The sequence below is a fragment of the Streptomyces sp. NPDC002206 genome (assembly GCF_053593595.1).
Genome location: NZ_JBSFCW010000040.1, coordinates 1 through 57,671 on the forward strand (window position 1 = coordinate 1; position 57,671 = coordinate 57,671).

A 57,671-nucleotide genomic window follows, 5' to 3' on the forward strand; every position below is an offset into this window, starting at 1 on the left:
CCGACCGTCCACAGCGTCCTCGCTGTGTAATTGCCTACCGGAACCACAAGGGCCCGGCAGGACTTTCAAAGGAACCTCGAACCTGCCGAAGCAGGTCGGGGTATCAACATATCTGGCGTTGACTTTTGGCACGCTGTTGAGTTCTCAAGGAACGGACGCTTCCTTTGTAATCACCCTCTCGGGCTTTCCTCCGGGCTTTCCCTTCGGTCTTGCGTTTCCGACTCTATCAGACTCTTTCGTGTCCGATTCCCGGTCGAAGCGGGTTCCGCTTTCCAGGTTTTCGCTTTCGCGTTTCCCTTTCCGGCGATTCCAACCTTACCAGACTCTTTTTCGTTACCGTTTCCGGTCCGAATTTGATTCCGGTGGCCGTTGAAGTGGCCTTTGCCTTTCGGCGGATCCGACTTTATCAGAAGTTCCGAGTCGGAATTCCCGCCCCTGCGGGGGTGCCCTCCACGCACGAGTGCGCAGGGTGCTTCCCGGTCAGGCGGAGCCGTAAACGTACTGGAGCGGGGCGCCCCGATGCAAATCGGGGGCCCCGCTCCGGAGTTCGCGCCTGTCGGGGCGTCAGACCTCGACGACGACGGGAAGGATCATCGGGCGCCGACGGTAGGTGTCGGAGACCCACTTGCCCATCGAACGACGGACGAGCTGCTGGAGCTGATGCGGCTCCACCACGCCGTCCTGGGCGGACTTGTTGAGCGCTTCCTCGATCTTCGGCACGACGGCTGTGAATGCCGCGTCGTCGATACCGGAGCCTCGGGCCTGGATGTAGGGACCGCCCGTGATCTTGCCGGACGAGCTGTCGACCACGATGAAGACCGAGATGATGCCCTCGTCGCCGAGGATGCGCCGGTCCTTGAGGGAGGTCTCCGTGACGTCTCCGACCGAGAGGCCGTCGACGTACACATAACCGGCCTGCACCTTGCCGACGATCTTGGCCTTGCCGTCGACGAGGTCGACGACGACGCCGTCCTCGGCGATGACGATGTGGTCCTTGGGCACGCCGGTGAGGGCACCCAGTTCGGCGTTGGCCCGCAGGTGGCGCCATTCGCCGTGGACCGGCATCAGGTTCTTCGGCTTGCAGATGTTGTAGAAGTACAGCAGCTCGCCGGCCGAGGCGTGGCCCGAGACGTGGACCTTGGCGTTGCCCTTGTGGACGACGTGGGCACCCCAGCGGGTCAGGCCGTTGATCACGCGGTAGACCGCGTTCTCGTTGCCCGGGATCAGGGACGACGCGAGGATCACCGTGTCGCCCTGGACGATCCGGATCTGGTGGTCGCGGTTGGCCATGCGGGACAGCGCGGCCATCGGCTCGCCCTGGGAACCCGTGCAGACCAGCACGACCTCGTCGTCCGGCAGGTCGTCGAGGGTTTTGACGTCGACGACCAGGCCCGCGGGGACCTTCAGATAGCCGAGGTCACGCGCGATGCCCATGTTGCGGACCATCGAGCGGCCGACGAAGGCGACCCGGCGGCCGTACTCGTGTGCCGCGTCGAGGATCTGCTGAATGCGGTGCACGTGGCTGGCGAAGCTCGCCACGATGATGCGCTTCTGGGCGTTCGCGAACACCGTGCGCAGGACGTTGGAGATGTCCCGCTCGGGCGGTACGAAGCCGGGAACCTCTGCGTTCGTCGAGTCGGAGAGGAGAAGGTCGATGCCTTCTTCGCTCAGCCGGGCGAAGGCGTGCAGGTCCGTGAGACGGCCGTCCAGCGGGAGCTGGTCCATCTTGAAGTCACCGGTCGCGACTGCCATACCCGCGGGCGTGCGGATGGCGACCGCAAGAGCATCCGGGATGGAGTGGTTGACCGCGATGAACTCGCAGTCGAAGACGCCGATGCGCTCGCGCTGGCCCTCGGCGACTTCGAGGGTGTACGGACGGATGCGGTGCTCCTGGAGCTTCGCCTCGATCAGGGCGAGGGTCAGCTTGGAGCCGATGAGCGGGATGTCCGGCTTCAGCCGCAGCAGATACGGGACACCACCGATGTGGTCCTCGTGTCCGTGCGTGAGGACGATGCCCTCGACGTCGTCGAGACGGTCCCGGATCGTGGTGAAGTCCGGCAGGATCAGGTCGATTCCGGGCTGCTCCTCCTCGGGGAAGAGCACTCCGCAGTCGACGATGAGCAGGCGGCCGCCGTACTCGAAAACCGTCATGTTGCGGCCGATTTCGCCGAGGCCGCCCAGAGGAGTGACACGGAGGCCACCCTTCGGGAGCTTCGGCGGGGTGCCGAGTTCGGGGTGCGGATGACTCAAAAGACTCTCCTTACCACGCACGCCACGTACCGCTGAGGCACGTGGCGCGCATGTCATTCGTGCACTTGCTGTTGTCTGTGATGTCGCTCTTGCGAATGTTCTTCGCGTATTCAGTTGTGAAGTCTGTGGTTACAGCTGTACCCCACCGGCGGCGAGATCGATCTTGAGCTGCGCCGTTTCCTGTGCGGTGAGTTCCACCAGGGGGAGACGCAGCGGGCCGGCGGGCAGGCCCTGGAGGGCGAGCGCGGCCTTGGTGGTGATCACGCCCTGGGTGCGGAACATGCCGGTGAAGACCGGCAGGAGCTTCTGATGGATCTCCGTGGCCTTCTGGACGTCTCCGCCGAGGTACGCCTCGATGAGGGCGCGCAGCTCGGGGGTGACGACGTGGCCGACGACCGAGACGAAGCCGATGGCGCCGACCGAGAGCAGCGGCAGGTTCAGCATGTCGTCGCCGGAGTACCAGGCGAGGCCGGACCGGGCGATCGCCCAGCTGGCGCGGCCCAGGTCGCCCTTGGCGTCCTTGTTGGCGACGATGCGCGGATGCTCCGCGAGCCGGACCAGCGTCTCTGTGTCGATCGGCACACCGCTGCGGCCGGGAATGTCGTAGAGCATCACCGGCAGACCGGTGGCGTCCGCGATGGCCGTGAAGTGGCGGAAGAGACCTTCCTGCGGCGGCTTGTTGTAGTACGGCGTCACCGCGAGAAGGCCGTGGACGCCGGCGCGCTCGGCCGTGCGGGCCAGCTCGACGCTGTGGCGGGTGTCGTTCGTGCCGATGCCGGCGACGACATGGGCCCGGTCCCCCACGGCTTCCAGGACAGCCCGTACGAGCTGGTCTTTCTCCGCGTCGCTGGTGGTCGGGGACTCGCCGGTGGTGCCATTGATGATCAGGCCGTCATTGCCTGCGTCCACCAGATGGGCGGCGAGCCGCTGGGCGCCGTCGAGGTCGAGTGCGCCGTCCGCCGTGAAGGGCGTGACCATAGCGGTGAGGACCCGCCCGAAGGGGGTCTGCGGAGTGGAGATCGGAGCCATGGGTAACACGCTACTCGTTGCTCAGCGCGCGGTGTCCCCTCGGGGGGACAAGGGATAGGAGCCCGGCACTGCCTGCTCGGGGGTTCAAGCAGTGCCGGGTCCGTTTGATCAGCCTAGATGAACTTCACGAAACGCCGCAATACGGACACCGCCTACGGAGCTACGCGTCCATTTTTGTTGAAGGCTGCATGGGTGAGCGGCATGAGCTGCGCCCACTGCTCCTCCATCTGTTCACCGACCATTTCGATCTCCCGCTGAGGGAAGGACGGCACCTTCGCCAGCTCGTGCTGGGTGCGCAGGCCGAGGAAATGCATCAGCGAGCGGGCATTGCACGTGGCGTACATCGACGAGAACAGCCCCACCGGGAGCACGGCGCGGGCGACCTCGCGGGCCACGCCGGCGGCGAGCATCTCCTGGTAGGCCTCGTACGCCTGGCGGTACGAGTCCTCCATCACACGGCCCGTGAGCTCCTGCTGTGCCGCGGTGCCCTCGACGAACTCGTACTTGCCGGGGCGGCCCTGCTGAACGAGCTTGCGAGCCTCACCGGGGACGTAGAAGACCGGCTCCAGCTCCCTGTAGCGGCCCGATTCCTCGTTGTACGACCAGCCGACCCGGTGACGCATGAACTCGCGGAACACAAAGATCGGGGCGCTGATGAAGAACGTCATCGAGTTGTGTTCGAACGGGGACCCGTGGCGGTCGCGCATCAGGAAGTTGATGAGCCCCTTCGAACGCTCCGGGTCCTTACTGACCTCCTCCAGGGACTGCTCTCCGGCCGTGGAGACACGGGCGGCGAACAGGACGTCGGAGTCGGCCGCGGAGTGCTTCACCAGCTCGACGGTGACATCGCTGAGGAAGCTGGGCTTTGCGGGCTCGGGGGTCTCGGTCACCGGCGGGGTCCTTCCAATTGCGTCGCTCGGGCGGCGCCCACTCTACGGGCCGTCACTGACAACGAGGCGCGGAAGGCCCGTCCGGGGATTTCTTCGGCCAATCAGGTGATTCGGGGCACCGAACGGGCGTGCCGTGCGTCTGACTCCTTAGCAGCACCTGTAACAGAGATCAAGGAGAACTTCCTCATGTTCCGCCGGCGTGAAGCCGTCCCGTTCGCCTTCGTGGCCGAGGCCGACCGATTCCGTAGCAACGTCGCGCCGCCGCCCCGGGAACGCGCCACCGCCGCCCAGCTGGCGGCCCGTTCCCTCGTAGGACTGACGGTGCTCGCCGGTCTTGCCGGATCATTGATCCTCGGTCTTCCGGCACTTGCCCCGGCCGAGGCTCCCTCGCACACTCAGCAGACCGAAGCCGCGCACGGCCCCTGACTCGTACGGGGCCCCTGGGGTGGTAGCGGCGGTGGCCTGCTCGGTAGCCTCACCGGGCACAGCAATCGAGCGTGCTTGTGAGTGAGGATCAGTCGTGCCCCTGCCCTTTCTGACGGCCGACCGCGCGTTTGACGCGAGCGCTGAGGACATCGCGCTGCCGTTCGACGACCACGACAGCTGGCGGCGCCCCTACCGCCCCGGGCCGTGGCGGGTCGCTGCGGCGGCCACCTTGTTGTTGCTCGCCTCGTACGTGTTGATCGCAGGCATGATCACCGCGTTTGCCGGGGCACTGCCCGGGGCCGCAGCATGCCTCGGGCTCGCCCTTGTGGTGATTCTCTGCGCCCTGCGGATGCTGCGGGTCGGCGCCTGGGTGAGTCGGCACGGAGTGCGGCGCGTGGGCTTCTTCATAACGACCACCGTGCCGTGGAGCCGGGTCACCGCGGTCCGTACGGTGCAGCAGCCAGTGAAGTGGCTCGGGTTCCCGCGCACGGTGCAGGGGCAGGCCCTGATCGTCGTACGTCTGGGTGGCGACGCCGTGCCGCCACTGCTCACCGACAGCAACGCGGACTTCCTGGGGCGCAGCGAGGCGTTCGACCGGGCCGCGGACACGATAGAGGCCTGGGACGACGAGTATCGGCTCAGCTAGTGCTCCGAGGCCGCCCGGCGGCCGGTTCCGTCCTCGGTCGCCGGGCGAGCTCGGGGGATGTTCTCAGTCGCCGGACGAGCTCGATGTGACCGACGGGCCCGACGCGGCCGCCGGGCTCGATGTCCTCGTGTGCAGGGCGATGGCGCGCTGCATGGCCTTGCGGGCGCGCGGGGTGTCCCGGGCGTCCTGGTAGGCGACGGCGAGCCGGAACCAGCAGCGCCAGTCGTCCGGGGAATCCTCGGTCTCCTCGCGGCGCCGTGCGAAGACGGCGTCGGCCGAGTCGCGATCGATACGACCGGCCGGGGTACGGACCAGCTCGTCGACGGGCAGGCCGCCCTCGGCGTCCAGCTCTGCGGCGAGGGCGTTGGCCCTGCGGACGAACTGGGTGTTCTTCCAGAGGAACCAGATGCCGATCACCGGCAGGATCAGCACTGCGACCCCGAAGGTGACCGTGAGCAGCGTGCCGTGCTTGATGAGCAGCAGGCCACGGCTGCCGACCAGGACGAAGTAGAAGACCAGGACGGCAGCGGTGACGAGGTAAGTGATCTTTGCGCGCATGGCAGTGGGCTCAGTCAGTTCAGGTCGAGGAAGTGTTCCAGGCCGAAGGTGAGGCCCGGAGTGGTCACCACACGGCGTGCACCCAGCAGGATGCCCGGCATGAAGCTGCTGTGGTGCAGGGAGTCGTGGCGGATGGTGAGGGTCTCGCCCTCGCCGCCGAGCAGCACCTCCTGATGCGCGAGGAGGCCACGGAGCCTGATCGCGTGGACCGGGACCCCGTCGACGTTCGCGCCGCGGGCGCCGTCGAGCGCCGTGGCCGTGGCGTCGGGCTGCGGGGCGCAGCCGGCCTTCTTCCGGGCTTCGGCGATCAGCTGGGCGGTGCGGGTGGCGGTGCCGGAGGGGGCGTCGACCTTGTTGGGGTGGTGCAGTTCGACGACCTCGACGGACTCGAAGTAGCGTGCGGCCTGCTCCGCGAACTTCATGGTGAGGACGGCGCCGATGGAGAAGTTCGGCGCGATGAGCACACCGGTCTCCGGGGAGCCGGAGAGCCAGGTGTTCAGCTGCGCGAGCCGTTCGTCGGTCCAGCCGGTGGTGCCGACGACCGCGTTGATTCCGTGCCGGATGCAGAAGTCGAGGTTTCCCATCACCGACGCGGGTGTGGTGAGTTCGACCGCGACCTGGGCGCCGGTTTCAGCGAGCGTCTCCAGCTTGTCGCCGCGGCTGAGTGCGGCCACCAGTTCCATGTCATCGGCGGCCTCGACGGCTCGTACCGCTTCGGATCCGATGCGGCCCTTGGCGCCGAGAACGGCCACGCGCAGCTTGCTCATTGCTCTGCTTCCTTACGGGTGGATTAGGAGACCGCTTCGTCGAGGCGGCCGGCCTGCTTGTCCTTGAGCGGACCGATGACGGAGAGCGAGGGGCGCTGTCCGAGTACCTCGCCTGCCACTGCCCGGACGTCGTCCGGGGTGACCTGCGCTATCCGGCTCAGCATGTCGTCGACCGACATCTGCTCACCCCAGCACAGCTCGCTCTTGCCGATACGGTTCATCAGGGCGCCGGTGTCCTCCAGGCCGAGGACGGTGGAGCCGGAGAGCTGGCCGATGGCGCGGCCGATCTCTTCGTCGCTCAGTCCGTCGGACGCTACCCGGTCGAGTTCGTCGCGGCAGATCTTCAGGACGTCGTGGACCTGGCTGGGCCGGCACCCCGCGTACACGCCGAAGAGTCCGCAGTCGGCGAAGCCCGAGGTGTACGAGTACACGCTGTAGGCGAGTCCGCGCTTCTCCCGTACCTCCTGGAAGAGGCGGGAGCTCATTCCGCCGCCCAGGGCGGTGTTGAGTACGCCGAGTGCCCAGCGGCGGTCGTCGGTGCGGGCGAGGCCCGGAACACCGAGGACGACATGGGCCTGCTCGGTCTTGCGGTTGAGCAGCTCGACCCGGCCCGCGGTGCGCAGGGTACGGGAGCCTTCACGGGGTGCGACCGGGACAGCTTCGGTACGGGACAGGGCGCCGGCGCGCTCGAAGGCCTTGCGGACCTGGCGTACGACCGTGGCGTGGTCGACGTTGCCGGCGGCCGCGACGACCAGGTGGGTGGGGTCGTAGTGCTTCTTGTAGAAGCGGGCGATCTGGCCGCGGTTCAGTGCGTTGATCGTGTCGACGGTGCCGAGGACCGGGCGGCCCAGGGGCGTGTCGCCGAGCATCGTGTGCGCGAACAGGTCGTGCACGCAGTCGCCCGGGTCGTCCTCGGTCATCGCGATCTCTTCGAGGATGACGCCACGCTCGGCGTCGACGTCCTCGGCGGCGATCAGCGAGCCGGTCAGCATGTCGCAGACGACATCGATGGCCAGCGGCAGGTCGGTGTCGAGAACCCGCGCGTAGTAGCAGGTGTACTCCTTCGCCGTGAAGGCGTTCATCTCGCCGCCGACCGCGTCGATCGCGGACGAGATGTCGAGGGCGCTGCGCTTGGCCGTGCCCTTGAAGAGGAGGTGCTCGAGGTAGTGCGTCGCGCCGTTCAGGCTGGGCGTCTCGTCGCGTGATCCGACATTGGCCCAGATACCGAAGGTGGCGGAGCGTACGGAGGGCAGGGTCTCGGTGACGATCCGGAGGCCGCCGGGGAGAACGGTGCGGCGAACGGTGCCGATGCCATTGGTGCCCTTGAGAAGCGTTTGGGTACGGGCGACGGCCCGCGCCTCCGAGGAGGTGCGGGCCGTCGCCACGGAACTACGGGACGTCACTTGGCAGCGTCGTCCTTCTTCTCGTCCTCTTCGCCCTCGATCACGGGGATGAGGGAGAGCTTGCCGCGGGAGTCGATCTCGGCGATCTCGACCTGGACCTTGGCTCCGACCGCAACCACGTCCTCGACGTTCTCCACGCGCTTGCCACCGGCGAGCTTGCGGATCTGCGAGATGTGCAGCAGGCCGTCCTTGCCCGGCATGAGCGAGACGAACGCACCGAAGGTGGTGGTCTTGACGACCGTACCCAGGTAACGCTCGCCGACCTCCGGCATGGTCGGGTTGGCGATCGCGTTGATCGTGGCGCGCGCGGCCTCGGCCTGCGAGCCCTGCTGGGCACCGATGTAGATGGTGCCGTCGTCCTCGATCGTGATGTCGGCGCCGGTGTCCTCCTGGATCTGGTTGATCATCTTGCCCTTGGGGCCGATGACCTCACCGATCTTGTCCACCGGGATCTTGACGGTGATGATCCGCGGAGCGTTCGGAGACATCTCGTCCGGGACGTCGATGGCCTCGTTCATCACATCGAGGATGTGGAGGCGGGCGTCGCGGGCCTGCTTCAGCGCGGCGGCCAGGACCGAGGCGGGGATGCCGTCGAGCTTGGTGTCGAGCTGGAGCGCGGTGACGAACTGCTTCGTACCGGCGACCTTGAAGTCCATGTCACCGAACGCGTCCTCGGCACCGAGGATGTCGGTCAGGGCGACGTAGTGGGTCTTGCCGTCGATCTCCTGGGAGATCAGACCCATGGCGATACCGGCGACGGCGGCCTTGAGCGGCACACCGGCGTTCAGCAGCGACATGGTGGAGGCGCAGACCGAGCCCATGGACGTCGAGCCGTTGGAGCCCAGCGCCTCGGAGACCTGGCGGATCGCGTAGGGGAACTCCTCGCGCGACGGCAGCACCGGCACGATGGCGCGCTCGGCGAGCGCACCGTGGCCGATCTCGCGGCGCTTGGGCGAGCCCACGCGGCCGGTCTCACCGACGGAGTACGGCGGGAAGTTGTAGTTGTGCATGTAGCGCTTGCGGGTCACCGGGGAGAGGGTGTCCAGCTGCTGCTCCATGCGGAGCATGTTCAGGGTGGTGACGCCCAGGATCTGGGTCTCGCCACGCTCGAACAGCGCCGAGCCGTGCACGCGCGGGATGGCCTCGACCTCGGCGGCGAGCGTACGGATGTCCGTGACGCCACGGCCGTCGATGCGGACCTTGTCCTTGATGACACGCTCGCGGACCAGCTTCTTGGTCAGCGCGCGGTAGGCACCGGAGATCTCCTTCTCGCGGCCCTCGAACTGCGGGAGCAGCTTCTCGCCGGCGATCTCCTTGATGCGGTCCAGCTCGGCCTCGCGCTCCTGCTTGCCGGCGATGGTGAGCGCCTTGGCGAGCTCGGTGCTGACGGCGGCGGTGAGCGCCTCCAGGACGTCGTCCTGGTAGTCGAGGAAGACCGGGAACTCGCCGGTGGGCTTGGCAGCCTTGGCGGCGAGCTCCGACTGGGCCTTGCAGAGGGCCTTGATGAACGGCTTCGCGGCCTCGAGACCGGCGGCGACGACCTCTTCGGTCGGGGCCTCGGCGCCGTCCTGGACGAGCTGGATGGTCTTCTCGGTGGCCTCGGCCTCGACCATCATGATCGCGACGTCGCCGTCCTCCAGGACCCGACCGGCGACGACCATGTCGAAGACGGCGTCCTCGAGCTCGGTGTGCGTCGGGAAGGCGACCCACTGGCCCTTGATCAGAGCGACACGGGTGCCACCGATCGGGCCGGAGAAGGGCAGGCCGGCCAGCTGCGTGGAGCAGGAGGCGGCGTTGATCGCGATCACGTCGTACAGGTGATCGGGGTTGAGCGCCATGATCGTCTCGACGATCTGGATCTCGTTGCGCAGGCCCTTCTTGAAGGACGGGCGCAGCGGCCGGTCGATCAGACGGCAGGTGAGGATCGCGTCCTCGGAGGGGCGGCCCTCGCGGCGGAAGAAGGAGCCGGGGATCTTGCCCGCGGCGTACTGCCGCTCCTCGACGTCCACTGTGAGGGGGAAGAAGTCGAGCTGGTCCTTCGGCTTCTTGGAAGCCGTGGTGGCCGACAGCACCATGGTGTCGTCGTCCAGGTACGCAACGGCGGAGCCGGCGGCCTGCTTGGCCAGGCGGCCCGTCTCGAAGCGGATGGTGCGGGTGCCGAAGGTTCCGTTGTCGATAACGGCCTCGGCGTAGTGGGTCTCGTTCTCCACTAGCGTTTTCTCCGATACATATCGTCTTCTCGCCCCCACGCCCGTGTGGCGGGGGACGGTGCGGAGAAGCCCTCCATCGGCGGGCCGGTCTTCGATCGAAGCACCCGGGTTGCTGTGTCCGGGGGCCACTACCGAGGACCGGCGGCGGGGAGGCTGCTTCCCGCTCGTCTGCGGGACGTTCCGGGACCAGGTTACTGAGATTCGGCTCAGCTTGGCATTCCGGTCGACCGGGCGAGCCGGTCACGTCCCCTACATGCTGTTGCACACACACCTGTACGTACAACAAAGGGAGCGGTTCCCTCAGTCGTGGGAACCGCTCCCTTCACGGCGTATTACTTGGCGCCGCCGGCCGCACCGCGGCGGATGCCGAGGCGGTCGACCAGGGCACGGAAGCGCTGGATGTCCTTCTTGGCCAGGTACTGCAGGAGGCGGCGACGCTGGCCGACCAGGATCAGCAGACCACGACGGGAGTGGTGGTCGTGCTTGTGCGTCTTGAGGTGCTCCGTCAGGTCCGAGATGCGACGGGAGAGCATGGCCACCTGGACCTCGGGGGAACCGGTGTCACCCTCCTTGGTGGCGAACTCGGACATGATCTGCTTCTTCGTAGCGGCGTCGAGCGACACGCGGTACTCCTCTTTGATGTTCGATGCGCCCACGAGTGCCCCTGGTCTTGATCTCAGGGGGTCTTCCGTTACTCGAGGACGAAGGTCCGATGAGCGCAGCCCTCAGGATGATCCGGGGGCGCGTACACAAACGGCCGTCACACAGCGTACCAGGCCGACAGAGCCCGGTTGCCGGGGGCTGGTGGGCGGGGTGTCCGGGTGCCGCTTTGTCCTCGATCGCCGGACGGGCTTGATTGTGCCCGGCTGGGCTCGGTTCAGCTGGTGAGGGCTCTCGCTCTGGCGAAGACGTCCAGCACTGCCAGGCAGAGCGGGACCAAGGAGAGGAGGACGGCGCTCTCCGTGAGGTCGAGGAGGCGGCCCCAGAACGGGGAGAGGCCCTTACGGGGGATGATCAGGCCGATCGCCGTCAGCAGTGCGGCGCCCGCGGCCACGGCCGCGGAGAGCCAGACCGTACGGATGTCGAGGGAGCCGCTGTCCCCGTACCGGGCCAGCTCCCTCACCAGGTCGGCCGGCGGGTTCAGGGAGAGGCCGAGGATCAGCAGGGCGACCGCGCCGATGCCCGCCACCAGGACGCAGGCGACCTGCGAGGTGTAGCGGAAGAGACGGGCGCGCAGCAGCATCGCGAGTCCGGCGGCGAGGGCGAGGAGCCGGCCCCAGACGTTGCCGGAGAAGCCCAGGACGGCGGCGGACCCGACGACGACGGCCGCGCAGCCGCCGACCAGGCCGAGCAGCATCTCGTGGCCGCGGCGGGCCTGGGCGGCGATGCGGTCGGCGTCGACGGGGACGCCTTCGGGCTCCGGGGAGGCGTTCGGGTCCGCGAAGCTGTCGTCGTAACCCCCCGGGGCGGTGCGTGGCGATGCGTAACCGATGGGCAGTCGGGCGAAGCGGGCGGAGAGGCCGGGCAGGAAGGCGACGAGGCCGAGAGCGACCGGGGCGCAGACCGCAGCGGTCCCGGTGGCGGAGACCCCGGTGAGGATCGCGACGAAGGTGGCAAGGGTGCCGACGATGGCGACGAAGGTCGCCGCGACGAAGGGGGCGTCGCCGCTCGGGGTCAGAGCGACCAGGACGACGGACGCGACCAGGACGGCCACGCAGCCGAGCAGGAACTGCAGCCGGCCGGGGCCCTGGCCGGCGTCCGGGCCGATGATGCCGGAGCCTGCGATGAGCACGAGGGGCAGTGCTCCGAGGCCGAGTGCGACGGCGGTGGCGCGATCCCCGTAGACCCGGGCGCGTACCCCCGCGAACGCGGTGAGCAGCAGTCCGGCGGAGCCCGCGATGATGCCGGGCAGGCTGCGCATGTCGTGCCGGACGGGGTCGGCGAACCAGAGGACGAAGCCCATCAGCACGAGAAGCAGTACGCCGCCCAGCAGACCGGCGCCGCGCAGCAGTTCGTCGCTCCACAGGCGGCGGTCCCGGGTGACGGCCGAGGCGACGGCGTCCGACACGTCGTCGAAGACGGCGGGCGGCAGTGACTGCGCGAACGGGCGCAGGCTGAGCAGTTCGCCGTCGAGTACCTGCTGGGCGGCGAGCGTGCGCGCGCTGTCGAGCACCGTGCCGTCGCGGCACACCAGGTGGTAGCCGGTGGGGTCGCCGGCTGCCTGGGTCTGGCCGGTGAGACGGAGGATCTCCGGGTAGATGTCGGCGACTGCGATGTCCTCCGGCAGGGCGACGTCGATACGGCTGTCGGGCGCCACGACAGTGACACGGCAGAAGCCCGTCGCTGCAGTCGTACTCACGTGTCTGGTCCCCCTGATTCGCGGTTGCGCACGGTGCGCGCGCCACCCTACCGGGAGGAGGAAAGGTCATCGGCAAGTAGGATCACCGTCGCGCGGAGGGACGTCCGCAAGCAAAGGCAGCCACGGGGGGCTTCGGTGCGGGTTCGACCGGTCTTCCGCCCGTCCGTACCGAGGGATTGATGTTCCGGTGAGCCAGATCGTCATGAAACGACCTCCGCGGTCCCTGCCGCCCGAAGTGCCCACGGACGAATTGACGTTGGAGGCTCCTCCCGAACTGCCGCGCGGGCAGCAGGAGGGCATGCTGATGCAGATCCTGCCGGTGCTCGGCATGGGTTCGTCGGTGGTCTTCTTCTTCTCGCCGCAGGCTCCTCCGTTCATGCGCATCATGGGCGTTCTGATGCTTGTCTCGACCGTCGGCATGGTGATCGCGCAGCTCGTCCGCCACCGTCGCGGTACACAGGGGCAAATGGCAGATGTGCGGCGCGACTACCTCAAATACCTGGCGCAGACGCGGCGTACGGTGCGCCGGACCGCGCGCGCCCAGCGCGACGTACAGCTGTATCTGCAGCCCGCTCCGGAGCAGTTGTGGTCGGTGGTCGCCGAGGGCAGCCGGGTGTGGGAACGGCGGGTCGGGGACAACGACTTCGGGCAGGTACGGGTCGGGCTCGGGGCACAGCAGCTGTCGACTCCGCTGATCGCCCCGGACACCGCGCCGGTGGACGAGCTGGAGCCGATGTGTGCGGGGGCGATGCAGCAATTCCTCGCGGTGCACGGGTCGTTGGACGGACTGCCGATGGCCGTGTCGATGCGGGCCTTCTATCACGTGACGGTCTCCGGTCAGCCGGAGGCGGCGCAGTCGGCGGCGCGGGCACTGGTCGCACAGCTGGTGACGCTCCACTCCCCCGAGGATCTGATGGTCGCCGTGGTGGCGGCGCCGGGTGCGGTGGCACGCTGGGACTGGACGAAGTGGCTTCCGCACGCGCAGGCGCCCGGGCAGCTCGACGGGGCCGGTACGAAGCGGCTGTTCGGCGACGATCTGGGTGAGCTGGAGCAGCTGCTGGCGAGCCGGCTGGAGGGGCGGCCGCGGTTCGGGCGGGAGAGTCAGCCGCTGCTGGACCAGCCGCACATCGTGGTGGTCCTCGACGGCGGGATGGTGCCGCCGGATTCGTTGTTCGCGGCGGCCGAGGGGCTGCAGGGCGTGACGATCGTCGAGGTCGTCCCGGGTGAGCTGGACGAGCCGCGCGGCGGGCTGTCGGTGGTGGTGCGGCCGGGGCTGCTGCGGCTGGAGTCGGGGGCGGGACTGGCGTACGAGGGCGTTCCGGACGGGATGTCGCTGCCCGCGGCCGAGGCGCTGGCCCGACAGCTCGCACCGCTGCGCATGGGCGGGGGCGACGACGACGAACCGCTGCTCGCCAACCTGGACTTCACGGATCTGCTGAACCTCGGCGATGCGGGGGCGGTCGATGTGGCGCGCACCTGGCGGCCGCGGTCGGTCTCCGAGCGGCTGCGGGTGCCGATCGGGGTCGGCGAGGACGGTCAGCCGGTGATGCTGGACCTGAAGGAGGCCGCGCAGGAGGGCATGGGTCCACACGGCCTGTGTGTCGGTGCGACCGGTTCCGGCAAGTCGGAGCTGCTGCGGACGCTGGTCCTGGGGCTCGCGGTCACGCACTCCTCGGAGACGCTCAACTTCGTGCTGGCGGACTTCAAGGGGGGTGCGACGTTCGCCGGGATGTCGCACATGCCGCACGTGGCGGCGGTCATCACCAACCTGGCGGACGATCTGACGCTCGTCGACCGCATGGGAGATGCCATCCGCGGTGAGCTGCAGCGGCGGCAGGAGCTGCTGCGGTCGGCCGGCAACTACGCCAACATCCACGACTACGAGAAGGCGCGGGCGGCGGGCGCGGCGCTGGAGCCGCTGGCCTCACTGGTCCTGGTCATCGACGAGTTCTCCGAACTACTGACCGCCAAGCCGGACTTCATCGACATGTTCATCCAGATCGGTCGCATCGGCCGCTCGCTGGGTGTGCATCTGCTGCTCGCCTCGCAGCGCCTCGAGGAGGGCAAGCTGCGCGGTCTGGACACCTATCTCTCGTACCGGATCGGACTGCGGACCTTCTCGGCCGCCGAGTCGCGTACGGCGCTGGGGGTGCCCGACGCGTATCACCTGCCATCGGTGCCGGGTTCCGGCTATCTCAAGTTCGGTACGGACGAGATGACCCGGTTCAAGGCGGCGTACGTGTCGGGGACGTACCGCACGGGTGGGCCCGATCTCTCGACGGGGACGCTGCCGGTCGAGCGGCGGCCCGCGGTGTTCAGCGCGCTGCCGGTGCCGGTGGTGTACGCGGCGCCGGACCCGGCGCATGTGGTGGCCTCGCGGACGAGTGCGGAGGACGACGCACTCGCGGACACGGTGCTCGATGTGATCGTGCGGCGCCTCGAGGGGCAGGGGGTGCCCGCCCATCAGGTGTGGCTGCCGCCGCTGGACCGGGCGCCGACGCTGGACCAGCTGCTGCCGGGGCTCGCGCCGACCGCGGACCGGGGGTTCACGGCGACGGAGTACACGCGGCCGGGCGGGCTGACCGTTCCGCTCGGTCTCATCGACAAGCCGTTCGAGCAGCGGCGTGAGGTGCTGTACCGGGACTTCTCCGGTGCGGCGGGCCACATGATGGTGGTCGGCGGGCCGCAGTCCGGGAAGTCGACGATGATGCGGGCGCTGATCTCGTCGTTCGCGCTCACCCACACCCCGCACGAAGTGCAGTTCTACGGGCTCGACTTCGGTGGTGGCGGGCTGGTCTCACTGGCGGACCTGCCGCATGTGGGCGGGATGGCGTCGCGGCTGGATCCCGAGCGGGTGCGGCGTACGGTCGCCGAGGTCGCAGGGGTGCTGAACCGGCGCGAGGAGTTCTTCCGTGCCCACTCCATCGACTCCGTCGCCACATACCGGCGCAGGCGCGCTCTCGGTGAACTGCCGGGCGAGCCGTGGGGCGACGTGTTCCTGGTCGTCGACGGCTGGGGCGGCTTCCGGACCGAGTACGAGATGCTGGAGCAGGTCGTCACCGACATCGCCTCGCGCGGTCTCGGGTACGGCGTCCATGTGGTGATCACGGCCGCCCGGTACATGGAGGTGCGTGCCGCGCTCAAGGACCAGATCCTCGGCCGCCTCGAACTGCGGCTCGGCGATGTCATGGACTCCGAGTTCGACCGCAGGGTCGCGGTGAACGTGCCGCAGGGAGTGCCGGGCCGCGGCCAAGTGCCGGAGAAGCTGCACTTCATGGGTGCACTGCCGCGTATCGACTCCACGAGCAGCGCGGCGGATCTCTCCGACGGCACGGCGGCCTTCGTCGAGACGGTGAAGTCCAACTGGGCGGGTCCTCCGGCGCCCGCCGTACGGCTGCTGCCGCGGAAACTGCCCGCCGAGCAGCTGCCGAAGGGCTTCGAGTTCCCGCAGCGCGGGATCGCGATCGGTATCGACGAGACCGATCTGGAACCGGTGTTCGTCGACTTCGAGACAGATCCGTTCTTCCTGATCTTCGGCGAGAGCGAATCGGGGAAGACGAATCTGCTCCGTCTGATCGCGAAGCAGATCGCGGAGCGCTACTCCCCCGACGAGGCGAAGCTCGTCGTCGGCGACTACCGGCGGGCCCTGCTGGGTGCGCTGCCGGAGAGCCATCTGCTGGAGTACGCGCCGATGGCGAGCTCCATGCAGATGCACATGGAGGCGTTGGCCGGTGTGTTCTCGCGGCGGCAGCCGCCGACGGACGTCACGCCGCAGCAGTTGCGCGATCGCAGCTGGTGGACGGGGCCGCAGATCTTCATCATCGTCGACGACTACGACCTGGTGGCGACGAACGCGGGCAACCCGCTCGCCCCGCTCGCGGAGTATCTGCCGTTCGCCCGGGACACGGGTGTCCGGTTCATCATCGCGCGCAACTCGGCGGGGGCCTCGCGATCGATGTACGAGTCCTTCATGCAGCGCATCAAGGAGCTGGGGGCGCAGGGCGTGGTGCTGTCCGGCGATCCGTCCGAGGGCGATCTGATCGGGCCGGTACGGGGGCATCCGATGCCGCCGGGGCGCGGGTACTTCGCCTCGCGACGGCGGGGGAACCCGCTGGTGCAGATCGGGCGGCTGCCGGAGCAGCGCTGAACCGACGAGACCGGGAGTGGTTCCCGGCCGACGACGGGGTGGGCCACTGCCGCAGCAAGGTCGCGGGCCACCGCAGCCGCGTCGCATACATGCTCCGACGCCGCTTCCGGGTGGGCCGCGCGGTCTCTACCACCGCAGGTCGGAAGCTGTCCATACCGGGCCTGTGGGGCGCGGGAGCGGGGATAGTCTGCACGCGGGCGACGAACATGTTCCGCCGCAGGAGAGGAAGGCATCTGATGGGCACGCAGCAGGAGAAGGACGAGCTGTACGCACTCGACATCTCGGGGGTCGAGTGGCTGAGTGCGCCCGGTACGGAAGAGGCCGAGGAGCGCGTCGAGATCGCGCATCTGCCGGGCGGGGCCGTGGCGATGCGGTCCTCGCTGGATCCGGAGACGGTGCTGCGGTACACGGAGGCCGAGTGGCGGGCGTTCGTACTGGGCGCGCGGGACGGCGAGTTCGACCTGACGTAGGACGCCGTACGGACGGGAGAAGGGGCACGCCGCGACGAGCGTGCCCCTTCTGCATGTGCAGTGCTGCGGTCAGTACGCCTCGGTGAACAGGCGCGAGGCCTTCACGTCCGTCGAGCGGTAGCTGTCCTTGCCGGACTCAATGATCTTCGCGACGTGCTCCAGGCGGGTCTTCATGTGCTCCGCCTTGCCCTTGTACTTGGACTGGAGGTGCACGTACTCCCCGTGCGCCTCACCGTCCCAGGTGTCGGTGACGACCTTCAGTGCCGCGTCCATCTCCTGGAGGTCCTTGATGATGTTCTGCGAGACCACACGGATGCGGTTCGCCATCTCCTGGACGCTCTCGTACCTGACCTTGGTGTTCGGGTCGGTCGCCATCTGTCTGCTCCTCGGTGCTCGGCGTGTGTACGGAAAGGTGCTGCGGCGCGGCTCAGATGCCGTTCAGCCCGGAGGTGTTGCCGGACGACGCCGGCTCCTTCACCGCGTTGAAGGCCGCGCGGACCTCGTCGTCGTTGGCGTTGCTGAGGTTCTTGGTCTGGCCCACCGCGTTGAGGAGCACGTTGAGGAGCCGGCGGATCTCGTCGTGGTCCTCGTTGATCACGATCTGTGCGGATGTGAATCCCGAGGCGCCGACACCCGTCCATCCCGCGCTGACCGTCGCGAGGATGTCGGCCAACTCCCTGGACTGCTTGGACACCTGCTCCGCGGTTTCGATGATCTTGTTCTTCGCCTGGACGATCGGATCGTCGGCAAGTCCGAAACCACCTGCGGGGTTGGTCATCCGGAGGTCCTATCTCTGAGTTCCCGGTCCTGTCCGCCCATCGCGGCCAGGGTTCCCGCCTGCCCCGTGTGCTCCGGTTGCGGAGTCGGGGAAGTGCGGGGACGGGGAAGGGCGTGGCAGTGTTCCCACGCCCGGAAATCGGATGCGACCACTTCTCGTTCCCCCGTCACACACGTGAAGTCAGCCACCACCCTAGTCACTTCATCATCTCTCCCCAACTGCGCTTTATGGGGAGGGATCCACTTCACCGGGCGGTGCCGTCATCGCAAACCGCGTCGCCGCCGGACATCGCGGACGACCGTCGCGGTACCGGCGACCACGGAGATCAGTACGGCCGCTATGGCCAGGGCGTAGGTCGCGTACCGCTCGCTGCGTTCCTGCGAGGTCTCCGACAGCGACAGATGCGCGGGCGAGGGGGCCTGGGCCCGGGGCGGGGCCGGGTCGGGGTGCGGGGCGTCCTGCGGGGTGTCGTCGCCGGAGAGTGCGCGGACCGGGTCGACGACGCCCCAGCCGACGAAGTCGTCGTGGCCGGTGACGGAGCGTTCGGCGGTCTGCTCGATCCGGGCGACGATCTGGGGCGCGGTCCATTTCGGGTACTTGGCGCGCATCAGGGCAGCGACCCCGGCGACGTACGGCGCGGAGAAACTGGTGCCGTTGTCAGTGCACTGGCCGTTGCCGGGGACGGTGGAGACGATGTCGACGCCGGGTGCTGCGACGCCGACGAACGTACCGGCCTGGGAGAAGGCGGCGCGCTCGTTGTTGCGGTCCGACGAGGCGACGGCGAGGACGCCGTCGAAGGCCGCCGGATAGGTGTTCCTCAGCTTGCCGTCCATGCCGTCGTTGCCCGCGGAGGCGACCACGACGACGTTCTTGGCGAGCGCCCTGGTCACTGCCTTCCCCAGCAGGGAATCCGGGGTCAGCGACTTCGTCGTGTCCTGGGAGATGTTGATGACCTGGGCGCCCTCGGCGATCGCGTGGCCGATCGCGGCGGCCATGGTGGTGTCCTTGCCGCTGTTCTTTTCGTCGTTCTGGCGAATCGGGATGATCGTGGCCTCGGGCGCCAGACCGACGAAGCCGGTGCCCTTGCGGGGGCGGGCGGCGATGATGCCGGCGACCTTGGTGCCGTGGCCGACCTCGTCGACGGTGCCGTCGCTCTTGCCGCCGTTGAGGTAGTCGGCGCCCGCGGAGGCGTCGACGGCGTTCCGGAGCTGCGGGTTGGTGTTGTCGACGCCGGTGTCGATGACCGCGACGCGGACGCCCTTGCCCTTGGTGTCCTGCCACAGTTCGTCGAGCAGGACCCGCTGCAGCGACCAGGGGCGTCCCTCGTACTGCTTCTTCATCGGGAAGGCGCATTCGCCGCTGCCGTCTATCCCGACGTCGTTCCGGTCGCCGGGGGGTTCCTCGGCGTACGCCGCCTGGGGCGCCGCCAGTGCGGCCAGCGCGGCGGTGGCCGCCACCGTCAGCAGGGCCGTCTTCCGGTACAACATCTGTTCCTCTCCCCCGACTTCTACGAGCCTTTCGCGAATATCGCGGTCACGAACCCTGGGGCTGGCGAGCGCTGTTGGTGTCGAGCCGCGGGCCCTTGGACAGGAACTCGGACCAGGCGAGCGGGACGAGAGAGGGCGTCACCTTCTCGTATCCGAGCCTGATCTGCGCCTGGCTGGGCTCGGGGCGACCGTCCGTCCCGTTCTGCTGCGCGCCGGCGCCGATGTCGGAACGCTTGGCGTCGCTGTCGCCGTTCGCCTGAACGGCGTACCGCAGTCCGGTGTCGGTCACCAGGAAGAGTGAGCCGTCGGGGCTGGCCTGCTGCCCTCGGAACTGGGTGTAGAGGAGGCCGCTGCCTGGGGTGACGTACGTGCTGGTGCCACCTGCGCTGATGGACGCGGGGTACGCGGTGCCCGCCCAGGCGCTGAGCGTCGGGCGGCCGTTGCCGTCGACCTTGCGCAGCACGCTGCAGATGGTGTCCCGGTCGCCGCTGCCACCGTCGGCGGCGTTCACCTGGACGGTCTTCCGCGTGGGCCAGTGTGCTGCCTGGCCGGTAAAGGCAGCGGGGTCGGCGACGAACTTCTGGAGTCCGACGGCGCGTGCCTCGCTGTTCAGGTTGAGCCGGGCGGTCTGCGGGGAGTTGATCAGCAACCAGGCGGTGAACTCGGAGACCGGCTGGACCTTGCCGTCGAGGACCACGTAGTGGGTGGTGCCTTCGCCGTTACGGGTCCGTAGGACCATGCCGACCCTGTTCTCCTCCGTGGAGAGCTGTCCTTGGACGTTCGCGTTCGCGCCGACGGTGCCGGGGATCTGCGGGAAGACGATCGGGCTGCCGTCGTTCAGGGTGGCCAGCCAGTCGTCGGTGACGGACTGCGGCTGCCGGCTGCCGACGAGGGCGCCGGTCAGGTGGCCGTTGTCGGCTGCGGTCTCGTCGATGCGGTACTTGGTGCCGCTCGCATCGACGAGATAGCGGGCTCCGGTCTGGCCCTTGACGTACAGGACCTCGCCACCGCTGAGCCTATTGGCGCCGTCGGTCCGCTTGTTGTCGCGTTCGGCGAAGACGAAGGCGGCCTTCTGCACGGTGTTGCCCTTGCCTCCGGGCTGCTCGCAGACGGCCCACCGCTTGGCCGTGCCTGCGTCGTTCGCCTCGGGCAGCCGGTCGGGGGCGTACGGGATGCCGAGGACCGGTCCGCGCGGCGGCTTGCCCGCGTCGAGGATGTCGTCGGGTACCTGGATGACGTCGTACTGCTGCGGAGTGAGGAGCAGTCGGGCGGAGGCGAGGTTCAGTACGGGATGCAGCAGGGTCTTCTTCTTCCTGCCCTTGCCGGTGGTGAGCACCACATAGCGGGTGGTGGACTGCTTGCCGACGATCACGTTGGTGAAGGGCTTGTCCCAGTCCTTGGGTGCGGTGGGCTTGAACATGCCGTAGGCGCCGAAGCCCGCGAGGATCAGCGCCCCGGCCACCATGCTCGGGAGGACGGCGCGCAGAGGGCGCGGCGCACCCTCCTCGGTGCCGGTGGGCGAGGGTTGGAGAAATGCCGCCACCGTGCGTTTCTTCGCAAAGGTGTACGCGTTGAGTTCATCCCGCCGTGATGCCATGAGTTTGCGTGTCTCCCGTGTCTCCCCGCGCGGCTCCAGGAGTTCGCTTCCCCCGACCCCTGCGCCGGCCCCCCGGATGCCGGACCGCACTGCCGGACAGGCCCCTACTATGCCTGCTGACCCCGGGCGGCTGCGGGGCGGGTAGGGTGATCCAGCCGCCAAAGCCCCCGGCGGGACAGGGGTGATCGGGTCGAAACGGGGGCCTTATGAACGGGGGAATGCCGGAATGATGTCTTCCGCGACGCGGACACGTCCGGCCGGGAACGCACCGCCCCCCGCAGCCCGCACACCCACCGGAGCGGCGCCCTCCCCATACCCGCCCGGCGGACCGGCGCGCGGCCCCTCCGGCCCCGGCCAACAGACCGTCCCGCGGCTGAACGGACGCCCCGGACACTTCGGTTCGTTCCGATTGCAACAACTCGTACTGATCGAGATTGCGGCCGCGCTGCTGCTCGTGTCCTGGGTGATCGAGCCTCTGCTGCTGGTTCCGGCCGGCGCGGTCGCCACTGCGCTGGTGCTGCTCGCCGTCCTCCGCAGGCACCGCCGTTCGCTGCCCGAGTGGCTGGGCACCGCGATCGCGCTGCGCGCGCGTACCCGCAGGGCCGCGTCGCTGGTGCTGCCCGCGGGTACTGAGCCGGGGATCGCGCCCGCCGTCGAGTGCGACCCGGCGCTGCGCACGTACTCGTTCAGCGACCGGGACCGGCGGCCGGTCGGGATGATCGGCGACGGTACGTTCCTCACGGCCGTACTGCAGATCGAGTCGGACGCCACGGCCCTGCGGCCCGACCGGTCCGCGCAGCCGCTGCCGCTGGCCCTGGTCCGGGATGTCCTCGACGTCGACGGCATCCGCCTGGAGTCGGCGCAGATCGTGCAGCACACCCAGCCCGCGCCCGCCCCGCATCTGCCCCCGCAGTCCGTCGCGGCACGCAACTACGCACCGCTGCAGGCCCGGACGGGTTCGCCCGCGGTCCGGATCACCTGGATCGCGCTCAAGCTGGACCCGGAGCTCTGCCCGGAGGCCGTGCAGGCGCGCGGCGGCGGGATCGGGGGGGCGCAGAAGTGTCTCGTACGCGCTGCCGATCAGCTGGCCAGCAGACTGACGGGGGCCGGCTTCCGGGCAACGGTGCTGACCGAGCAGGAGTTGACGTCGGCGATCGCGACCTCGGCCTGCGTCAGCCCGTCGGCGATGGAGCAGGCGGGCCGGACCCACACACCGGCGCGGCGCACCGCGGAGAGCGCGCGGACCTGGCGCTGCGACGACCGGTGGCACACCACCTACTGGGTGGGGCGCTGGCCGCAGTTCGGCGGGGCGGTGAGCGGTGGCGGGGCGTCGATGCCGCAGCTGGTCGCACTGCTCACTTCGCTCCCGGCGCTCGCCACGACCTTCAGCCTGACGCTGGGACACGGCGACCGGCAGGAGGTCTCGATCGCCGGCCATGTCCGGATAACCGGACGCAGCGACGAGGAACTGCTCGCCGCCCGCCATGAGTTGGAGCGCACCGCGCGTGGCGTGAAGACATCGCTGGTGCGACTCGACCGTGAGCAGCTGCCCGGTGTGCTCGCCACGCTGCCGCTCGGGGGTACCCGCTGATGTCCGTACCCACCAGTGCCCGTGCCCGGCTGGGTTTCGGGCTGATCGGACCGCGTCGCAGCCGGCACACGGTCTCCGTCGAGCAACTGGCCTCGATGGCCCTGCCGGTCGGCGACGACGGCATGGTGATCGGTGTGGACGCCGAGGGGCGGCCCGCCGTGCTCGGCATCAACCGGCCGACGCCCTACGACGTCACGCTGATCGGCGGGCTGTGGACGGCGCAGGTGCTCGCCCTGCGGGCGGCCGCGACCGGTGCCCGGATCGTCGTCGAGACCGGCCGGGCCCACGCCTGGGCGGGGCTCGCACAGGCAGCCGGGGGTGGCCAGCCGTGCATTTCGCTGTACGACGTGGGGCGGGTGCCACCGCAGGGCGCCTCGGCCGGCAGCCCTGTGGTCGTGGTACGGGACTGCGGGATGCGGCCGCCGCGCGGGCGAGTGGTGTCCGGACCCTGGCAGTCGGTGGTGACGCTGCTGCCGTATCTGAGTCCGGTGGCGCCCGCATTGATGAAGAAGGCGTCCCTGATGGGGATTCAGCGGGTATCTCCCGAGGAAGCCGCGCAGATCGGTCGAATCGCGCATCTGCCGGCGGCCGCGACGCAGGCGCTGTCGACGCTGGCGGACGGCGTCACCCTCTGGTGCACGGAGCGGGACCGGCAGTTCGTGATGACGCAGGCCACCGATGCGGAGACCGGGCTGCTGGGCGGCGCACGACGAATGGACTGACCGTTCCTAACCGGTGCACATAAGTGAGTCCTGGACCCACTGCTGCGTGCTGGGCGTATCCCGGACGGTGTTGGATGCGCTGGGTTCCCGCGTTCGCTTCCCGCTCGGCGACGGCCCTCCGGGGGGCCGGTTTGTTGCGGGCGGGCGGGTTCCCTCACGTCCCCGGTCGCATGGTCCGGCCTGGGCGGTCCGATGCCCCGCACGATCACTCCGGTCGTGTGGGGGCGGTGCCGTCCGACGCCGGATGTGCGCCGCCTGACAACGGCGGGCCAGCGCCCACTGATCATGTGTGGCCTTGGTGGTGGCCCCAGCGATCCGCGACGACGACACCCCGGTCAGGTCCCGCTTACGCGCCGCCCACGTCTGAGCGCTGTGATCCAGACCATCCGCACAGCGAGCCCTTAGATCACGGGAAGCGAGCGCACCCTGATGCGCACCGACCGCACGCAACACCCTCTCGTCCTGGGCGGTCAGGTGCTTGAGACGGTCCCGGACCGCCACCCCGCAAGACCCAGGCACCACGAACGAGGCCGCCGATTCCCGTAAACCACCCACCCCAACACCCCATCAAGGCCGGACACCCTCCTCCCGAACCAACGAGCAACAGCCGCCAAGGTCACCCTTTCGACCCCAGAACCCCCGTTCCCACTCCCACAAACCCACCCCCGCCCACCACAACTCACTCCAGCTCAGCAAACCGACAGCAGCTCACAACCCCTCGCATGCGCGCGAGGTACGTACCGGCCCGGGCAAGGCGCACGGAATGTTCACATATCCGTATGCAGATGTGCGAGTTTGACCGCTTCGCTCTTCATGCTCTGCCCTACTCGGTTCACTTGGGGGCTACGCGTGACGTACTGGACAGCTCTTGCGGTGCGCTACGGCCTGCCGGAGGGGGCCCGATGACGATTAGGGTGGGTAGGGGCGCGGCAGTAGAACCTGCGGGCAGGCAATGCGCGTCCCAAGGGGGAGAGCCGGGCGGTTCGGAATACGGGAACGGTCGCCCCCACCCACCACGGCACAAGGGTGCTCGACCACACCAGGAGGCAAAGTGAACGGCGATCGGGACGAAATCCGAGAGGGCTGGAGCAGGCCCGTCGACGAGTCGTCCGACGCGGAGCCCGCCGAGATGACGGGTGAGTTCACCATCGACTACACCCCGCCCGCCTGGTACACGCAGAACGCGTCCGGGGACTCGTCGGGCGGGGCCGGATCGCACCTGGCGCCGCCTCCGCCGCCCAACGGCGCGCCGGTGTCCGTGCCCGGGCTGCCGGCCGGGGGCGGCTTCGAGCCCACCTGGGCTCCGGCGCCGCCCGCACCCGCACCCGCGGTGGCGCCGGTCGAGCCGACACCTCCTGCTGCTGCCGCTGCCGCTGGTCCCTCTTCCTCCCCCACGCCCGGGGCGGGGGAGGCGAGTGGTGCGCCGGCTCCTTTCGGAGGCGGAGACCTGGAGAGCGGCGCGACCATGCGGTTCTCGCCGGCCGCGCTGAAGCGGGAGATCGCGGAGCGGGAGGCTGCGGCCGCGGACGCCGCTGTGGCCGCAACTGCGGCCGCGACAACCGCCCGGACGGCAGACGAGGCCGGCGACAGTGCCGGCGATCGTGGCGGTGACGGGGGCGCCACGGATGCGGGCGCGACCGCCGGATCCGACCCCGGACAGCCTTCCGGCGTGGCGACCGACGACGGCAACGGCGATGCGGGTTCGGTCAGCGATTCGGTGACGGATACGGTCAGGGACTCCGTTACGGCCGACGTTCCGGCCGACGTTCCGGCCGACGTTCCGGCCGACGTTCCGGCCGACGCGGACGAGCCTGTCGGCCCTGCGCCCTCGGACGCCATTTCGGATGCGGTGCCGCAGAACGCCCCACCGCCGACCCCTTGGACCCCGGCACCGCCCGCGCAGGGCGGTCTGCCGCCGCTGCCGCCCGCCTTCCAGCCCGCCGCGCCGCAGCCCGACGCGCCCCAGCCGGCGCCGCAGTGGCCGGCGACGGGGCCTGCCCGGACGAACCAGGCGCCCGGCGGCTATGGGTTCCCGAACCCCGCGCAGGCGCCGCACGCGCCTCAGGCACCGCAAGTGCCTCACCTGCCCGCCCAGCGGAACGCCCCGGCGCCGCAGGGGGGTTACGGATTCCCGCCGCAGCCGCAGGCGCCCGCCCAGGGAGTGCCGCTGCCGCCGCAGGTTCCGCAGCATCCCGCTCCCCCCGCGCCGCCGGTGCAGGGCGCATACGGGTTCCCGCAACCGCCCCAGGTGCCGCAGCCACCGCAGTGGCCCGCGCAGCAGAGCGCCCCGCAACCGCCCCAGGCCCACCAGGCGCCCCATCCGCCGGTCCAGGGCGCGCCCAATCTGCCCCCGCCGGTCGCGCCCCAGCTGCCCGCCCACCAGCAACAGCCCCAGCAAGCCCCACAGCAGCACCCGCAACAGCAGCCGCCGCAGGGTCCGCCCGTCGACCCGCGCACCGGTGCGGCCTGGCCCACCCCGGTCACCCATGACCAGCGCGAGCGTTCCGTGCCCGGTGCGCCCCTCGGTTACACGGCGGCCGTGGAGCTTTCCTCCGACCGCCTGGTCCGGGGCAAGCAGAAGGCCAAGAGCAGCCGTGCGCCGTCCGCCGCGTCCCGCTTCAAGCTGGGCAGCAAGAAGGAGGAGGCCGAGCGGCAGCGCAAGCTCGACCTGATCCGTACGCCCGTGCTGTCGTGCTACCGGATCGCGGTCATCAGCCTCAAGGGCGGTGTCGGCAAGACCACGACGACCACCGCGCTCGGCGCGACCCTGGCCACCGAGCGCCAGGACAAGATCCTCGCCATCGACGCCAACCCGGACGCCGGTACGCTCGGCCGCCGTGTGCGTCGCGAGACCGGGGCCACCATCCGTGACCTGGTCCAGGCGATCCCGTACCTCAACTCGTACATGGACATCCGCCGCTTCACCTCACAGGCGCCCTCCGGTCTGGAGATCATCGCCAACGACGTGGACCCGGCGGTCTCGACAACCTTCAACGACGAGGACTACCGGCGCGCGATCGATGTCCTCGGCAAGCAGTACCCGATCATCCTCACCGACTCGGGTACCGGTCTGCTCTACAGCGCGATGCGCGGAGTGCTGGACCTCGCCGACCAGTTGATCATCATCTCGACGCCGTCGGTCGACGGTGCCTCGAGCGCCTCCACGACGCTGGACTGGCTGTCGGCGCACGGGTACGCGGAATTGGTGCAGCGCTCGATCACCGTCATTTCCGGGGTCCGCGAGACCGGGAAGATGATCAAGGTCGATGACATCGTGCAGCACTTCGAGACGCGCTGCCGGGGCGTGATCGTCGTACCGTTCGACGAGCATCTGTCGGCCGGCGCCGAGGTCGACCTGGACATGATGCGCCCGAAGACCCGCGAGGCGTACTTCAACCTCTCCGCGCTGGTCGCCGAGGACTTCCCGCGCGCCCAGCAGCAGCAGGGTCTGTGGACGTCGGACGGCAACAACCCGCCGCCGCAGTTCGCCCCGCCGATGCCCGGACACCAGATGCCCGGTCAGCAGCCGTACGCACCGCAGCAGACGGGCCAGCCGTATCCGCCCCAGCAGCCCTACCCGCCCCATCAGCCGTACGGGGGACAGCAGCCGTATCCCCCGCACCCCGGTCCCGGTGCGCAGCAGAACGGCTGGCAGCAGTCGCTGCCGTCCCAGGCCCAGTCCCCGGCGAGCCCGGCCGGCCCGCCCGCACCGCAACAGCACGGCGGTCAGCCCGGCTTGCCGGCACAGCAGGACCACCCCGAACTGCAAGGCCCCGTCCCGCCCGCGGGCTGGCAGCAGCACCCTCCGCAGCCGCCGCCAGCGCCTCAGCAGTAAGGCATCAGAGGTCTAAACCAATGAGGGCTCGCACCGTCCCGACGGTGCGGGCCCTTTGGGCATTCCTGCAGCCCACACGCCGTTTGGGGCACCGTTGACGCGACTTGACCAGCGCTGGTAGACCTTCGCTTCACCAGTTGGCGAATCAGAGATCAACCCGCCTTCTCCGTGCGAGTCATGACGCGAGGTCCCTGTCCATGGTCACAAGAGTCCCACCACCCTCCGCTCAGCCACGCTCACGTATGCGTATCCTCCTGGCATCCGGTGCCGCGGCCCTCGCATTGGCGGCCGGATCGATCGTCCCCGGAATGCCCGTCGGCGCCGCCCCGCAGCAGGCGCAGGCCGCCGACAACGGCAAGACGACGCTGACCGTCGCGGTCGCACAGAGCGTCGACTCACTGAGCCCGTTCCTGGCTCAGCGGCTGATGAGCACCAGCGTCCACCGGCTCATGTACGACTTCCTCACCAACTACGACCCCAAGGACAACCACACGGTCCCTGGGCTCGCCACCAAGTGGGAGCCGTCCGCCGACAAGCTGACCTGGACGTACACCATACGGTCCAACTCCAAGTGGTCCGACGGGCAGCAGGCCACCGCCGAGGACGCGGCGTGGACCTTCAACAAGATGATGACCGACGAAGGCGCCGCCACCGCGAACGGCAGCTTCGTCGCGAACTTCAAGACGGTGACGGCGCCCAGCCCGGAGAAGCTGGTCATCGAGCTGAAGCAGCCTCAGGCCACCATGGCCGCACTCGATGTGCCGATCGTGCCGAAGCATGTCTGGGAGAAGGTCGGGGACTTCTCGAAGTTCAACAACGACACCAAGTTCCCGATCGTGGGCAACGGGCCGTACATCCTGACCGACTACAAGGTCGACCAGTACGTGAAGCTCAAGGCCAACAAGAGCTTCTGGCGCGGCGCTCCCAAGTTCGACGAACTGGTCTTCAAGACGTACAAGGACCAGGACGCCGCGGTCGCCGCCCTGCGCAAGGGTGAGGTCTCATTTGTCGCGGGCGCCCCCGCGCTCACGCCCGCCCAGGCCGCGTCCCTCAAGGGCGACAAGAACATCAAGGTCAACGAAGGTCCGGGCCGCCGCTTCTTCGCGCTGGCCACCAACCCGGGCGCGCAGACCAAGGACGGCAAGAAGTTCGGCGACGGCAACAAGGCCCTGCTCGACCAGAAGGTCCGCCAGGCGCTCTTCCTGTCGATCGACCGCAAGACCATCATCGACAAGGTCTTCCAGGGGCATGCCGTCGAGGGCCAGGGCTACATTCCGCCGCGCTTCTCGGACTACTTCTGGCAGCCGTCCGACAGCCAGAAGCTGTCGTACGACCCCGACCGGGCGGGCAAGCTCCTCGACCAGGCGGGGTACAAGCTCAAGGGCGACCAGCGCGTCGGCAAGGACGGCAAGCCGCTCGACCTGCGCATCCTGTGCCACGCCACGGACCCGAACGACAAGGCGATCGGCAAGTACCTCAAGGAGTGGTGGGGCAAGCTCGGCATCGGCCTGAAGGTCGACTGCCGCGACGACGTCTCGGTGCCCTGGTACGCCGGTGAGTACGACCTCGCCTTCGACGGCTGGTCCGTCAACCCGGACCCGGACTTCGTCCTGGGCATCCACACCTGCTCGGCTCTGCCCGCCAAGGCCAAGGAGAGCGCGGCCACGGACAACTTCATCTGCGACAAGACGTACGACGAGCTGTACAAGAAGCAGCTCGCCGAGTACGACCCGGCCAAGCGGGCGGACATCGTCAAGCAGATGGAGTCGTGGATGTACGACTCCGGGTACATGAACATCATCGCGTATCCGAACGCGGTCGAGGCGTACCGCACCGACCAGATCAAGTCCATCACCACCATGCCCGAGGCGGCCGGCAACATCTACGGCCAGGACGGGTACTGGAGTTGGTGGTCGGCCGTTCCGGCGGCCGCCGACGGCAAGAACGGTTCGGCCGCCGACAGCGGTGGCAGCTCGACCGGTGTCGTCATCGGCATCGTCGTCGCCGTGGTGGTGGTCGCCGGTGGCGGGTTCCTCCTCGCGCGGCGCCGCCGCAGCACGGCAGAGGAACGCGAATAATCACGCGAACGGGATGAGAGGGACCGGCAGGGGGCCACGACATCGCATCCCCCTGCCGGTCCCTCCAAGTGCAGCACGAGTAACGAGAGTTCCCCCATGACAGCTGACAGCACTCCGGCGCTCGTGCAGAACGCGGATGCGGACATCGACGGCCGGGCTCCGGCCGGGCCCTCGGTCGCCCGCGACGCGCGGGCGCGCAACACCAAGGTCTATCTCCAGTACGTGGCGGCAAAGATCGCGGGAGCGGTCGTCTCCCTGTTCGCCGTTCTGGTCACCAGCTTCTTCCTCTTCCGCCTCATCCCCAGCGACCCCGTGAAGCAGATGACCGGCGGCCGCCGCGTCTCCGCCGAGCAGCTCCAGTCGCTCAGACACCAGTTCGGCCTCGACCAGCCGCTCTGGAAGCAGTTCACCAGCTACGTGGGTGATGCGCTGACCGGGGACTTCGGTACCTCGTTTCAGTTCCACAGCCCCGTCATCGACAAGATCACCGAGGCGCTCCCGGCGACGCTGCTGCTCACCGGCACGGCGTACGTCCTCTACACGGCGCTCGGCATCTGGCTGGGCACCCGTACCGCCTGGCGCAACGGCTCCCGCAGCGACCGCTTCAACACCGCGTTCGCGCTCACGCTCTACTCGGTGCCGTCGTTCTGGCTGGGCCTGCTCCTGATCATTGTCTTCTCGGTGGGCATCGGTCCGATCCCCGGCATGTTCCCGACGGGTGGCCTGGAGTCGGGCGGCGAGACAGGCCTCGCCTACGTCCTCGACGTCGCCCATCACCTGGTGCTTCCCGTGATCACACTGGTCGCGGTCGGCTATGCGCAGACACTCCTCGTGATGCGTTCCTCGCTCCTCGACGAGATGGGCAGCGACTATCTGACGACAGCCCGCGCGAAGGGGCTCCGTGACGATGTCGTACGGCGCAAGCACGCCGTCCCGAACGCGATGCTGCCCACGTTCACACTGATGTTCGTGAACCTGGGTCATGTGGTGGCGGGCCAGATCCTGGTCGAGACGGTGTTCTCCTGGCCGGGACTCGGCGGTCTCTTCTACCAGGCGCTGAGCGTGCCCGACCTTCCCCTCGTCCAAGGGCTGTTCTTCGTCTTCGCCACCGCGGTGATCCTGGCGAACACCCTCGCCGACGTGCTGTATCCGCTGCTCGATCCCCGGGTGGGCCGATGACGACCGAACCGTTGCCCGTGCAGAACGAAGCGGGCGTGACCAAGACCCCGCGCGCCCTGGCCCGGGCCCGCAAGCGCCAGTCACTGGCCCGCTTCTGGCGGGAGTACCGGACACACCGGGGCGGCCTGTGGGGGCTGGCCGGACTCATCCTGATCACGCTGATCGCGGTGTTCGCGCCCACGCTGGCCGGCGCCGACTCGCAGAGCGTCACCGACGCACCGGGGGGCGCGCTCGAATCGCCCAGCGGAGAATTTCCGCTCGGTACCGACCAGTTCGGACGCAGTGTCCTGGCACTGCTGGTGTGGGGTGCCCGTGTCTCGCTCACGGTGGGACTGCTCGCCGCGTTCCTGTGCGTGGCGATCGGTACGGTCGTCGGGATCGTCGCGGGCCACTTCCACGGCTGGTACTCGACGGTTCTTATGCGCGTCACCGACTGGTTCCTGGTGATGCCGACCCTCGTTCTCGCGATCGCGCTCGCCACGGTGATGGACCGCTCCATCTGGACGGTCATCCTTGCCATCGGCGTGACGACCTGGCCGACCACGGCCCGTCTGGTCCGCGCCCAGACGCTCGCCGTGGAGTCCCGTCCCTACATCGAGCGCGCCCGCGCCCTGGGCGGCGGCCACGGGCACATCATGGCCCGCCACGTCCTGCCGAACGTGATGCCGCTGGTGCTCGCGCAGACCACCCTCGTGATCTCCAGCGCGATTCTCACCGAGGCCACGCTCGCCTTCCTCGGCCTCGGCGACCCCACCATCACCTCCTGGGGCGGCATGCTTCAGGACGCGCGCGAGGCAGGCGCCGTGAGCGCCGGCGACTGGTGGTACCTGGCACCGCCCGGCATCGCCATCGCCCTGGTGGCGCTGTCGTTCACACTGTGCGGGCGTGCCATCGAGTCCGTCCTCAATCCCAAGCTGGGGGTGGCCCGTTGAGTACACCGAGCACACAGAAGACCCCCCTGCTGGAGGTACGCGACCTCTCGGTGACGTACGCCGGCGGAGCGCAGGCGGTCCGGGGCGTGAACCTCACCGTCGACGCGGGCCGGAAGCTCGGCATCGCCGGTGAGTCCGGGTGCGGCAAGTCGACGCTCGCACTCGCGCTGCTGCGGCTGCTGCCCGCCCGGACGAAGGTCACCGGCGAGATCCTGCTGAACGGCGAGGACGTCCTCGCCATGAAGTGGGGCCAGGTCAGGGCCGTGCGCTGGGCGGGTGCCTCGATCGTCTTCCAGGGAGCGATGCACTCGCTCAACGCCGTGCACCGCATCGGTGACCAGATCGCCGAGCCGATCCTGCTGCACAAGAAGGCGACACCGGCCGGTGCGAAGAAGAAGGCCGGTGAACTCCTGGAGCACGTGGGGCTGCCGGCCGCGCGCGCGAACGCCTATCCGCACGAGCTCTCCGGCGGTCAGCGGCAGCGCGTGATGATCGCGATGGCGCTGGCCTGCGACCCGGACCTGATCATCGCGGACGAGCCGACGACGGCCCTCGATGTGATGATCCAGGCCCAGATCCTGCGGCTGATCGAGCAGCTGGTGTCCCAGCAGGACCTCGGTCTGATCATGATCAGCCACGACCTGGCGGTGCTCTCGGACACCTGCGACCGGCTCGCGGTGATGTACGCGGGCCGGGTCGTGGAGGAGGGCCCCTCCGCCGCGGTTTTCGAGGACGCGCAACACCCCTACAGCAAGGCCCTGTCGGGCGCCTTCCCGCGGATCGGCGACCGGTCCTCCCGGTTCGCGCCCCGCGGGCTGCCCGGTGACCCGCCGGACCCGTCGGCGCTGCCGGCCGGCTGCACGTTCCATCCGCGCTGTCCGGTGGCACTGGACTCCTGCACCACGCAGGACCAGGAGCTGCGGGACGCCGGCGCGGCGCGGCGGGCGGCCTGTGTGCTGGTGGAGCCGGGGGCGGCCGACGCCCCGCTCCGGCACGGCGCCGAGGAAGCAAGGAGCACATCATGACCCCCACCACTCCTCTGCTCAGCGCGGAGGGACTGAAGGTCACCTTCCCCGGCCGGCGCGGTGCAGCCACGGCACGTGCGGTGGACGGCGTCGACCTGGACATCCGGCCCGGCGAGATCGTCGCACTGGTCGGCGAGTCCGGGTGCGGCAAGACGACGCTGGCCCGCTCCCTGCTGGGGCTGGTGCCGCCGACGTCCGGGACGGTCACCTTCGACGGCAAGCCGCTCAACTATGCGGGCCGCGCGCTGAAGGCGTACCGAAAGCGGGTGCAGCTGGTGCTCCAGGACCCCAGCGGCTCGCTCAACCCGCGGCACACGGTGTACGAGGCGGTGGCGGAGGGCCTGCGGATCCACGGGTACGCCGGTGACGAACGGGCCGCCGTCGCGGAGGCCCTGTCGCGGGCCGGGCTGCGGCCCCCCGAGCGGTTCTTCCTGCGCTACCCGCACGAGCTGTCGGGCGGCCAGCGCCAGCGCGTTGTGATCGCGGGGGCCCTCGTCCTGGAACCGGAACTCATCGTGGCCGACGAGCCGGTGGCCTCGTTGGACGCGTCGGTGCGCGGCGAGATCCTGGCCCTGCTGCTGCGGCTGAGGGACGAACTGGGCCTGTCGGCCCTGGTGGTCACGCACGACCTCGGTCTGGCGTGGAACATCGCCGACCGGGTCGCGGTGATGTATCTCGGCCGGATCGTCGAGACGGGCGAGGTCGAGCAGATCCTGACGGCCCCGCAGCATCCGTACACCCAGGCGCTGCTGTCGGTGCTGCCGGAGGCCGAGGGTGAACCGGTGATCCTCACTGGTGAACCGCCGGACCCGTCGAAGGTGCCGTCCGGTTGCCGCTTCCACGCGCGCTGCCAGATCCTCGCCTCGGGCGAGGCGGAGCGGGCAGGGGTGGCGGACGCGTGCCGTACGACGGATCTTCCGGTGCTCGCGGGGGGCGGGGAGACGCAGGTGGCGTGCCACTGGGCGCATGCGGTGGTGGGCGCGCAGTCATAGGACGGTGGCCCTCCGGTCGGCCGGGCGTCCGGGCGTCCGCACCGGGTCGGACGCGCCCCCGTGTCGGTCGATGACTCAGCGCTCAGATACTGGCTGCCGGCGGCTTTCCGACCCGGCCCGGCCGTCCGGCCCCGGTGGCCGCCCCGGGGTCGGGCGGTGTCCGTTCAGCCGTCTCCAGGGAGCGTTCAAGCTTGCCGAGGAGCCGGCCCAGCTGACGTCGCTCGGCCCCCGTCAGCTCCGCAAGCATCCGTTCCTCGTTGGCGAAGTGCGCGACCGCGACCACATCGGCGATCTCGATCCCCCGGTCGGTGAGCCTCGCGTACACGACCCTGCGGTCGCCGGGATCGCGCTCCCGGGTCACCAGACCAGCCTTCTCCAGCCGGTCCAGACGCAGTGTGATGCCACCGGTGGTGACCAGGGATATATCGGCGAGTTCACCGGCGGTCCGTCGGTAGGGCGGCCCTGACCTGCGCAGAGCCGCGAGCACATCGAAAGCCGCCATGTTCAGGTCGAAGCAGTCGAAGAGGTCGGACAGCAGCCCCTGGTAGCGCAGGAAACTGCGGTGGAGCCGGCCGAGCACCTCCATCGGGGAGGCGTCGAGACTTGGCAGCTCCCGCTTCCACTGCTCCAGAATGAGGTCGACCGCGTCGGGGCTGCTGGAAGCTCTACGAGTCATGTGCGGTGGGAGGACGGCGCCGGCGCCGGGACCCCGCGCCTCCTTCCGGAAATGGAGCGTGCGGTGCGGTAGTGACCGCCCACGATACAACCGGCACCCGGAGCCCTTGTGGCGACCATCTCCAAGTGCTAGAAATCTCAGCATTAGCTGTTTCAGTTCTTAGATAACTCTCCGTGGTGACATCGGTGATCGACCGCTGCGCCGCTCCAGGAGGCACGGTCCGCATGCTCCTGCTCCCCACCGGGATGGTGGCGCCCACCCAGCGCACCATCCCCGACTTCGTCCTGGAACGTCCCGTGACGGCGGCCGAGGCCGTGGCGGCGGGGGCAACCCGCGGTGCGGTCTATGCACAGGGCTGCAGCGATCTCTTCGCGCAGTTCCGCGAGGGTCTCGACTGCCGGACCCTCGTATCGCTGGAGCGCGTACCCGAGCTCGGCGCGGTCGAATGGGACGGCTCGACACTGGAGATCGGCGCCGGGGTCGATCATCACGCCGGCTCGCACGACGCCCGGGTGCGGGCCGCCCTGCCGGGTCTGGCCGCGGGCTGGGGCAGCATCGCCACCCAGCGGATCCGGCGGCGGGCCACCCTCGGCGGGAATCTGATGGCACGACGTACTCGGTACGAGATGTCGGTGATGCTGGGCGCGCTCGACGCGGAGCTGGACTTCCTGACACTCGACGGGACGGTCACCGTCTCGCCGGCCGCACTGTGGGACCGGGCGGAGCCGCCGGGCGGTCTGCTGCGCGCGGTCAGGATCACGGACGTACGTCAGGTGTGGTTCGGGTACGAGCGCTCGATGCGCCCGCTGATGACGGTGGCCGCAGCGGTCCGTGCGGGGACGGTCACGATGGCGGTGGGCTCCGAGTACACCCGTCCGTACACCGTCGGCGCCCTGCTGGGCACCGACCCCACCGAGATCGCGGCCGCGCTGCCCGAGGCGATCGGCGACGCGGCCGGGAGCGCCCGCTACCGGCGCCATGTCGCCGCCGTGCTCCTCGGACGGCTGCTCGAACGACGCACCACCGGAGAGGGAACCCCCCGATGAACAGCGACATGACCAGCGACATGGGCACCCGGCTCACGATCGACTTCGCCGTCGACGGCCGGCCGCGCACCGAGCGGATCGCACCCAACACCGTCCTGCTCGATCTGCTCCGCGACCGCTACGGCATGACCGGTGTCAAGGCGTCCTGCGAGCGCGGCGTCTGCGGCGCCTGCACCACGCTGATCGACGGAACTCCCTCCGCCTCCTGCAGCGTCTTCGCGTTCAGCGTCGACGGCCGCGCGGTGGAGACCGTAGCGGGACAGGCCACGGGCGGGGAACTGAGCCCGGTGCAGCGCGCCTTCGCGGAGTGCGGCGGCTTCCAGTGCGGCTACTGCACCCCCGGCATGATCATGCTGACCACCGCCCTGCTGAGGGAGGACCCGGAGCCGGACGACGAGACGATCCGCTCCTGGATCTCCTCCAATGTGTGCCGCTGCACCGGCTATCAGATGATCGTCGACTCGGTACGCAGGGCGGCCGAGCTGATCCGTGACGACATGTCGGCCCGTGACACCGAGGACGCCCGATGACCGGATCCCGCATCGGAACCCGCGACCGCCGCACCGACGCGACCCTCAAGGTCACCGGCGCCGCGCAGTACACCGCCGACATCCGGCTCCCCGGCATGCTGCACGCCAAGGTGCTCCGCAGCCCGCACGCCCACGCCCGCCTGGTGTCGGTCGACAGCGCCAAGGCCCGCGCGCTGCCGGGCGTGCACGCCGTACTGACCCGCGACGAGCTCGACGGACTCGACCCCACCTACGGCTACTTCATCAAGGACCAGCCGGTCGTCGCCCTGGACTGGGTGCGATACGCGGGCGATGTGGTGGCGGCCGTCGCCGCCGAGTCCGAGGCGGTGGCGCTGCACGCGCTGGAGCTGATCGAGGTGGTGTACGAGCCGCTGCCGGCCGTCCCGGACATCGAGGCCGCTCTCGCACCCGACGCCCCGGAGCTGTTCGAGCAGGCTCCGCCCGGCATCGTCCCTCCGTATGGGACAGGGGCCTCCGGCCGGCTCCGGCCGCGGCCCAACGTCTGTTACGAGTTCCGGTACGAGACCGGACCGGACTCCGTCTGGGACGGCTGCGACCACATCTTCGAGGACTCCTTCACCTTCTCCCGGATGAATCACTTCCATCTGGAGCCGTTCGTCACGGTCGCGGATGTGCGCGGCGAGGAGATCGAGATCTGGGCCTCGACCCAGAACCCGTTCCCGCTGCGCAAGGAGCTGGCGCGGGTGCTGCGTACCCCGGAGAGCCGGATCCATATCCATGTGCCGTATGTGGGCGGCGGGTTCGGCTCGAAACACAACTGCAAGACCGAGCCGATCGCCATCCTGCTGTCGCGGGCGGCCGGCCGGCCGGTGCGCTACTGCCTGACGACGGAGGAAGGCTTCCTCACGCTCAGCCAGCACGCCGCCGTCCTGAAGGTGAGGACGGGCGTCATGGCGGACGGGACGTTCGTCGCGCGCGAGAGCGAGGTGCTGCTGGACGCGGGAGCGTACTCCGACGGCAGCCCGCTGGTCGCCGAGAAGGCCTGCTACCGGATGCCGGGGCCGTACCGCTGGCAGCACATCCGTTCCTCCTCGTCGTGCGTGATGACGACGACCACACCGGCGGGCCCGTTCCGCGGCTTCGGGGCGACGCAGGCCACCTGGGCGTCCGAGAGCCAGGTCGACATGATCGCCGAGCGGCTCGGGATGGACCCGTACGAGCTGCGCATGAAGAACCTCAAGCGGCTCGGGGAGCCGTTCGTGCCGGGCGAGAGCGGGATCGACAGCGATCTCGCCGAGGGCCTGGACGCGGTCGCCGATGCGCTCGGCTATCAGGGGCGCGAGCGTATACCCCATCGCGGGATGGGGCTGGCCATCGGTTTCAAGGACGGCGGGGGGGTGAACAAGCCCGCGCAGGCCCGGGTGAAGATCACGGCCACCGGCTCGGTCTATGTCAGCTCCGGCACGGTCGAGATCGGCCAGGGCGCCTCCACCTCGCTCTGCCAGGTCGCAGCCGAAGTGCTCGGCACGGATCTGGAGCGGGTGCGCTACGCGCCGGTCGACACCGATGTCACTCCTTACGACCAGGGAACCAACGCCTCGTCCGGAATGACGGTGATGGGCACCGCGGTACTCAGGGCGGCCCAGGACGCCAGGTCGAAGGTGCTCGCTTTCGCAGCCGAGCAGCTCGGCTGCGATCCGGCCGAACTGACCCTGCAGGACTGGACGGTACGCCGCGGGGAAGACGCGCCGGTTCCGCTGCCGGGCCTGGTGGCGAGGGTCTTCGGCGGTACGGGGTACGAGTTCCACGGCGAGGGCTTCTTCAAGGCGCCACTCTCCTCCGACGCCCCGCTGGAGTCCCCCTGCCTCTTCTGGGAGATCGGCTGGGCGGGCGCGGAGGTCGAGGTCGACCCGGACACCGGAAAGGTGACGGTCCTGCAGCTGGTGGCGAGCGGCGATGTGGGCCGGGCCGTCAACAAGCTGCTCTGCCGTGGTCAGGACGAGGGCGCTGCCGTGATGGGGCTGGCGCAGGCGATGTTCGAGGAGATGCGGTACGAGGACGGCGCGCTGCTCAACGGTGAGGCGCTGGACTACCGGGTGCCGATGGCCGAGGACCTCCCCGAGCGCTTCGTGTCGATCACCCAGGAGCAGGGGCACGGGCCCGGCCCGTTCGGCGCCAAGGGGGCCGGCGAGGGCGCGATGGTCCCGGTCGCGGCGGCCATCGCCAATGCGGTGCAGGACGCCACAGGTGCCCGGGTGACCACCCTGCCGCTCTCCCCCGAGCGGGTCTTCGACGCGCTGCGGGCACTGCCGCGGGAGCGCACACAGCTGCGCTGACCCGCACCGCCCCAACCGGCCCATGGCTCATCCGCCATGGGCCGGTGAGTCATGCCCAACCTCGCTCACCATCAAAATGCCTGTTCAGGCGGGGTTCACTTCGTTATGAAATTTAAGCGCTTAGTTGTTGACCCCTAAGACACTTCTTTCTAGGGTCGCCGCAACTCCTCTGTTCGCGGAAGGATCCCCATGTCAATCGTGGCCACCGGCCCCACCGTGAGCTCCATCTCGGCCAGGCTCGAACGCCTGCCGAGCTCTCGCTGGCACATCAAGGTCCGTACGCTCATCGGCGCCGTCACCTTCTTCGAGGCGTTCGACCAGCTGCTGACCGCCTCCGCACTGCCCGTCCTGACCGAACAGTGGAAACTGAGCACCGGCCAGGGCACGCTGATCGTCACCAGCGGTTCGGTCGGCATGCTGCTCGGCGCACTCGTCGCCGGCTGGCTCGGCGACCGCATCGGCCGGGTCCGTACCGTCGCGCTCGGCGTGGCCGTGACCGCGCTGGCCAGCCTCGCCGTCGCCGTCTCGCCCGGCTTCGCCCTGTTCACCGCCTTCCGGTTCGTCCAGGGGCTCGGCATCGGCGGCGTCGTGCCCGTCGCCGCCACATACATCAACGAGATAGCGCGCGCCGACCACCGCGGCCGGTTCGTGCTGCTGTACGAGCTCATCTTCCCGGCCGGCCTGGCCTCGGCGACGCTGGTCGCCAGCTGGGTGGTGCCCAGCTTCGGCTGGCGTGTGATGTTCCTGATCGGCGCCCTGCCCGTGCTGCTGGTGGTCGTCCTGCGCCGCCAGGTCCCCGAATCGCCACGCTGGCTGCTCTCCCGCGGCCGGGTCGAGGAGGCCGAGCAGGTCATCGCCCGGATCGAGCAGGACGTCGAGAAGTCCATCGGCGCGCAGCTGCCGGAGCCCGGCCCGGCGACAGCCGTCGAGACGGCCCGCGGCGGCCTGCGCGACCTGTTCACCGGCCGCTATCTGCGGCGCACGGTGGTCGTCTCGGGTCTGTGGTTCGTCGCGTACTACGTCAACCACGGCATCGCGACATGGCTGCCCTCGCTCTACACCAAGACGTTCGGTCTCGATCTGCGCACCGCGCTGAACTACGCGCTGCTGAGCAATGTGACCGGGCTGATCGGCTGTCTCCTCGTGGCTCTGATCATCGACCGGGTGGGCCGCCGGATCTCGCTCACCATCGGGCTCGGCGGCGCGGCGGTCGCCCTGCTCTCGCTGGCCGTCTCCGGTGCCACCTCGGGCGGACAGGTCGCGGTCTGGGCGTCGGTCGCGACGCTCTTCGTCTTCGCGACCAATGTCAGCCTGTACCTCTACACACCGGAGCTGTACCCGACCCGCAGCCGTGCGCGCGGGGCGTCGTTCGGCGGGGTGTGGAACAGGCTCGGTGTCATCCTCGGACCCATCGTGGTCGGCGCCATCATCGGCTCGGGGGGCAGCCTGACGATGGTCTTCGCCCAGCTGGGCTGCATGGCCGTGGTGGGTGCGGTGATCGCACTGTTCGCGGTGGAGACCAAGGGGAAGACGCTGGAGGAGCTCAACTCCTGAGCCGCCTCCCGATGCACCTACGGCTCCGGCCGGGACCGCTCTGCGCGGTCCCGGCCGGAGCCGTAGGTGAGAGAAGGATCAGCCGCGGTCGTACGCCGCGACCAGCTCGCCGGCCCGCTTCACGTCGGCGGCGATCGCCACCAGCAGGTCGTCGAGCGAGTCGAACTTCGCCATCCCGCGGACGTACGCGAGGAAGTCGACGGAGACATGGAGTCCGTACAGATCAAGACCCACACGGTCGATCGCGTACGCCTCCACCGTCCGCTCCGTGCCGTCGAACTGCGGGTTCGTGCCGACCGAGATCGCGGCGGGCATCATCTCACCGTTCGCGTTCAGCCAGCCCGCGTACACGCCGTCGGCGGGGATCGCGGTATGCGGCAGGGTCTCCACGTTCGCCGTCGGGAAGCCCATCTCGCGGCCGCGCTGTGCGCCGCGCACCACGATGCCCTCGACACGGTGCGGACGGCCCAGGATCTCGGCGGCGCCCGCCACATCGCCCTCGGCGACGAGCCGGCGGGTGAGGGTGGACGAGAACGGCTCGCCGCCGCCCGCCTCGCCGCTCACATACAGATCGATGACCTCGACGCTGTAGTCGTAGGTCGCACCGAACTCGGTGAGAAGCTGCACGTTCCCCGCGGCCTTGTGGCCGAAACGGAAGTTGGGGCCCTCGATGACGAGCTGCGCGTCCAACTTGTCGACCAGCACCTTCACGATGAAGTCGGCCGGCGCCAGCTTCGAGAACTCGGTCGTGAACGGCAGGATCAGCAGCGCGTCCACTCCCAGCTCGGCCATCAGCTCGGCGCGCCGGTGGTGCGGGGCCAGCAGCGGCGGATGGCTGCCGGGCCGTACGACCTCGCTGGGGTGCGGGTCGAAGGTCACGACGACCGAGGGCACGCCCAGCTCGCGCGCGCGGTCCACGGCCCTGCCGATGATCAGCTGGTGCCCGCGGTGCACCCCGTCGTAGGAGCCGATGGTGACGACGCTGCGTCCCCAGTCCTGGGGGATGTCCTCCAAGCCACGCCAGCGCTGCACTGTGACCGCTCCTCGCCCGAACCTGTGTACGTGGGTTTACCTCTTATGCAGGTCTAAGACTGCCATGCCCCCGGCCCGGGGCCTGCATCGGCATCGTCATCGCGGTGGACAGGGTCTCCACGGTCCGCCGCGCACCGGGGCCGACGACGGCCGCCCACTCCTGCGGCGCATCGGCCAGCCATCCGGTGACCAGCCGGGCGAATCCGGGCACGTCACGGGCCAGTTCGACCAGCCTGCGGTCGAAGCGGGCCGCTCCTTCGGGGGTGCGGACGAGCAGCATCCCGGTGCGGTGGACCAGAGCTCGGGTACGGACCGGCGCACGCCGGGCGGATCCGGTCGCTGCTGCACAGAGCAGTGCGTCGAGCACGACCGGGTCACGGTGGGCGCCCTGCTCGAACTCCAGCAGGACCTCCAGCAGCTCGGCGCGCAGCGCCCCGGAAGCCGGGGTGCCGGGCGCGGCCAGCACCCGGGCGAGCGCGCCACGTACGGGTGCGGGGGCCGGACGGTCCCGCAGCAGGCCGCTCATCAGGGGCAGCAGCAGGGCACGGGCGGCGGGCCCGTGCTCCAGCCTGCGGTCGATGTACGCGGCAGCATGTGCGCCGCCCTCCGGATGGCTGTCGACGTACGCCCGCACCAGACCGGCCGCGTGCAGGGCCAGCGCCGGGGCGTCGATCCCGGCGAGCGAGCGCAGTACCTCGCCCGCACCGTCCCCGGGCCGGGTGAGCGCCTCCCGGAGCGCGGCGATCACCGGCTCGCGATGGGTCGGCAGGGCGGCGACGAGCTCGGCCGCGGACAGATGCGGATCGCCCTGCACGAAGACCCGCAGGGCCTGCGGCAGATAGCGGTCCCGGGTCTGCGGATCGCGTACGAGGAGGGTCAGCGCGGCTCCGTGCAGGTCGACGTCGGCGGGGTGGGCCAGCAGGGCGAGCGCGGAGCGGCGCAGCAGTGCACGGTCGGCTTCGGCGGTGGCGTGCGGTGCGGTGACGAGCCCGTACGAAGCGGCTGCGCCCCGTCGGGCCCGCCGGTCGCCATCGCTGGGCCGGCGCTCGACAGCCCGGCACAGGGCGGCCGGCTCGTCCTCGGCCAGCGCGACGAGCAGCTCGTCGGCGCGCGGGTGGACGGTCGCGACGAGGGCGTCGGTCAGATCGTCGACGGCGAGGTCACGACGGGCGTAGAGGAGCGCCTGCGCGGCGGCGGCGACGGTCGGCCGCATCGCCACACCGTCCTCGGCGGGCAGCGGGCGCTCATCGGTGAACCAGCGGCAGAGCAGGGGCTGCACGGTCCGGGGCCGGGCGACGAGCCCCCTGGCCACCACATCCAGGAACCGCTCCTCGCCGCTGTCCCCACCCTCGTCAAGACATGCGACGGCCCGGCCCTGTCGGCCGTCGCGGTCGCCGTCCCACCCGTCTCCCCGTGGCGGGCCGTCCGCAGGTACCAGCCGCCGCAGCAGGTCGATCCGGTCCGCCTCGGGCAGCCGCAGCCGCAGCCAGAACCACGGTTCGAACTCGGCGTACGCCCCCAGCGGGTGTCGGCGATGCCCCGGGCCGGGCGGGACATCACGGGCGCCCTCCGGCCCCCCTGCCCCTCCCTCGGCGCCGGACCGCCGGACGATGCGACCGGCGAGCAGCCGCAGCACTTCCACGTGCGGCCCGGCATCGGGCACCCGGAGCAGTGTCTGCGACAGGAGGTGAGCGGCCCACCAGGAGGCGTCGAGCAGCGGGCCGGCGTCCCCGGCCCCGCCGGGCCGAGCAGCGCCGCCGTGCGGACCGGCGGCAGCCGTCGGGATCCCGGTGCTCTGCCGCCGGGCGGCCGCGGCCGGGTCGTCCGTCCTCGTGGACAGCCGGTCCATGGCCTCGATCAGATCGGCCAGACGGTGGGACAGGGCGGCAGCGCCTTGTCTGCGGCCCAGGAGCAGGAGGGCCTGGATCACCGGACCGATCCGATGGCGCGGTACGGGGAGCGTGTGGGGCTCGCGCGAGGGCATCGCTCCCGAAGCCGCGTCGGCCCCCTGCACCTGCCCCCGCTCGGAGTCAGCCGACGCCCGGCGGCTCGTCCGCGGGCTCCGCTGGGCCGGAACGCGTTCCTCCGCCGCCCTGGCCCCACCGCCCGGATCCTCCTCGTGCCATCGGTGCACCAACGACCGCAGCGCCCTGTCCAGGTCCAGGTGGGCGCCCTGCACCCAGTCCCCCAGCTCCTCGTGCGCGAAGCGGTAGCCCGCGCCCGCCGGGACCAGCAGGCCCTCGGTGAGGACCGCCGACGCCCATCCCGTGCGCCAGGGGAAGATTTCCTCGAAGGCCGCGCGGTCCAGCTCCCCCTGCCCCGGCCCGAGACAGCGCCGCGCAGCCTCGTGGACCTGCCCCGTCACCCGCGCGGCCAGCCGCCGCACCGCCGTGCCCCTGAGCGCCGGACGCGACGCCGCGGCGATCCGGACCGCAATGCGCAGGCACATCAGGTCCAGGTGGGCGCCGAAGACGTCGTCCGTGTCCGGCCGTCCGGCCATGTCTCCGGGGAGCGCCGCGCGCACCTCGGCGAGCAGGCGCAGGGTGAGCGGATGCCGGTCGTGGCCGGGGGCCAGGGCGTCGGCCGGGATGGCGTACCGCTCCCGGGCACGCTGGGCCTGGCTCGCGGTGAGCTCGCCGAGCCGGACGGCGGCCGGCAGCCGGCGGGCCGGCCTGGCGGGGCGGTGCAGCGCTCCGGGCGGGCAGAGCGCACCGGCCGTCTCCCAGTGTTCGGACCTACAGGCGATCACCAGCCGTGCCCCGTTGCTCCGCAGCCAGTCGACCGTTCCCGCCGTCCACCGGTCCAGCCGGTGAGCGAGTACGGGCGGCATCTCCTCGGGGCCGTCCAGCAGAACCAGCAGCGGGCGCCCGGAATCGGCAGCGAGCCTGGCCACCCGCTCGGGGGTGGCCGTCGCCATGTCGCCGCCGGCCCCGGCCGCCGTGACGATCCGCCCGGCCTGCCCGAGCGTGCGGGCGATCGCGTCGGCGACCGAGGCATCGTCGGCCAGCAGATCGGCGCCGCGCAGCCAGAGGGTGAGGGCGGGGTCGCAGCCGCGGGCCCGGCGGGCGGCGAGCGCGGCGAGTTCGGTGGTGCGGCCGGTGCCGGGCTCGGCGACGAGGCCGAGCACGACCTCGGGGCGTTCCCCGGCGGCCGTGAACGCCGTGAACTCCGCAGTGATGTCCGGGCGTTCGACCGGGTCGGGCCGGGCCCCCGGACCGCCCGCGGCCCCGATGGACATCGCGGCGAGCTGCAGGGCACCGGCAAGGTTGAGGTCGCGTCCGTATCCGGGGACGGTCGTCGCATTGCGCCGCAGCAGCGCGTCCAGCGGCGCATCGGTGCCCGCGCCCACCAGCGGCACTGCGAACCCGGCGGCGTTGTGTTCGCAGCGCAGGGCGGTGCCGACCACGGCGATGACCGCACCGCTGTCCGGATCGAGCACCGGCCCGCCGACCGCCGCCCCGCGCAGCCGCAGTGCGTCTCTGCCGTCCGTGCCGAGCGCCAGCTCCATCGCGGCGCCGACCCGGTAGGAGCGGTCGGTCGCGGTGTACGTCACCGGGGCCACGCCCAGCACGCGCGCCTCACGCCAGCCGTGGGCGGCGATGCGTACGTACGTACCGGCCTCGATCCGGTCCCGCAGCACGATCGGCAGCGGATCCACGCCGAGCACATCGAGTCCCCCGGTACGCACCAGCGCGAGGTCCAGCTCCGGGAGCGCGGTGATCGCATCGGCCTCGATGCGGCAACTGCGATCACCTGTCCCGTGCAGGACGAGTCGCAGCAGGCCGTCGACGGCTTCGTGACTGGTGACGACCGTGCCGCGGTCATCCGCGACGAACCCCGTCCCTCGCGGCCGGCCGACCGGATCGCAGATACGTACCAGCATCGACCGGTCCCCGCTTCCCATGGTCCGACGTTAGGTCGGCAGTGATCAGCGCGAGAACCACTCGGAGCAAACGCGCCCCCAAGTGCACCCCTGAATCACTCCGAGCGCCTGCTCGTGGGGGTGAATTCGCGGGTTCCGGTGGACAGACACCCGAGGGGGATCGTGGAGCGGGTACGGGGGGCTGCCCGCTCCACGATGGGGATCCGGCGTCCGGTGGCGGTCCCGGCGCCGACGGCCGGCCGTCAGCCGAAGACGGCGAGGCTCTTGGCCTTGCCCTTCTGCTCCTCGACCAGCACCAGGAAGGTTCCGTCGGGACCGAAGACCGCGACCGGTCCCGGCGGGTACGAGGGCATGTCCAGCCGCACCCCGTTCAGCAGCAGCTTGGCCCGCTTCTCGTCCACGTCCCAGCGCGGGAACGCGGCGGCGGCGGCCTCCGCGACCGGCATCACGATCAGCTCCTCCTGGTGCTGATCCAGCGTCCGCGCCGCATCGATACCGTACGGACCGACGCGAGTGCGCCGCAGTGCGGTCAGATGCCCGCCGACACCCAGTCCGGCGCCGAGGTCACGGGCCAGGGCACGGATGTATGTACCGGAGGAGCAGACGACGGAGACGACCAGGTCGACGACCGGGGTCCCGTCCTCCGCGACCGCCTCCCGGACGTCGTAGACGTTGAAGGACGAGATCGTCACCGGCCGGGCCGGGATCTCGAACTCCTCGCCGCCGCGCACCCGCGCGTACGACCGCTTGCCGTCGATCTTGATGGCGCTGACCTTGGACGGCACCTGCATGATGACCCCGGTCAGCGCCGCGACACCGGCGTCGATGCCCTCACGCGTGACACCCGACGCATCGGTGGACGAGGTGATCTCGCCCTCGGCGTCGTCCGTGACCGTGTCCTGGCCGAGCCGGATCGTGCCGAGGTATTCCTTCTCGGTCAGTGCGAGATGGCCGAGAAGCTTGGTGGCCTTCTCGACACCGAGCACGAGAACGCCGGTCGCCATCGGGTCCAACGTGCCGGCGTGCCCGACGCGGCGGGTGCGGGCGATGCCGCGCATCTTGGCGACGACGTCGTGCGAAGTGAAGCCGGACGGCTTGTCGACAATGACAAGGCCGTCCGGCGTCCTGTTCTGCTGTGTCATTCGGAGGCTGAGCCCTCGTTCTCGTCGGACTCGTCCGTTTCGTCCTCCGGCTTGCGGTACGGGTCGGCGTCGCCCGCGTACTTCGCACCGGTGGACACCTCGCGGACCTCCGCGTCCTTGGCCCGCGCCTTGTCGAGGAGGTCCTCGATGGTGCGGGCGTTGTCCGGCAGGGCGTCCGGGACGAAGGCCAGGGTCGGAGTGAACCGGACCCCGGTCTGCCGGCCGACCTCGGAGCGGAGCACGCCCTTGGCGCTCTCCAGCGCGGCGGCGGAGGCCGCCCGCTCCTCGTCGTCGCCGTAGACCGTGTAGAAGACCGTGGCCTCCCGCAGGTCGCCGGTGACCCGGGCGTCCGTGATGGTCACGAATCCGAGCCGCGGATCCTTGATACGCCGGTCCAGGGTCTCCGCGACCACGACCTGGATGCGATCGGCCAGCTTGCGGGCCCGCGCGTTGTCGGTCACCGGTCCGTCACTCTTCCTTCTGGGTTGCTTACGGTCCGACGCTTCCGGGGTCCGACGCTTGCGCGTCGGACGGTGCCGCGTCGAACAGTTCTGACGTTGTTCAGTCTTCGTCGCTGTGCAGCCGCCGTCGAACCGACAGCAGCTCCACCTCGGGCCGGGCGGCGACCAGCCGCTCGCACCGGTCCAGTACGTCTGCGAGGTGTCCGGTGTCCCCGGAGACCACGGCAAGGCCGATCTCTGCCCTGCGATGGAGATCCTGTCCGCCCGTCTCCGCCGCACTCACCGCGTACTTGCGCTGCAGCTCGGCGACGATCGGCCGGACGATGGAGCGTTTCTCCTTCAACGACCGTACGTCGCCGAGGAGCAGATCGAAGGACAGTGTCCCCACATACATGTATGTCCGGATGTCCCGCCGGTTCGGGTTCGCGCCCTGCCAGTGCTTGGCAGGGACACAAGAACCGTACACGGAACGGCCGGGGCCGATCGACGGGAATACGACCCGTCGACCGGCCCCGACTGTTGAGGTACGGGTCAGCCTCGCGGCTTCTCGCGCATCTCGTACGTCGCGATGACGTCGTCGATCTTGATGTCGTTGAAGTTTCCGAGGTTGATACCGCCCTCGAAGCCTTCGCGGATCTCGGTGACGTCGTCCTTGAAGCGGCGCAGACCGGAGATGTTGAGGTTCTCCGCGATGACCTTGCCATCGCGCAGCAGGCGCGCCTTGGTGTTGCGCTTGACCTCGCCGGACCGGACCAGCACACCGGCGATGTTGCCCAGCTTGGACGAGCGGAAGATCTCGCGGATCTCCGCCGTACCGAGCTCGACCTCTTCGTACTCCGGCTTGAGCATGCCCTTGAGGGCCGCTTCGATCTCTTCGATCGCCTGGTAGATGACCGAGTAGTACCGGACGTCCACGCCTTCGCGCTCGGCCATCTGCTGCGCACGCCCTGCGGCGCGCACGTTGAAGCCGATCACGATGGCGTCGGAGCCGGTCGCCAGGTCGATGTCCGACTCGGTGACCGCACCCACACCGCGGTGCAGGACCCGGATGTCGACCTCTTCACCGACGTCGAGCTGGAGCAGCGAGGACTCGAGAGCCTCCACCGAACCGGACGCGTCGCCCTTGATGATGAGGTTGAGTTCCTGGACCAGACCGGCCTTGAGCGCCTCGTCCAGGTTCTCCAGGGAGAACCGGACACCCTTGCGGGCGAAGTTGGCGTTGCGCTCACGGGCGGCACGCTTCTCGGCGATCTGACGGGCCGTACGGTCCTCGTCGACCACCAGGAAGTTGTCGCCGGCGCCCGGGACGTTGGTGAGACCGAGGACGAGGACGGGGGTCGACGGACCCGCTACCTCGACGTTCTCACCCTTGTCGTCGAGCATCGCGCGGACTCGGCCGTACGCGTCGCCGACCACCATCGTGTCGCCGACCCGCAGGGTGCCTCGCTGGACCAGGACGGTCGCAACGGCACCGCGGCCGCGGTCGAGGTGGGACTCGATCGCAATACCCTGCGCGTCCTGCTCCGGGTTGGCCCGCAGGTCGAGCGAGGCGTCGGCGGTGAGGACGACGGCCTCCAGAAGAGCCTCGATGTTGAGGCCCTGCTTGGCGGAGATGTCGACGAACATCGTGTCGCCGCCGTACTCCTCGGCCACCAGACCGAACTCGGTGAGCTGACCGCGCACCTTGGTCGGGTCGGCACCCTCGACGTCGATCTTGTTGACCGCGACCACGATCGGCACGTCGGCCGCCTTGGCGTGGTTCAGCGCCTCGATCGTCTGAGGCATCACACCGTCGTTCGCCGCAACCACGAGGATCGCGATGTCGGTGGACTTCGCACCACGGGCACGCATGGCGGTGAACGCCTCGTGACCCGGGGTGTCGATGAAGGTGATCCTGCGGTCCTCACCGTTGACCTCGGAGGAGACCTGGTACGCACCGATGTGCTGCGTGATGCCGCCGGCCTCGCCCGCAACGACGTTCGTCTTGCGGATCGCGTCCAGCAGTCGGGTCTTACCGTGGTCGACGTGACCCATGACGGTCACGACCGGCGGACGCGAGACCAGAGCCTCTTCGCCGCCCTCGTCCTCGCCGAACTCGATGTCGAAGGACTCGAGCAGCTCGCGGTCCTCCTCCTCCGGGCTGACGATCTCGAGGATGTAGTTCATCTCGTCGGCCAGCAGCTTCAGAGTCTCGTCGGAGACGGACTGCGTGGCAGTGACCATCTCGCCGAGGTTCATCATCACGGCGACGAGCGACGCCGGGTTGGCGTTGATCTTCTCCGCGAAGTCGGTGAGGGAGGCACCGCGCGACAGCCGGACAGCCTGTCCGTTGCCGCGAGGCAGCATGACGCCGCCCACCGACGGGGCCTGCATGGCCTCGTACTCCTGGCGCCTCTGCCGCTTCGACTTGCGACCACGACGCGCGGGACCGCCGGGACGGCCGAACGCACCCTGTGTGCCACCACGGCCACCGGGGCCGCCGGGGCGTCCACCGAAGCCGGGACGACCGCCGAAGCCGCCGCCACCACCGGGACGGCCTGCGCCGCCACCGCCACCGCCGCCACCGGGACGACCGGCGAAACCGCCGCCACCGCCACCGGGACCGGCCGGACGGCCGGCGAAGCCGCCGCCACCGGGACGACCTGCACCGCCACCGCCACCGCCACCGGGACGGCCTGCGCCGCCACCGGGACCACGGCCACCGCCGGGGCCACCACCGGGACGCGGGCTCGCAGCGGGACGCTGCGGCATCATGCCGGGGTTCGGACGGTTACCACCGGGCGCACCGCCCGGACGCGGAGCCTGCGGACGGGGCATGCCGCCCGGAGTCGGACGGGCACCGCCCTGACCCTGCGGACGCGGGGCGCCACCGGGGCCGCCCTGCGGACGCGAGGCGCCCGGACGCTCCTGGCCGCCACCGGGACGCGGGGCGCCACCGGGACGGGGTGCCTGCGGACGGGCCATGCCCGTCGAGCCACCGGAGGTGAAGGGGTTGTTGCCCGGACGGGGACCCGCCGGACGGGAGCCGCCGGGGCGCGGGGCGCCCTGGCCAGCGGGACGGGCCGGACGGTCGCCGCCACGGCCACCGTCACGCTCGCCGCCACGGCCACCGTCACGCTGACCGCCGGCCGGAGCCGGACGGGCGGGGCGAGGACCGGGGGTGGCACCCGCGGGACGCGGGGCCTGCTGCGGCGCGGCCGGCTGGGCCGGGGCCGGAGCGGAGAACTCTGCTGCGGGCACCGGGGTGACCGGAGCGGGCTTCGGCGCGGGCTTGGGACCCGGACGCGGGCCCGCCGACGGCGCGGAAGGCGCGGCAGCGGTAGGGGTGCTGCTGGGGGCCTCGGCTGCGGCCGGCTTGGGGGCCGGGGCGCCGGGCTTCGGGGCAGCGGGACGTGCCGCAGCAGCCGGGGAAGGCGCTGCGGGCTTTACGGGCGCGGCCTTGCGGGGCGCGCCGGGCTTCGCAGCGGACTTGCCGGCGTTGCCGCCGGGCCCCTGCAGTGCGTCAGTCAACTTGCGTACAACCGGCGCCTCGATCGTCGAGGACGCCGAACGGACGAATTCACCGAGTTCTTGGAGCTTGGCCATGACGACCTTGCTCTCGACGCCGAACTCCTTGGCGAGTTCGTATACCCGGACCTTAGCCACTTCGCTCCTTTTAGGTCCGGGTTACCGCCGGACCGTCGCTACTTCATGGGCGTACTCATCGCGTACTCATCGAGTGCTCATCGCAATCTCGACCTACTTCCAACTCGCGAGGTACCTGACCGCACGGGGTCCCGTGCCGTTCTCGTTTCTTACGGTGTCACCCGCTCGACGTACCGCTGCACTTCCGCGGAATCGAGCGGCCCCTTGGCCTTGAAGGCCCGGGGGAATGCCCGGCGGCGAACCGCCAGGTCCAGACAGACAGTGACGGGGTGCACATATGCACCCCGGCCGGGCAGCGTACCGCGAGGATCGGGGACGCATGCATCCTCGTCCACCGCGATGCGCAGCAGCTCGCTCTTGGCCGCTCGCTCCCGGCAACCCACACAGGTTCGCTCAGGGCAAGCGCGGGCGTGCGTCCGGCCAGACACGGTTAAGTCTACCTCCCCGCACCGACCTCACCCCTTCGGGGCAAAAATCGAACGGATGTTGTCGTGTTGTCAGCGGTATGGAGCGTGGATCTATTCCCCGGGGCCCATGTCGGCCCCGTGCTCCTGACCGTTTCGGGTCCATTTCCCGGACCGGACGGGTCCACCGTCCGGACGGGCGCCGGTCCACTCCTCGGACCGGCGTCGGCCGATTGCGTACCGGATCAGAGCCGGTCGGACCGCTCGCGGGCGCGCTCGGCCCGCTCCCGGTCGGCGATGTCCCGCTCGGCGTCGGTCTCGGTGTCCGGGCGGATGTCGATGCGCCAGCCCGTGAGGCGGGCGGCGAGGCGGGCGTTCTGCCCCTCCTTGCCGATGGCCAGGGACAACTGGTAGTCGGGGACGGTGACCCGGGCGGACCGCGCCCCGAGGTCCACGACCTCGACCTTGCTCACCCGGGCGGGCGACAGCGCGTTGGCGACCATCTCGGCCGGGTCGTCCGACCAGTCCACGATGTCGATCTTCTCGCCGTGCAGTTCGGCCATGACATTGCGGACACGGCCGCCCATCGGGCCGATGCAGGCGCCCTTGGCGTTCAGGCCCGAGCGGGTCGAGCGGACCGCGATCTTGGTGCGGTGGCCTGCCTCGCGGGCGATCGCGCAGATCTCGACGGAACCGTCGGCGATCTCCGGGACCTCCAGCGCGAAGAGCTTCTTGACCAGGCTGGGGTGGGTCCGGGACAGGGTCACGGACGGACCGCGCACACCCTTGGCGACCCGTACGACATACGAACGAAGCCGCAGACCGTGCGTGTACTCCTCGCCCGGCACCTGCTCCTGCACCGGCAGGATCGCTTCCAGCTTGCCGATGTCGACCAGGACGTTCTTCGGGTCCTTGCCCTGCTGGACGACGCCGGTGACGACATCGCCCTCGTGGCCCGCGTACTCGCCGAACGTCCTGTCGTCCTCGGCGTCACGCAGTCGCTGCAGGATGACCTGCTTGGCGGTCGTCGCGGCGATCCGGCCGAAGCCGGACGGGGTGTCGTCGAACTCCTTGGGCTCCTGGCCCTCTTCGAGGTCGGCCGGGTCCTCCTTCGCCCACACCGTCACATGGCCGCGCTCGTTGAGCTCCACACGCGCGCGGCGGTAGCTCCCGTCGGTGCGGTGGTAGGCGATGAGGAGGGCCGACTCGATCGCCTCGACGAGCACGTCGAAGGGGATCTCCTTGTCCTGTGCCAAGCCCCTCAAGAGCTTCACATCGATGTCCACGGCTACGCCTCCTCTTCCTTCTTGTCCTTGCGGTTGAATTCGATCTCCACGCGCGCCTTGGCGATCTCGTCGAAGGAGACCCGGCGGGACGTGGGCCTGCGGCCCTTGACGCCAGGCACTTCGAGGTCCAGCCCGTCGTCGTCGACCGCGAGGATGCGGGCCACCAGTTCGCCGGCGGCTCCCTCGGTGGTCAGCTGCAGCCTGACCAGGCGGCCGGTGGCGCGTACGTAGTGGCGGTGCTCCGTCAGCGGACGGTCGGCACCGGGAGAGCTCACTTCGAGGACGTATTCGCCCTCGCCCATCGCGTCGGTCTCGTCGAGCTTCTCGGAGATCGCGCGGCTCAGCTCGGCGCAGGCGTCGAGCTCCACGCCCTCGTCCGAATCCACGATGATGCGCAGCACACGGCGGCGGCCGGCCCGGGACACCTCGATCTCCTCGAGATCCAGCTCCTTGGCGCTGACGAGCGGTTCGAGCAGCCCGCGCAGCCTCTCGCTCTGGGTGGTGCTCATCCGGGTGACTCCTCGGCCGCGTGTGCTGTTGTGTGGTTCGTCGCGTGTCAGGTCAAAGGGTATCCGGTCCCGAGGGGTGTTGCCGTCCGCCGGCCGCTCAGCCGCGGGTACGCTCGCCTGCGGTGATCACTTCAGGACAGATCCTGTCAGGACAGATCGACACCCGAAGGAGAACAGGTGCGGCGCACGGGGACGACGCGCAGGGGTGCGCTCACCGCGACGGGGGCGATCGCCCTGGGGGCGACGCTGGCCGGCTGCGGGGACGGCGGCGACGGCAGGGAGGACACCACGATTGCCGACGCGCAGGCCGCTGCGGCCCGGGTGGAGAACACCTTGCGGATGACGGCCGCCACCGCGAGCCGGAACCTGCTCGTCCAGTACGACCAGGTCGTCAAGGCGCACCCGAAGACCGAGGCCGGACTCACGCCGCTGCGGGACGCCGTACGGGCACACACGACGGCACTGTCGCAGGGCGAGGGCAGTGCGCTCGCCCTCTCGCGCCCGCCCGCCGCCGACGCCAAGGCCGCCGTCAAAGAACTGGCCGCGGCGGAGCGCCGTACCGCCGACGCCCATACGGCGACGCTCCTGAAGGCCCCTCCCGAGCTGGCCCGGCTGCTGGCGTCGATCGCCGCGGCGGGCGCCGCCCATGCCTACCTGCTGACCGAGCTGGCCAAGGAGACCTCGTCATGAGCGCGCAGACGCTGCAGGCGGCGCAGGCATCGCTGGCCGCCGAACATGCGGCGGTCTACGGGTACGGGGTGGTCGGCGGCCGGGTCGCCGACGGCCGCCGGGCGGAGGCCACGGCGGCTTACCACGCGCACCGGGCCCGGCGCGACGCGCTGGTGCGGACCGTGCAGGACCTGGGCGGTGAACCGGTCGCCGCGGATTCCGCGTACGCTCTGCCGTTCGCGGTGCCGGACTCGGCGGCGGCGGTGAAGCTCGCCGCACTGCTGGAGGACCGGATCGCGGACGTCTACTCCGATCTCGTACGGGCTGCCGGAGGGCCGCTCAGGCGAGAGGCCGCGGATGCGCTGCGGGAGGCCGCGGTGCGTGCGGTCCGCTGGCGGGGCAGCGGCGTAGCCTTTCCCGGGCTTGCCGAGCGGTCCGCCGACGGAACCACCGGGACGGACCGGCCGACCGGGACCGATGCGACGGCAGGGACCGCTGCGAAGGCCGGGGCAGGTCCGACGCACTGAAGAAGGCTCTGAAAGGGAACACAGCACGTATGGGTTTCGAACCGCCGCAGCGTCTGGTGCGAGCGCTCGGCGAGGTGTACGGGGAACCGGCCGCCGCCGACTGGCTCGCGCGGCTTCCCGCACTGACCGCCGAGGCGCTGTCCGCGAACGGGCCGGAGCTGACCGTGGAGCGGGTGGCCGCGCCCGGTGGGCGCAGCAGCCTGGTTCTGCTGGTGCGGCGCTCCGACGGCACCCCGGCAGCGCTGAAGATCGCTCCGTCCGGAGCCGCGCCCGAGCTGGAAAGGGCGGCACTGGCCCACTGGAACGGCTGGGGTGCGGTGCAGCTCGTCGGCTCCGATGGCGGCGCGCTGCTGCTGGAGCGGCTGCATCCCGAGGTGTCGCTGCGTTCGCTGCCGGAGGCGAAGGCGCTGCTGGAGGCGGCGGGGACAGTGCGGCGGCTGTGGGTCGAGCCGCCCGCCGGACACTCCTTCGAGACCGTCGAGGAGCGGACCGGCCGCCGGACGGAACCGATGCGGGCTGCCGCGAAGGCCGACCCGATGCTGGAACCGCTGGTCTCCGCGGCCCTGGCGGCTCGCGAGGAGCTCGTCGCCCACTCCCCCGAAGTCCTGCTGCTGCACGGCAACTTCCGCCAGAGCAAGGTTCTGGCGGGTGAACGGGCGCCCTGGCTGACGGTCGGGCCGGAGCCGCTGGTCGGCGAGCGCGCCTACGACCTGGCGCGACTGGTACGTGACCGGGTGGAGGACCTGATCGCGTCCCCCGGCGGCGCGGCGACCGCCCGTCGCCGGGTCAACAAGCTCGCGGATTCGCTGGATGTGGACCGGGAAAGGCTCCGTGGCTGGACGCTGTTCCGTGCGGTGGAGTCGGGCACCCGCGCGCTGGCGGTCGGCCGTCGCCGGGAAGGCGAGCTGACCCTGGAGTTCGCGGGCTGGCTGTAGCCGTCACGGCGAAGCCGACCAGTCACGAACGGGCGAGGGCCCCCGCGCTGTCGGACAGCGCGGGGGCCTTCGTCGGTCTGAGCGGGGGTCAGCCCTGCACGGCGAGACGGGCGATCGCCTCGTCGACCGTGAGCTCCTCGCGCTCGCCCGTACGGCGGTCCTTGAGCTCGAGGACGCCCTCGGCCGAACGGCGGCCCGCGACCAGGATCTTCGGCACACCGATCAGCTCGGCGTCGGTGAACTTCACACCGGGCGAGACACCGGCGCGGTCGTCGACCAGGACCCGGACGCCCGCGGCGCCGAGCTTCTCGGCGACATCGAGGGCCAGCTCGGTCTGGAGCGCCTTGCCCGCGGCGACGAGGTGGACGTCGGCCGGGGCGATCTCGCGCGGCCAGCACAGGCCCTGCTCGTCGGCGGTCTGCTCGGCGAGTGCGGCGACGGCGCGGGAGACGCCGATGCCGTACGAGCCCATGGTGACGCGGACGGGCTTGCCGTTCTGGCCGAGCACATCGAGCTGGAAGGCGTCCGCGAACTTGCGGCCCAGCTGGAAGATGTGGCCGATCTCGATGGCACGGTCCAGCTTGAGGCCGGCGCCGCACTTGGGGCACGGGTCGCCCGCCTCGACGACAACGACGTCGAGGTAGTCGTCGACCTCGAAGTCGCGGCCGCAGACGACGTTCTTGGCGTGGGTGTCGGGCTTGTTGGCGCCGGTGACCCAGGCGGTGCCGGGGGCGATGCGCGGGTCGGCGATGTAGCGGACCTTCTCCAGGCCCTGCGGGCCGACGTAGCCGCGTACCAGGTCGGGACGGCCCATGAAGTCCTCACCGGTGACCAGCTCGACGACGGCCGGGGCCAGGTGCTCGCCGAGCTTGCCGAGGTCGACCTCGCGGTCGCCGGGGACGCCCACGGCGACGATCTCGCCGTCGACCTTGACCAGAAGGTTCTTCAGCGTCGCGGAGGCCGGGATCCCGAGGTGGGCGGCGAGCGTCTCGATGGTCGGGGTGTCCGGGGTGTCCAGCTCCTCGACGGGGCCGTGCGCCGAGCCGTCCACAGGGGTGGCCTTGAAGGTCACAGCTTCCGTGTTGGCCGCGTAGTCGCAGGCGGGGCAGTCGACGAAGGTGTCCTCGCCGGCCGGGGCGGGCGCCAGGAACTCCTCGGACGCCGAGCCGCCCATGGCGCCGGAGACCGCGGAGACGATGCGGTGGTCGAGGCCGAGCCGCTCGAAGATGCGGATGTAGGCGGCGCGGTGCAGCTGGTAGGCCTCGATGAGGCCCTCGTCGGTGGTGTCGAAGGAGTACGAGTCCTTCATCTGGAACTCGCGGCCGCGCAGCACACCGGCGCGGGGGCGGGCCTCGTCTCGGTACTTGGTCTGGATCTGGTACAGGATCACGGGCAGGTCCTTGTAGGACGTGATCTGATCCTTGACTACCTGGGTGAAGATCTCTTCGTGGGTGGGGCCGAGGAGGTACTCGGCGCCCTTGCGGTCCTTGAGCCTGAAGAGCAGGTCGCCGTACTCGTCGTAGCGGCCGCTCGCGTCGTACGACTCCTTGGGGAGCAGCGCCGGCAGCAGGACCTCCTGGCCGCCGATGGCGTCCATCTCCTCGCGCACGACGCGCGTGATGTTCTCCAGGACCTTCTTGCCCAGGGGCAGCCAGGTCCAGATTCCGGCGGCGGTGCGGCGTACGTAACCGGCCCGGACGAGCAGCTTGTGGTTGAGCGTCTCGGCGTCCGCCGGGTCGTCGCGCAGTGTCTTGATCATCAATCGGGACATGCGCTGGACCTGGGCCATGATGAACTCCTGCTCGGAAGGGTGATGTGCAGGAGGTTAGCCGGGTCGTACGGGCGGGCGGAAATCGATTGGCCCCGTCCTAGGCCCGGCGGCGCAGCGGAAGAGGCGCTCCCATCACCGCGTACGGCTTGGGAGCACTGGGAAACAGCACGTGTCGGGCCAGGTCCCGGTAGCCGAGCGTGCGATACAGACCACGCGCCGGGCTCTCCGTGTCGATGGCGGAGAGGATGGAACGGGGCTGGTCGACGGCGTCCGTGATGGTGGTGATCAGCGAGCGGCCGATGCCCTGGTTCTGGAACTCCGGGTGGACATGCAGTTCGGTGATCACGAACGAGTCGTCGAGCCAGTCCTCGGAGCCGGTGGCGCGCAGATAGGGCTCGACGACGGTGGACCACCAGTGGCCGCGCTCGTTCGGCATGCCGTACACGAACCCGATGAGCCGGCCGCTCGCGGTGGTGGCTCCGAGGGCGCGGGCACACGGGTGCTCCAGGTGTCTGAGGACGATGTGCCGACGTACGTCGACCTCGTTCCGCCCGAGGCCGAAGGCGACGGCCTGCACGGCAAGCGCCTCGTCCACGCGTGCGGCGAGATCGATCGGCCCGACCAGGACACTCGGAGTGTGGGCACCGCCCCCGGAAACTGCTGCCATGCGCCGAACCCTACTGTCCGCGCCGGGCTGCGGGATACGTGCCCGGGACGGCCGGAGGACCTTCGGACGGGCCGGAACGGTGCGCGGGGGCCCGGCCGGAGCGGCTCCCTCCGGCGAGGTCAGAAGAGCACACTCATGAAGGCGCCGACCTCACGGAAGCCGACCCGGGTGTATGCCTTGCGGGCCGCGGTGTTGTAGTCGTTCACATACAGGCTGACGACCGGTGCGACGTCGGCGAGTGCGTAGCGCAGGACCGCCGCCATACCGGTCTCGGACAAGCCGCGGCCGCGGTGTTCGGGGGCGACCCAGACACCCTGGACCTGGCAGGCCTGCGTGGTGGCCGCGCCGATCTCGGCCTTGAAGACGACCTTGCCGTCGTCGATTCGGGCGAAGGAGCGGCCGGCGCCGATGAGCTCGGCGACGCGTGCCTGGTAGAGGAGTCCGCCGTCACCGGCCAGCGGGGAGATGCCCACTTCCTCGGTGAACATCGCGACACAGGCCGGCATCAGGACCTCTATCTCGTCCTTGCGGATGCGACGTACGAGAGGGTCGGGTGTCACATCGGCGGCGGGGCTCTCGGTGACCATGAGCGGCTGGTTGGCCCTGACCTCTCGGGCGGGGCCCCAGCCGGGTTCGAGGAGCCGCCACAGCTGTGCGGCCGCTTCGGCGGGACCGACGATGGAGGAGCAGCGGCGGCCCGCCCGGCGGGCCCGGTCGGCGAAGGCCCTGATGGCCTCAGGGGTGGCGCAGATGGGGACGAGATTGGCGCCGGAGTAGCAGAGCGACCGCAGTCGGCCGTCGGCGTACCAGCCCCACATTTCGCCGCCGAGGCGCCATGGGTCGAGTCCTGCGATCTGAACCCGGGACGTCACAAAAGCGTTGGCGACGGGCTCGCTCTCCAGGATGGCGAGCGCTGCGCCGAGGTCGCTGGGTTCGAGGACCCGGGTGGTGGTCTGCGTCAACACGAGGGGGCCTCACCATGCGGTCTGCTGATTTCCGCACTGTACCCAAAGAGGCTGGGAGGCGCCGCCCCATGGTTGTCACCGGTATCTTCGGCCCACCGTGAGGTCTCTCACGACGCTGCCCCGCCGGGCGGTTCGTTCGCCGGGCGGGGGCACCGTCATGGAGTGAGGATCGGCCTCAGCTGATGGAGACCTCGGGCTCGCCGGAAGCGATGCCGTCCTTCTCCATCTGCTCGGCGATCTTCAGGGCTTCCTCGATGAGCGTCTCGACGATCTTCGACTCGGGAACCGTCTTGATGATCTC

45 protein-coding genes and 2 pseudogenes (1 of these 47 running past the window's edge) are annotated in these 57,671 nt (G+C 70.0%); 19 read left to right on the forward strand and 28 right to left on the reverse strand.

The window, feature by feature from the left end; all coding sequences use genetic code 11:
- Positions 1-564: 564 nt before the first annotated feature.
- From ACWCP8_RS36230 to thyX, 3 genes are all read right to left on the reverse strand, one after another.
- Complete coding sequence (locus ACWCP8_RS36230) at positions 565-2,250, reverse strand: ribonuclease J (protein ID WP_313939499.1); 1,686 nt, start codon at positions 2,248-2,250, stop codon at positions 565-567.
- Positions 2,251-2,379: 129 nt separating this feature from the next.
- Positions 2,380-3,279 (reverse strand): 4-hydroxy-tetrahydrodipicolinate synthase, encoded by a 900-nt coding sequence (dapA, locus tag ACWCP8_RS36235; RefSeq protein ID WP_326606070.1) that lies wholly within the window; start codon positions 3,277-3,279, stop codon positions 2,380-2,382.
- A 152-nt stretch (positions 3,280-3,431) separates the two neighbouring features.
- A complete protein-coding gene (thyX, locus tag ACWCP8_RS36240; protein WP_356002438.1) occupies positions 3,432-4,169 on the reverse strand; it encodes an FAD-dependent thymidylate synthase in 738 nt (245 codons plus the stop codon).
- A gap of 186 nt (positions 4,170-4,355) precedes the next feature.
- Between thyX and ACWCP8_RS36245 the strand changes: the two genes are divergently transcribed.
- Positions 4,356-4,595 carry a hypothetical protein gene (locus ACWCP8_RS36245; RefSeq protein WP_356002441.1) on the forward strand — a complete coding sequence of 80 codons (240 nt, stop codon included), beginning with the start codon at positions 4,356-4,358 and terminating at the stop codon, positions 4,593-4,595.
- A 94-nt stretch (positions 4,596-4,689) separates the two neighbouring features.
- Complete coding sequence (locus ACWCP8_RS36250; RefSeq protein ID WP_352270603.1) at positions 4,690-5,241, forward strand: hypothetical protein; 552 nt, start codon at positions 4,690-4,692, stop codon at positions 5,239-5,241.
- A gap of 63 nt (positions 5,242-5,304) precedes the next feature.
- On the opposite strand, the gene ACWCP8_RS36255 is transcribed toward ACWCP8_RS36250, so the two are convergent.
- The 6 genes from ACWCP8_RS36255 to eccD form a co-directional block, all read right to left on the reverse strand.
- Positions 5,305-5,799 carry a hypothetical protein gene (locus ACWCP8_RS36255; protein ID WP_451120569.1) on the reverse strand — a complete coding sequence of 165 codons (495 nt, stop codon included), beginning with the start codon at positions 5,797-5,799 and terminating at the stop codon, positions 5,305-5,307.
- 14 nt (positions 5,800-5,813) lie between these two features.
- Positions 5,814-6,566, reverse strand: coding sequence for a 4-hydroxy-tetrahydrodipicolinate reductase (dapB, locus tag ACWCP8_RS36260; protein WP_352270599.1), 753 nt, complete (start codon positions 6,564-6,566; stop codon positions 5,814-5,816).
- A gap of 23 nt (positions 6,567-6,589) precedes the next feature.
- Complete coding sequence (locus ACWCP8_RS36265; RefSeq protein WP_030979822.1) at positions 6,590-7,969, reverse strand: M16 family metallopeptidase; 1,380 nt, start codon at positions 7,967-7,969, stop codon at positions 6,590-6,592.
- A complete protein-coding gene (locus ACWCP8_RS36270; protein ID WP_451120571.1) occupies positions 7,966-10,179 on the reverse strand; it encodes a polyribonucleotide nucleotidyltransferase in 2,214 nt (737 codons plus the stop codon). Before ACWCP8_RS36270 ends, ACWCP8_RS36265 begins: the two co-directional genes overlap by 4 nt.
- 332 nt (positions 10,180-10,511) lie before the next feature.
- A complete protein-coding gene (gene rpsO, locus ACWCP8_RS36275) occupies positions 10,512-10,802 on the reverse strand; it encodes a 30S ribosomal protein S15 (protein ID WP_030933198.1) in 291 nt (96 codons plus the stop codon).
- 254 nt (positions 10,803-11,056) lie between these two features.
- Positions 11,057-12,538, reverse strand: coding sequence for a type VII secretion integral membrane protein EccD (gene eccD / locus ACWCP8_RS36280; protein WP_451120573.1), 1,482 nt, complete (start codon positions 12,536-12,538; stop codon positions 11,057-11,059).
- Positions 12,539-12,725: 187 nt separating this feature from the next.
- On the opposite strand from eccD, the gene eccCa reads away from it, so the two are divergent.
- Positions 12,726-16,685: a type VII secretion protein EccCa gene (gene eccCa / locus ACWCP8_RS36285; RefSeq protein WP_451120575.1), complete on the forward strand. Its 3,960-nt coding sequence runs from the start codon at positions 12,726-12,728 to the stop codon at positions 16,683-16,685.
- 236 nt (positions 16,686-16,921) lie between these two features.
- Positions 16,922-17,155, forward strand: a complete 234-nt coding sequence (locus ACWCP8_RS36290; protein ID WP_030933207.1) for a DUF397 domain-containing protein — start codon at positions 16,922-16,924, stop codon at positions 17,153-17,155.
- A 69-nt stretch (positions 17,156-17,224) separates the two neighbouring features.
- On the opposite strand, the gene ACWCP8_RS36295 is transcribed toward ACWCP8_RS36290, so the two are convergent.
- The 4 genes from ACWCP8_RS36295 to eccB all read right to left on the reverse strand — a co-directional run bounded on the left by ACWCP8_RS36295 (position 17,225) and on the right by eccB (position 21,017).
- Positions 17,225-17,530, reverse strand: coding sequence for a WXG100 family type VII secretion target (locus ACWCP8_RS36295; RefSeq protein ID WP_030979818.1), 306 nt, complete (start codon positions 17,528-17,530; stop codon positions 17,225-17,227).
- A 52-nt stretch (positions 17,531-17,582) separates the two neighbouring features.
- Positions 17,583-17,933 carry a WXG100 family type VII secretion target gene (locus tag ACWCP8_RS36300; RefSeq protein ID WP_030979817.1) on the reverse strand — a complete coding sequence of 117 codons (351 nt, stop codon included), beginning with the start codon at positions 17,931-17,933 and terminating at the stop codon, positions 17,583-17,585.
- Positions 17,934-18,193: 260 nt separating this feature from the next.
- Complete coding sequence (gene mycP, locus ACWCP8_RS36305; RefSeq protein WP_451120576.1) at positions 18,194-19,420, reverse strand: type VII secretion-associated serine protease mycosin; 1,227 nt, start codon at positions 19,418-19,420, stop codon at positions 18,194-18,196.
- A gap of 46 nt (positions 19,421-19,466) precedes the next feature.
- Positions 19,467-21,017 carry a type VII secretion protein EccB gene (gene eccB / locus ACWCP8_RS36310; RefSeq protein WP_451120578.1) on the reverse strand — a complete coding sequence of 517 codons (1,551 nt, stop codon included), beginning with the start codon at positions 21,015-21,017 and terminating at the stop codon, positions 19,467-19,469.
- A gap of 229 nt (positions 21,018-21,246) precedes the next feature.
- On the opposite strand from eccB, the gene eccE reads away from it, so the two are divergent.
- Positions 21,247-22,608: a type VII secretion protein EccE gene (gene eccE / locus ACWCP8_RS36315; RefSeq protein WP_451120580.1), complete on the forward strand. Its 1,362-nt coding sequence runs from the start codon at positions 21,247-21,249 to the stop codon at positions 22,606-22,608.
- Positions 22,608-23,330 (forward strand): hypothetical protein, encoded by a 723-nt coding sequence (locus ACWCP8_RS36320; protein ID WP_451120582.1) that lies wholly within the window; start codon positions 22,608-22,610, stop codon positions 23,328-23,330. The genes eccE and ACWCP8_RS36320 overlap by 1 nt, the downstream gene beginning before the upstream one ends.
- A gap of 240 nt (positions 23,331-23,570) precedes the next feature.
- On the opposite strand, the pseudogene ACWCP8_RS36325 reads toward ACWCP8_RS36320, so the two are convergent.
- Positions 23,571-23,885: pseudogene (locus ACWCP8_RS36325) on the reverse strand (IS200/IS605 family accessory protein TnpB-related protein); the annotation flags it as partial.
- A gap of 496 nt (positions 23,886-24,381) precedes the next feature.
- Between ACWCP8_RS36325 and ACWCP8_RS36330 the strand changes: the two are divergent.
- The 6 genes from ACWCP8_RS36330 to ACWCP8_RS36355 all read left to right on the forward strand — a co-directional run bounded on the left by ACWCP8_RS36330 (position 24,382) and on the right by ACWCP8_RS36355 (position 33,371).
- Positions 24,382-27,165 (forward strand): SCO5717 family growth-regulating ATPase, encoded by a 2,784-nt coding sequence (locus ACWCP8_RS36330; protein WP_451120583.1) that lies wholly within the window; start codon positions 24,382-24,384, stop codon positions 27,163-27,165.
- 197 nt (positions 27,166-27,362) lie between these two features.
- Positions 27,363-29,243 (forward strand): ABC transporter substrate-binding protein, encoded by a 1,881-nt coding sequence (locus ACWCP8_RS36335; protein WP_382843148.1) that lies wholly within the window; start codon positions 27,363-27,365, stop codon positions 29,241-29,243.
- A gap of 96 nt (positions 29,244-29,339) precedes the next feature.
- On the forward strand, positions 29,340-30,422 hold the full coding sequence (locus ACWCP8_RS36340) for an ABC transporter permease (protein WP_352270583.1): 1,083 nt from the start codon (positions 29,340-29,342) through the stop codon (positions 30,420-30,422).
- Positions 30,419-31,354, forward strand: a complete 936-nt coding sequence (locus tag ACWCP8_RS36345) for an ABC transporter permease (RefSeq protein ID WP_382843146.1) — start codon at positions 30,419-30,421, stop codon at positions 31,352-31,354. The genes ACWCP8_RS36340 and ACWCP8_RS36345 overlap by 4 nt, the downstream gene beginning before the upstream one ends.
- Positions 31,351-32,379, forward strand: a complete 1,029-nt coding sequence (locus ACWCP8_RS36350) for an ABC transporter ATP-binding protein (protein WP_352270580.1) — start codon at positions 31,351-31,353, stop codon at positions 32,377-32,379. The genes ACWCP8_RS36345 and ACWCP8_RS36350 overlap by 4 nt, the downstream gene beginning before the upstream one ends.
- Positions 32,376-33,371, forward strand: coding sequence for an ABC transporter ATP-binding protein (locus ACWCP8_RS36355; RefSeq protein ID WP_352270579.1), 996 nt, complete (start codon positions 32,376-32,378; stop codon positions 33,369-33,371). The genes ACWCP8_RS36350 and ACWCP8_RS36355 overlap by 4 nt, the downstream gene beginning before the upstream one ends.
- An 82-nt stretch (positions 33,372-33,453) precedes the next feature.
- Here ACWCP8_RS36355 and ACWCP8_RS36360 read toward each other — a convergent pair whose 3' ends face one another.
- Positions 33,454-34,047, reverse strand: a complete 594-nt coding sequence (locus ACWCP8_RS36360; protein ID WP_352270577.1) for a MarR family winged helix-turn-helix transcriptional regulator — start codon at positions 34,045-34,047, stop codon at positions 33,454-33,456.
- A 224-nt stretch (positions 34,048-34,271) separates the two neighbouring features.
- On the opposite strand from ACWCP8_RS36360, the gene ACWCP8_RS36365 reads away from it, so the two are divergent.
- From ACWCP8_RS36365 to ACWCP8_RS36380, 4 genes are all read left to right on the forward strand, one after another.
- On the forward strand, positions 34,272-35,093 hold the full coding sequence (locus ACWCP8_RS36365) for an FAD binding domain-containing protein (protein ID WP_352270576.1): 822 nt from the start codon (positions 34,272-34,274) through the stop codon (positions 35,091-35,093).
- On the forward strand, positions 35,090-35,623 hold the full coding sequence (locus ACWCP8_RS36370) for a (2Fe-2S)-binding protein (RefSeq protein WP_352270574.1): 534 nt from the start codon (positions 35,090-35,092) through the stop codon (positions 35,621-35,623). Before ACWCP8_RS36365 ends, ACWCP8_RS36370 begins: the two co-directional genes overlap by 4 nt.
- Positions 35,620-37,920, forward strand: coding sequence for a xanthine dehydrogenase family protein molybdopterin-binding subunit (locus ACWCP8_RS36375; RefSeq protein ID WP_451120587.1), 2,301 nt, complete (start codon positions 35,620-35,622; stop codon positions 37,918-37,920). Before ACWCP8_RS36370 ends, ACWCP8_RS36375 begins: the two co-directional genes overlap by 4 nt.
- Positions 37,921-38,109: 189 nt before the next feature.
- Positions 38,110-39,474 (forward strand): MFS transporter, encoded by a 1,365-nt coding sequence (locus ACWCP8_RS36380; RefSeq protein ID WP_356002497.1) that lies wholly within the window; start codon positions 38,110-38,112, stop codon positions 39,472-39,474.
- Between the two features lie 78 nt (positions 39,475-39,552).
- Here the strand turns inward: ACWCP8_RS36380 and ACWCP8_RS36385 are convergent, their stop codons facing one another.
- From ACWCP8_RS36385 to rimP, 9 genes are all read right to left on the reverse strand, one after another.
- Positions 39,553-40,506, reverse strand: a complete 954-nt coding sequence (locus ACWCP8_RS36385) for a bifunctional riboflavin kinase/FAD synthetase (RefSeq protein ID WP_451120590.1) — start codon at positions 40,504-40,506, stop codon at positions 39,553-39,555.
- A gap of 43 nt (positions 40,507-40,549) precedes the next feature.
- Positions 40,550-44,410 (reverse strand): trypsin-like peptidase domain-containing protein, encoded by a 3,861-nt coding sequence (locus tag ACWCP8_RS36390; protein ID WP_451120592.1) that lies wholly within the window; start codon positions 44,408-44,410, stop codon positions 40,550-40,552.
- Positions 44,411-44,631: 221 nt separating this feature from the next.
- Positions 44,632-45,531: a tRNA pseudouridine(55) synthase TruB gene (gene truB / locus ACWCP8_RS36395; protein ID WP_352270564.1), complete on the reverse strand. Its 900-nt coding sequence runs from the start codon at positions 45,529-45,531 to the stop codon at positions 44,632-44,634.
- Positions 45,528-45,992: a 30S ribosome-binding factor RbfA gene (gene rbfA / locus ACWCP8_RS36400; RefSeq protein ID WP_267001150.1), complete on the reverse strand. Its 465-nt coding sequence runs from the start codon at positions 45,990-45,992 to the stop codon at positions 45,528-45,530. The genes truB and rbfA overlap by 4 nt, the downstream gene beginning before the upstream one ends.
- Positions 45,993-46,092: 100 nt before the next feature.
- The gene (locus tag ACWCP8_RS36405) at positions 46,093-46,386 is read right to left on the reverse strand and encodes a DUF503 domain-containing protein (RefSeq protein WP_326606046.1); all 294 of its coding nucleotides are present in this window, start codon (positions 46,384-46,386) and stop codon (positions 46,093-46,095) included.
- 137 nt (positions 46,387-46,523) lie between these two features.
- Positions 46,524-49,637 (reverse strand): translation initiation factor IF-2, encoded by a 3,114-nt coding sequence (gene infB, locus ACWCP8_RS36410; RefSeq protein WP_352270563.1) that lies wholly within the window; start codon positions 49,635-49,637, stop codon positions 46,524-46,526.
- A 149-nt stretch (positions 49,638-49,786) separates the two neighbouring features.
- Positions 49,787-50,065, reverse strand: coding sequence for a YlxR family protein (locus ACWCP8_RS36415; protein WP_078879240.1), 279 nt, complete (start codon positions 50,063-50,065; stop codon positions 49,787-49,789).
- Between the two features lie 221 nt (positions 50,066-50,286).
- A complete protein-coding gene (gene nusA / locus ACWCP8_RS36420) occupies positions 50,287-51,327 on the reverse strand; it encodes a transcription termination factor NusA (protein WP_352270561.1) in 1,041 nt (346 codons plus the stop codon).
- A 2-nt stretch (positions 51,328-51,329) separates the two neighbouring features.
- A complete protein-coding gene (gene rimP / locus ACWCP8_RS36425) occupies positions 51,330-51,836 on the reverse strand; it encodes a ribosome maturation factor RimP (protein WP_352270560.1) in 507 nt (168 codons plus the stop codon).
- Between the two features lie 177 nt (positions 51,837-52,013).
- Between rimP and ACWCP8_RS36430 the strand changes: the two genes are divergently transcribed.
- Genes ACWCP8_RS36430 through ACWCP8_RS36440 form a run of 3 tightly spaced genes read left to right on the forward strand, consistent with a single transcriptional unit; the run spans position 52,014 to position 53,967 of the window.
- Positions 52,014-52,526 (forward strand): hypothetical protein, encoded by a 513-nt coding sequence (locus ACWCP8_RS36430; RefSeq protein ID WP_451120596.1) that lies wholly within the window; start codon positions 52,014-52,016, stop codon positions 52,524-52,526.
- Positions 52,523-53,032, forward strand: a complete 510-nt coding sequence (locus tag ACWCP8_RS36435) for a ferritin-like domain-containing protein (protein WP_382844434.1) — start codon at positions 52,523-52,525, stop codon at positions 53,030-53,032. Before ACWCP8_RS36430 ends, ACWCP8_RS36435 begins: the two co-directional genes overlap by 4 nt.
- Before the next feature lie 29 nt (positions 53,033-53,061).
- The gene (locus ACWCP8_RS36440; RefSeq protein WP_352270555.1) at positions 53,062-53,967 is read left to right on the forward strand and encodes an aminoglycoside phosphotransferase family protein; all 906 of its coding nucleotides are present in this window, start codon (positions 53,062-53,064) and stop codon (positions 53,965-53,967) included.
- A gap of 88 nt (positions 53,968-54,055) precedes the next feature.
- Here ACWCP8_RS36440 and ACWCP8_RS36445 read toward each other — a convergent pair whose 3' ends face one another.
- The 4 genes and pseudogenes from ACWCP8_RS36445 to ACWCP8_RS36460 form a co-directional block, all read right to left on the reverse strand.
- Positions 54,056-55,756: a proline--tRNA ligase gene (locus tag ACWCP8_RS36445; RefSeq protein ID WP_451120598.1), complete on the reverse strand. Its 1,701-nt coding sequence runs from the start codon at positions 55,754-55,756 to the stop codon at positions 54,056-54,058.
- A 79-nt stretch (positions 55,757-55,835) separates the two neighbouring features.
- Positions 55,836-56,405 (reverse strand): GNAT family N-acetyltransferase, encoded by a 570-nt coding sequence (locus ACWCP8_RS36450; RefSeq protein WP_352270554.1) that lies wholly within the window; start codon positions 56,403-56,405, stop codon positions 55,836-55,838.
- 119 nt (positions 56,406-56,524) lie between these two features.
- The gene (locus ACWCP8_RS36455) at positions 56,525-57,370 is read right to left on the reverse strand and encodes a GNAT family N-acetyltransferase (protein ID WP_352270552.1); all 846 of its coding nucleotides are present in this window, start codon (positions 57,368-57,370) and stop codon (positions 56,525-56,527) included.
- Positions 57,371-57,545: 175 nt separating this feature from the next.
- Positions 57,546-57,671: pseudogene (locus tag ACWCP8_RS36460) on the reverse strand (flavodoxin-dependent (E)-4-hydroxy-3-methylbut-2-enyl-diphosphate synthase); its annotated part runs 23 nt beyond the window's last position; the annotation flags it as partial.

What these genes read in the sequence shown, in the direction of transcription:
- dapA (WP_326606070.1), bottom strand. Translation starts at nt 3,279, where the DNA reads ATGGCTCCGATCTCCACTCCGCAGACCCCCTTCGGGCGGGTCCTCACC.
- ACWCP8_RS36245 (WP_356002441.1), top strand. Translation starts at nt 4,356, where the DNA reads ATGTTCCGCCGGCGTGAAGCCGTCCCGTTCGCCTTCGTGGCCGAGGCC.
- ACWCP8_RS36255 (WP_451120569.1), bottom strand. Translation starts at nt 5,799, where the DNA reads ATGCGCGCAAAGATCACTTACCTCGTCACCGCTGCCGTCCTGGTCTTC.
- dapB (WP_352270599.1), bottom strand. Translation starts at nt 6,566, where the DNA reads ATGAGCAAGCTGCGCGTGGCCGTTCTCGGCGCCAAGGGCCGCATCGGA.
- ACWCP8_RS36290 (WP_030933207.1), top strand. Translation starts at nt 16,922, where the DNA reads ATGGGCACGCAGCAGGAGAAGGACGAGCTGTACGCACTCGACATCTCG.
- ACWCP8_RS36295 (WP_030979818.1), bottom strand. Translation starts at nt 17,530, where the DNA reads ATGGCGACCGACCCGAACACCAAGGTCAGGTACGAGAGCGTCCAGGAG.
- ACWCP8_RS36300 (WP_030979817.1), bottom strand. Translation starts at nt 17,933, where the DNA reads ATGACCAACCCCGCAGGTGGTTTCGGACTTGCCGACGATCCGATCGTC.
- mycP (WP_451120576.1), bottom strand. Translation starts at nt 19,420, where the DNA reads ATGTTGTACCGGAAGACGGCCCTGCTGACGGTGGCGGCCACCGCCGCG.
- eccB (WP_451120578.1), bottom strand. Translation starts at nt 21,017, where the DNA reads ATGGCATCACGGCGGGATGAACTCAACGCGTACACCTTTGCGAAGAAA.
- eccE (WP_451120580.1), top strand. Translation starts at nt 21,247, where the DNA reads ATGTCTTCCGCGACGCGGACACGTCCGGCCGGGAACGCACCGCCCCCC.
- ACWCP8_RS36320 (WP_451120582.1), top strand. Translation starts at nt 22,608, where the DNA reads ATGTCCGTACCCACCAGTGCCCGTGCCCGGCTGGGTTTCGGGCTGATC.
- ACWCP8_RS36335 (WP_382843148.1), top strand. Translation starts at nt 27,363, where the DNA reads ATGGTCACAAGAGTCCCACCACCCTCCGCTCAGCCACGCTCACGTATG.
- ACWCP8_RS36340 (WP_352270583.1), top strand. Translation starts at nt 29,340, where the DNA reads ATGACAGCTGACAGCACTCCGGCGCTCGTGCAGAACGCGGATGCGGAC.
- ACWCP8_RS36345 (WP_382843146.1), top strand. Translation starts at nt 30,419, where the DNA reads ATGACGACCGAACCGTTGCCCGTGCAGAACGAAGCGGGCGTGACCAAG.
- ACWCP8_RS36355 (WP_352270579.1), top strand. Translation starts at nt 32,376, where the DNA reads ATGACCCCCACCACTCCTCTGCTCAGCGCGGAGGGACTGAAGGTCACC.
- ACWCP8_RS36360 (WP_352270577.1), bottom strand. Translation starts at nt 34,047, where the DNA reads ATGACTCGTAGAGCTTCCAGCAGCCCCGACGCGGTCGACCTCATTCTG.
- ACWCP8_RS36365 (WP_352270576.1), top strand. Translation starts at nt 34,272, where the DNA reads ATGCTCCTGCTCCCCACCGGGATGGTGGCGCCCACCCAGCGCACCATC.
- ACWCP8_RS36370 (WP_352270574.1), top strand. Translation starts at nt 35,090, where the DNA reads ATGAACAGCGACATGACCAGCGACATGGGCACCCGGCTCACGATCGAC.
- ACWCP8_RS36375 (WP_451120587.1), top strand. Translation starts at nt 35,620, where the DNA reads ATGACCGGATCCCGCATCGGAACCCGCGACCGCCGCACCGACGCGACC.
- ACWCP8_RS36380 (WP_356002497.1), top strand. Translation starts at nt 38,110, where the DNA reads ATGTCAATCGTGGCCACCGGCCCCACCGTGAGCTCCATCTCGGCCAGG.
- ACWCP8_RS36390 (WP_451120592.1), bottom strand. Translation starts at nt 44,410, where the DNA reads ATGGGAAGCGGGGACCGGTCGATGCTGGTACGTATCTGCGATCCGGTC.
- truB (WP_352270564.1), bottom strand. Translation starts at nt 45,531, where the DNA reads ATGACACAGCAGAACAGGACGCCGGACGGCCTTGTCATTGTCGACAAG.
- ACWCP8_RS36405 (WP_326606046.1), bottom strand. Translation starts at nt 46,386, where the DNA reads ATGTATGTGGGGACACTGTCCTTCGATCTGCTCCTCGGCGACGTACGG.
- rimP (WP_352270560.1), bottom strand. Translation starts at nt 51,836, where the DNA reads ATGAGCACCACCCAGAGCGAGAGGCTGCGCGGGCTGCTCGAACCGCTC.
- ACWCP8_RS36435 (WP_382844434.1), top strand. Translation starts at nt 52,523, where the DNA reads ATGAGCGCGCAGACGCTGCAGGCGGCGCAGGCATCGCTGGCCGCCGAA.
- ACWCP8_RS36440 (WP_352270555.1), top strand. Translation starts at nt 53,062, where the DNA reads ATGGGTTTCGAACCGCCGCAGCGTCTGGTGCGAGCGCTCGGCGAGGTG.
- ACWCP8_RS36445 (WP_451120598.1), bottom strand. Translation starts at nt 55,756, where the DNA reads ATGGCCCAGGTCCAGCGCATGTCCCGATTGATGATCAAGACACTGCGC.
- ACWCP8_RS36450 (WP_352270554.1), bottom strand. Translation starts at nt 56,405, where the DNA reads ATGGCAGCAGTTTCCGGGGGCGGTGCCCACACTCCGAGTGTCCTGGTC.